Origin of the sequence: Pseudomonas sediminis (assembly GCF_002741105.1) — a bacterium.
Taxonomy (GTDB): domain Bacteria; phylum Pseudomonadota; class Gammaproteobacteria; order Pseudomonadales; family Pseudomonadaceae; genus Aquipseudomonas; species Aquipseudomonas sediminis.
This window is the reverse complement of the sequence record NZ_NIQU01000009.1, coordinates 111,001-167,385: the sequence shown is the minus strand read 5'-3', so window position 1 is coordinate 167,385 and position 56,385 is coordinate 111,001. Positions and strand designations below refer to the sequence as shown.

At 63.9% G+C, this 56,385-nt stretch carries 54 protein-coding genes and 1 pseudogene (2 of these 55 cut by a window edge); 32 read left to right on the top strand and 23 right to left on the bottom strand.

The genetic code is table 11. The annotated features are described in order from the left end of the window. The 4 genes from CDO35_RS20070 to lnt form a co-directional block, all read left to right on the top strand. A protein-coding gene (locus tag CDO35_RS20070) for a PhoH family protein (protein ID WP_099526385.1) crosses the window boundary here: on the top strand, positions 1-138 show its 3' end. The gene continues 855 nt to the left of window position 1, outside the view; 138 of the gene's 993 nt are visible here — the last part of the coding sequence; its start codon lies beyond the left edge, outside the window; its stop codon occupies positions 136-138. Continuing rightward, complete coding sequence (gene ybeY, locus CDO35_RS20065; RefSeq protein WP_099526378.1) at positions 131-610, top strand: rRNA maturation RNase YbeY; 480 nt, start codon at positions 131-133, stop codon at positions 608-610. The genes CDO35_RS20070 and ybeY overlap by 8 nt, the downstream gene beginning before the upstream one ends. A 6-nt stretch (positions 611-616) precedes the next feature. After that, positions 617-1,456, top strand: coding sequence for an HlyC/CorC family transporter (locus CDO35_RS20060; RefSeq protein WP_099526377.1), 840 nt, complete (start codon positions 617-619; stop codon positions 1,454-1,456). A 92-nt stretch (positions 1,457-1,548) separates the two neighbouring features. Beyond that, entirely contained in the window at positions 1,549-3,072 is a 1,524-nt protein-coding gene (gene lnt / locus CDO35_RS20055) for an apolipoprotein N-acyltransferase (RefSeq protein ID WP_099526376.1), read from the top strand. 85 nt (positions 3,073-3,157) lie between these two features. Here lnt and CDO35_RS20050 read toward each other — a convergent pair whose 3' ends face one another. Together CDO35_RS20050 and CDO35_RS20045 are read right to left on the bottom strand one after the other, a co-directional pair. Beyond that, positions 3,158-3,925 carry a YdcF family protein gene (locus tag CDO35_RS20050; RefSeq protein ID WP_099526375.1) on the bottom strand — a complete coding sequence of 256 codons (768 nt, stop codon included), beginning with the start codon at positions 3,923-3,925 and terminating at the stop codon, positions 3,158-3,160. A gap of 50 nt (positions 3,926-3,975) precedes the next feature. Continuing rightward, positions 3,976-4,404 carry a TFIIB-type zinc ribbon-containing protein gene (locus tag CDO35_RS20045; RefSeq protein WP_099526374.1) on the bottom strand — a complete coding sequence of 143 codons (429 nt, stop codon included), beginning with the start codon at positions 4,402-4,404 and terminating at the stop codon, positions 3,976-3,978. 179 nt (positions 4,405-4,583) lie between these two features. On the opposite strand from CDO35_RS20045, the gene leuS reads away from it, so the two are divergent. The 6 genes and pseudogenes from leuS to lipA all read left to right on the top strand — a co-directional run bounded on the left by leuS (position 4,584) and on the right by lipA (position 11,818). Then, positions 4,584-7,196 (top strand): leucine--tRNA ligase, encoded by a 2,613-nt coding sequence (gene leuS, locus CDO35_RS20040; RefSeq protein ID WP_099526373.1) that lies wholly within the window; start codon positions 4,584-4,586, stop codon positions 7,194-7,196. A 54-nt stretch (positions 7,197-7,250) separates the two neighbouring features. Beyond that, on the top strand, positions 7,251-7,862 hold the full coding sequence (locus tag CDO35_RS20035) for an LPS-assembly lipoprotein LptE (RefSeq protein ID WP_099526372.1): 612 nt from the start codon (positions 7,251-7,253) through the stop codon (positions 7,860-7,862). 57 nt (positions 7,863-7,919) lie between these two features. After that, positions 7,920-8,954, top strand: coding sequence for a DNA polymerase III subunit delta (gene holA, locus CDO35_RS20030; RefSeq protein WP_099526371.1), 1,035 nt, complete (start codon positions 7,920-7,922; stop codon positions 8,952-8,954). 137 nt (positions 8,955-9,091) lie between these two features. Further along, positions 9,092-9,238, top strand: a pseudogene (gene arfA / locus CDO35_RS20025) (alternative ribosome rescue factor ArfA); the annotation flags it as partial. Positions 9,239-9,319: 81 nt separating this feature from the next. Beyond that, the gene (locus tag CDO35_RS20020; protein ID WP_099526369.1) at positions 9,320-10,576 is read left to right on the top strand and encodes a lytic murein transglycosylase; all 1,257 of its coding nucleotides are present in this window, start codon (positions 9,320-9,322) and stop codon (positions 10,574-10,576) included. A 189-nt stretch (positions 10,577-10,765) separates the two neighbouring features. Next, a complete protein-coding gene (gene lipA, locus CDO35_RS20015; RefSeq protein ID WP_099526368.1) occupies positions 10,766-11,818 on the top strand; it encodes a lipoyl synthase in 1,053 nt (350 codons plus the stop codon). A gap of 127 nt (positions 11,819-11,945) precedes the next feature. On the opposite strand, the gene lipB is transcribed toward lipA, so the two are convergent. The 11 genes from lipB to CDO35_RS19960 form a co-directional block, all read right to left on the bottom strand. Continuing rightward, positions 11,946-12,587, bottom strand: a complete 642-nt coding sequence (gene lipB / locus CDO35_RS20010) for a lipoyl(octanoyl) transferase LipB (protein WP_099526367.1) — start codon at positions 12,585-12,587, stop codon at positions 11,946-11,948. 5 nt (positions 12,588-12,592) lie between these two features. Beyond that, on the bottom strand, positions 12,593-12,871 hold the full coding sequence (locus CDO35_RS20005; protein WP_017675504.1) for a DUF493 domain-containing protein: 279 nt from the start codon (positions 12,869-12,871) through the stop codon (positions 12,593-12,595). 151 nt (positions 12,872-13,022) lie between these two features. Beyond that, positions 13,023-14,198, bottom strand: a complete 1,176-nt coding sequence (locus tag CDO35_RS20000) for a D-alanyl-D-alanine carboxypeptidase family protein (protein WP_099526366.1) — start codon at positions 14,196-14,198, stop codon at positions 13,023-13,025. Between the two features lie 109 nt (positions 14,199-14,307). Next, on the bottom strand, positions 14,308-15,321 hold the full coding sequence (locus CDO35_RS19995) for a septal ring lytic transglycosylase RlpA family protein (RefSeq protein WP_099526365.1): 1,014 nt from the start codon (positions 15,319-15,321) through the stop codon (positions 14,308-14,310). After that, entirely contained in the window at positions 15,318-16,328 is a 1,011-nt protein-coding gene (mltB, locus tag CDO35_RS19990) for a lytic murein transglycosylase B (protein WP_099526364.1), read from the bottom strand. Before mltB ends, CDO35_RS19995 begins: the two co-directional genes overlap by 4 nt. 18 nt (positions 16,329-16,346) lie before the next feature. Continuing rightward, positions 16,347-17,450: a rod shape-determining protein RodA gene (gene rodA / locus CDO35_RS19985; RefSeq protein ID WP_177429648.1), complete on the bottom strand. Its 1,104-nt coding sequence runs from the start codon at positions 17,448-17,450 to the stop codon at positions 16,347-16,349. A gap of 38 nt (positions 17,451-17,488) precedes the next feature. After that, complete coding sequence (gene mrdA, locus CDO35_RS19980; protein ID WP_099526362.1) at positions 17,489-19,381, bottom strand: penicillin-binding protein 2; 1,893 nt, start codon at positions 19,379-19,381, stop codon at positions 17,489-17,491. 10 nt (positions 19,382-19,391) lie between these two features. Continuing rightward, entirely contained in the window at positions 19,392-19,859 is a 468-nt protein-coding gene (rlmH, locus tag CDO35_RS19975) for a 23S rRNA (pseudouridine(1915)-N(3))-methyltransferase RlmH (RefSeq protein WP_013717179.1), read from the bottom strand. A 9-nt stretch (positions 19,860-19,868) separates the two neighbouring features. Beyond that, on the bottom strand, positions 19,869-20,222 hold the full coding sequence (gene rsfS, locus CDO35_RS19970; RefSeq protein ID WP_003240193.1) for a ribosome silencing factor: 354 nt from the start codon (positions 20,220-20,222) through the stop codon (positions 19,869-19,871). 66 nt (positions 20,223-20,288) lie between these two features. Then, the gene (nadD, locus tag CDO35_RS19965; RefSeq protein ID WP_099526361.1) at positions 20,289-20,948 is read right to left on the bottom strand and encodes a nicotinate-nucleotide adenylyltransferase; all 660 of its coding nucleotides are present in this window, start codon (positions 20,946-20,948) and stop codon (positions 20,289-20,291) included. Further along, on the bottom strand, positions 20,949-22,214 hold the full coding sequence (locus CDO35_RS19960) for a glutamate-5-semialdehyde dehydrogenase (RefSeq protein WP_099526360.1): 1,266 nt from the start codon (positions 22,212-22,214) through the stop codon (positions 20,949-20,951). Between the two features lie 235 nt (positions 22,215-22,449). Between CDO35_RS19960 and CDO35_RS19955 the strand changes: the two genes are divergently transcribed. Both CDO35_RS19955 and CDO35_RS19950 read left to right on the top strand, forming a co-directional pair. Next, positions 22,450-23,169, top strand: coding sequence for a DNA-3-methyladenine glycosylase (locus CDO35_RS19955; RefSeq protein WP_099526359.1), 720 nt, complete (start codon positions 22,450-22,452; stop codon positions 23,167-23,169). After that, positions 23,166-24,482, top strand: a complete 1,317-nt coding sequence (locus CDO35_RS19950; RefSeq protein ID WP_099526358.1) for a bifunctional DedA family/phosphatase PAP2 family protein — start codon at positions 23,166-23,168, stop codon at positions 24,480-24,482. Before CDO35_RS19955 ends, CDO35_RS19950 begins: the two co-directional genes overlap by 4 nt. A 9-nt stretch (positions 24,483-24,491) precedes the next feature. Here the strand turns inward: CDO35_RS19950 and CDO35_RS19945 are convergent, their stop codons facing one another. From CDO35_RS19945 to CDO35_RS19935, 3 genes are read right to left on the bottom strand one after another with little or no spacing between them, the layout of a single operon-like run. Then, positions 24,492-25,076, bottom strand: a complete 585-nt coding sequence (locus CDO35_RS19945) for an LON peptidase substrate-binding domain-containing protein (protein WP_099526357.1) — start codon at positions 25,074-25,076, stop codon at positions 24,492-24,494. A 60-nt stretch (positions 25,077-25,136) separates the two neighbouring features. Continuing rightward, positions 25,137-25,853, bottom strand: coding sequence for an LrgB family protein (locus tag CDO35_RS19940; protein ID WP_099526356.1), 717 nt, complete (start codon positions 25,851-25,853; stop codon positions 25,137-25,139). After that, positions 25,850-26,209, bottom strand: coding sequence for a CidA/LrgA family protein (locus CDO35_RS19935; RefSeq protein WP_099526355.1), 360 nt, complete (start codon positions 26,207-26,209; stop codon positions 25,850-25,852). The genes CDO35_RS19940 and CDO35_RS19935 overlap by 4 nt, the downstream gene beginning before the upstream one ends. Positions 26,210-26,608: 399 nt before the next feature. Here CDO35_RS19935 and CDO35_RS19930 point away from each other — a divergent pair, with 399 nt between their 5' ends. From CDO35_RS19930 to CDO35_RS19900, 6 genes are all read left to right on the top strand, one after another. Continuing rightward, positions 26,609-27,064: a MaoC family dehydratase gene (locus CDO35_RS19930; protein ID WP_099526354.1), complete on the top strand. Its 456-nt coding sequence runs from the start codon at positions 26,609-26,611 to the stop codon at positions 27,062-27,064. A gap of 148 nt (positions 27,065-27,212) precedes the next feature. Beyond that, positions 27,213-28,937, top strand: coding sequence for a C13 family peptidase (locus CDO35_RS19925; RefSeq protein ID WP_099526353.1), 1,725 nt, complete (start codon positions 27,213-27,215; stop codon positions 28,935-28,937). A 174-nt stretch (positions 28,938-29,111) separates the two neighbouring features. After that, positions 29,112-29,753 carry an oxidoreductase gene (locus CDO35_RS19915; protein WP_099526351.1) on the top strand — a complete coding sequence of 214 codons (642 nt, stop codon included), beginning with the start codon at positions 29,112-29,114 and terminating at the stop codon, positions 29,751-29,753. A gap of 16 nt (positions 29,754-29,769) precedes the next feature. Further along, the gene (locus tag CDO35_RS19910) at positions 29,770-30,114 is read left to right on the top strand and encodes a DUF5629 family protein (RefSeq protein ID WP_099526350.1); all 345 of its coding nucleotides are present in this window, start codon (positions 29,770-29,772) and stop codon (positions 30,112-30,114) included. Positions 30,115-30,117: 3 nt separating this feature from the next. Further along, entirely contained in the window at positions 30,118-30,729 is a 612-nt protein-coding gene (locus tag CDO35_RS19905) for a class I SAM-dependent methyltransferase (protein WP_099526349.1), read from the top strand. 69 nt (positions 30,730-30,798) lie between these two features. Then, positions 30,799-33,408 carry an EAL domain-containing protein gene (locus CDO35_RS19900; protein WP_208019978.1) on the top strand — a complete coding sequence of 870 codons (2,610 nt, stop codon included), beginning with the start codon at positions 30,799-30,801 and terminating at the stop codon, positions 33,406-33,408. 4 nt (positions 33,409-33,412) lie between these two features. Here CDO35_RS19900 and CDO35_RS19895 read toward each other — a convergent pair whose 3' ends face one another. Together CDO35_RS19895 and CDO35_RS19890 are read right to left on the bottom strand one after the other, a co-directional pair. Beyond that, complete coding sequence (locus CDO35_RS19895; RefSeq protein WP_064494980.1) at positions 33,413-34,051, bottom strand: response regulator transcription factor; 639 nt, start codon at positions 34,049-34,051, stop codon at positions 33,413-33,415. Between the two features lie 87 nt (positions 34,052-34,138). Beyond that, positions 34,139-36,073 (bottom strand): sensor histidine kinase, encoded by a 1,935-nt coding sequence (locus CDO35_RS19890; RefSeq protein WP_208019977.1) that lies wholly within the window; start codon positions 36,071-36,073, stop codon positions 34,139-34,141. Positions 36,074-36,214: 141 nt separating this feature from the next. On the opposite strand from CDO35_RS19890, the gene CDO35_RS19885 reads away from it, so the two are divergent. From CDO35_RS19885 to CDO35_RS19860, 6 genes are all read left to right on the top strand, one after another. Further along, entirely contained in the window at positions 36,215-37,834 is a 1,620-nt protein-coding gene (locus CDO35_RS19885) for an acyl-CoA synthetase (protein ID WP_099526348.1), read from the top strand. 99 nt (positions 37,835-37,933) lie between these two features. Further along, positions 37,934-39,307, top strand: a complete 1,374-nt coding sequence (locus CDO35_RS19880; RefSeq protein ID WP_099526347.1) for a solute carrier family 23 protein — start codon at positions 37,934-37,936, stop codon at positions 39,305-39,307. 59 nt (positions 39,308-39,366) lie between these two features. Next, positions 39,367-41,139: an acyl-CoA dehydrogenase C-terminal domain-containing protein gene (locus CDO35_RS19875; RefSeq protein ID WP_099526346.1), complete on the top strand. Its 1,773-nt coding sequence runs from the start codon at positions 39,367-39,369 to the stop codon at positions 41,137-41,139. 131 nt (positions 41,140-41,270) lie between these two features. Further along, positions 41,271-42,449 (top strand): acetyl-CoA C-acetyltransferase, encoded by a 1,179-nt coding sequence (locus CDO35_RS19870; RefSeq protein ID WP_099526345.1) that lies wholly within the window; start codon positions 41,271-41,273, stop codon positions 42,447-42,449. Between the two features lie 38 nt (positions 42,450-42,487). Further along, the gene (locus CDO35_RS19865; protein ID WP_099526344.1) at positions 42,488-43,354 is read left to right on the top strand and encodes an MBL fold metallo-hydrolase; all 867 of its coding nucleotides are present in this window, start codon (positions 42,488-42,490) and stop codon (positions 43,352-43,354) included. A 159-nt stretch (positions 43,355-43,513) separates the two neighbouring features. Next, positions 43,514-43,993 (top strand): YbaK/EbsC family protein, encoded by a 480-nt coding sequence (locus CDO35_RS19860; protein ID WP_079785262.1) that lies wholly within the window; start codon positions 43,514-43,516, stop codon positions 43,991-43,993. A 61-nt stretch (positions 43,994-44,054) separates the two neighbouring features. Here the strand turns inward: CDO35_RS19860 and CDO35_RS19855 are convergent, their stop codons facing one another. The 4 genes from CDO35_RS19855 to mpl are packed head-to-tail and all read right to left on the bottom strand — an operon-like array spanning position 44,055 to position 46,629. Further along, positions 44,055-44,345 (bottom strand): YceK/YidQ family lipoprotein, encoded by a 291-nt coding sequence (locus CDO35_RS19855; protein WP_099526343.1) that lies wholly within the window; start codon positions 44,343-44,345, stop codon positions 44,055-44,057. After that, entirely contained in the window at positions 44,342-44,632 is a 291-nt protein-coding gene (locus tag CDO35_RS19850; protein ID WP_099526342.1) for a DUF2845 domain-containing protein, read from the bottom strand. The genes CDO35_RS19855 and CDO35_RS19850 overlap by 4 nt, the downstream gene beginning before the upstream one ends. An 11-nt stretch (positions 44,633-44,643) precedes the next feature. Next, positions 44,644-45,273 carry a flavin prenyltransferase UbiX gene (gene ubiX, locus CDO35_RS19845; protein ID WP_064494985.1) on the bottom strand — a complete coding sequence of 210 codons (630 nt, stop codon included), beginning with the start codon at positions 45,271-45,273 and terminating at the stop codon, positions 44,644-44,646. Continuing rightward, a complete protein-coding gene (gene mpl / locus CDO35_RS19840; protein ID WP_099526341.1) occupies positions 45,274-46,629 on the bottom strand; it encodes a UDP-N-acetylmuramate:L-alanyl-gamma-D-glutamyl-meso-diaminopimelate ligase in 1,356 nt (451 codons plus the stop codon). It abuts the gene before it with no gap. A gap of 249 nt (positions 46,630-46,878) precedes the next feature. Here mpl and CDO35_RS19835 point away from each other — a divergent pair, with 249 nt between their 5' ends. Beyond that, entirely contained in the window at positions 46,879-47,334 is a 456-nt protein-coding gene (locus CDO35_RS19835) for a GNAT family N-acetyltransferase (protein ID WP_036998299.1), read from the top strand. Between the two features lie 27 nt (positions 47,335-47,361). Here the strand turns inward: CDO35_RS19835 and CDO35_RS19830 are convergent, their stop codons facing one another. Next, positions 47,362-48,945: a serine/threonine-protein kinase gene (locus CDO35_RS19830; protein WP_099526340.1), complete on the bottom strand. Its 1,584-nt coding sequence runs from the start codon at positions 48,943-48,945 to the stop codon at positions 47,362-47,364. Positions 48,946-49,059: 114 nt separating this feature from the next. Here CDO35_RS19830 and CDO35_RS19825 point away from each other — a divergent pair, with 114 nt between their 5' ends. The 7 genes from CDO35_RS19825 to CDO35_RS19795 all read left to right on the top strand — a co-directional run. Next, on the top strand, positions 49,060-49,887 hold the full coding sequence (locus CDO35_RS19825) for a M90 family metallopeptidase (protein ID WP_099526339.1): 828 nt from the start codon (positions 49,060-49,062) through the stop codon (positions 49,885-49,887). 78 nt (positions 49,888-49,965) lie between these two features. Beyond that, a complete protein-coding gene (gene ppa / locus CDO35_RS19820; protein ID WP_013717208.1) occupies positions 49,966-50,493 on the top strand; it encodes an inorganic diphosphatase in 528 nt (175 codons plus the stop codon). Positions 50,494-50,647: 154 nt separating this feature from the next. Next, complete coding sequence (locus CDO35_RS19815) at positions 50,648-52,276, top strand: methyl-accepting chemotaxis protein (RefSeq protein ID WP_099526338.1); 1,629 nt, start codon at positions 50,648-50,650, stop codon at positions 52,274-52,276. 2 nt (positions 52,277-52,278) lie between these two features. Then, positions 52,279-52,773 (top strand): chemotaxis protein CheW, encoded by a 495-nt coding sequence (locus CDO35_RS19810; RefSeq protein WP_079782736.1) that lies wholly within the window; start codon positions 52,279-52,281, stop codon positions 52,771-52,773. A gap of 4 nt (positions 52,774-52,777) precedes the next feature. Continuing rightward, entirely contained in the window at positions 52,778-54,025 is a 1,248-nt protein-coding gene (locus CDO35_RS19805) for a CheR family methyltransferase (RefSeq protein WP_099526337.1), read from the top strand. Then, entirely contained in the window at positions 54,018-54,701 is a 684-nt protein-coding gene (locus tag CDO35_RS19800) for a chemotaxis protein CheW (protein WP_099526336.1), read from the top strand. The genes CDO35_RS19805 and CDO35_RS19800 overlap by 8 nt, the downstream gene beginning before the upstream one ends. After that, positions 54,698-56,385 carry the 5' portion of a hybrid sensor histidine kinase/response regulator gene (locus CDO35_RS19795; protein ID WP_099526335.1) on the top strand. Its footprint extends 577 nt past the window's final position, so 1,688 of the gene's 2,265 nt are visible here — the first part of the coding sequence; the start codon lies at positions 54,698-54,700; the stop codon falls past the right edge of the window. The genes CDO35_RS19800 and CDO35_RS19795 overlap by 4 nt, the downstream gene beginning before the upstream one ends.

The window sequence follows — 56,385 nt, the reverse complement described above, 5'->3', positions numbered from 1 at the left end:
CGTGACGTGCCCGGCATCAGCTTCACCCACTTCAAGCCCAAAGACGTGGTGCGCCACCCGTTGGTGCAGCGCATCGTCGAAGCCTACGAGCGCCACGACGCACGCCTGAACGGCAAGGGCGACGGCCACGATGCTTGAACTGGACCTGCAACTGGCCAGTGACGGCCAGCACCCGGACGAGGCGCAACTGCGCCGCTGGTGCGAGCTGGCGCTACGCCAACGCACGGCCGATTCGGAGCTGACCATCCGCCTGGTCGACGAGGCCGAAGGTCGCGAGCTGAACCATACCTGGCGGCACAAGGACTACGCCACCAACGTTCTGTCCTTCCCTGCCGAGATTCCCGATGGAATTCTCGACATCCCGCTGCTCGGCGACCTGGTGATCTGCGTGCCAGTGGTCGAGCGCGAAGCGGCCGAGCAAGGCAAGGCGCTGGAGGCGCACTGGGCGCACTTGGTGATCCACGGCTGCCTGCACCTGCTGGGCTATGACCACATCGAGGAAGACGAAGCCCTCGAGATGGAAGATCTGGAACGACAATTGCTCGCCGAATTGGGTCATCCCGACCCGTATGCCGGTGACGAATCTCCTAATGAAAAGGACCCCGAGTAAAACGCCATGAGCGAAGACCGATCGAGCAACGAGCAGAAGTCCTGGTTCAACAAGCTGACCCAGGCTTTTGCTCATGAGCCGAGAAACCGCCAGGAACTGCTGGAAGTCCTGCGCGAAGCCCACCAGAACAAGCTGCTCGACAGCGAAGCACTGGCCATCGTCGAAGGCGCCATTCAGGTCGCCGACCTGCAGGTACGCGACATCATGGTGCCGCGCTCGCAAGTGATCAGCATCAAGGCCAGCCAGACGCCCCGCGAGTTCCTGCCCGCCATCATCGATGCCGCGCACTCGCGCTATCCGGTAGTCGGCGAGAGCCTCGACGACGTGATCGGCATCCTCCTGGCCAAGGATCTGCTGCCGCTGATCCTGCAGGGCGAACAGCCCAACTTCAACATCAAGGACCTGCTGCGCCCGGCCACCTTCGTGCCCGAGTCCAAGCGCTTGAACGTGCTGCTGCGTGAGTTCCGCGCCAACCACAACCACATGGCCGTGGTCATCGATGAATACGGCGGCGTCGCCGGCCTGGTGACCATCGAGGACGTGCTCGAGCAGATCGTCGGCGACATCGAGGATGAGCACGATGTCGAGGAAGACGGCTACATCAAGCCGCTGCCATCCGGCGACTACCTGATCAAGGCGCTGACGCCCATCGACAGTTTCAACGAAACCTTCGACAGCGAGTTCTCCGACGACGAGTACGACACCGTCGGTGGTCTGGTGATGAGCGCCTTTGGCCACCTGCCCAAGCGCAATGAAGTCACCGAGATCGGCGAATTCCGCTTCCGCGTGCTCAATGCTGACAGCCGCCGCATCCACCTGCTGCGCCTGACGCCGGTTAGCCGCTGAGTCTCAGCCGCCCTTGCCCAGCGAGGGCGGCCGCTTCCCCCTGCGCCATTTCCGCTCTACCCTTGCGCCACCCTGATTCCAAGGATCTAACCATGCTGCAATGGATCACTCGTCCAGGCTGGCCCGGCCACCTGCTTGCCTGCGGCGCAGGCGCCCTGACCACCCTGGCGCTCGCCCCGTTCGATCTCTGGCCATTGGCCGTGCTGTCCATTGCCCTGTTCTATTTCGGCCTACGCCATCTGCGCCCCGGCCAGGCAGCGCTGCGCGGCTGGAGCTACGGCTTCGGTCTGTTCGCCGCCGGCACCAGTTGGGTGTATGTCAGCATCCATGACTATGGCGCGGCATCACCGGCACTGGCCGGCTTTCTCACCCTGGGTTTCGTCGCCGGCCTGGGCCTGCTCTTCGCCCTGACAGCCGCCCTCTGGGCGCGCTGGATACGCCGCAACGAAGCGCCACTGGCCGACGCCCTGGCATTCGCCGCGCTATGGGTCGCCCAGGAAGTGTTTCGCGGCTGGTTCCTCACCGGCTTCCCCTGGCTCTACGCCGGCTACAGCCAGCTCGAAGGACCGCTGGCCGGCCTGGTGCCAATTGGCGGAGTCTGGCTGTCGTCCTTCGTCATCGCCCTGTCGGCGGCGCTGATCATCAACCTGGAGCAACTGCGCAAGCATAAACCGCGTTACCTCTGCGCTCTGCTTCTGCTGCTGAGCCCCTGGCTCGCAGGCCTGGCACTTAAGGATCACAACTGGACCCGCGCCGCCGGCAACAGCCTCACCGTCGCCGCCGTGCAAGGCAACGTCGAACAGAACATGAAATGGGACCCGGCCCAGCTCAACGCGCAGCTCGCCCTGTACCGCGACCTCAGCTTCAGCGCCAAGCAGGTCGACATACTGGTCTGGCCGGAAACGGCGATCCCGGTACTCAAGGACATGGCGCAAGGCTATATCGGCGTGATGGATCGCTTCGCCCGTGACCGCAACAGTGCGCTGATCACCGGCGTACCGGTGCGGCAGTCCAACGAGCGCGGGGAGATTCGCTATTACAATGCGATCACCAGTTTTGGCGAAGGCCAGGGCACCTACCTCAAACAGAAGCTGGTGCCGTTCGGTGAATACGTGCCCCTGCAGGACCTGCTGCGCGGCTTGATCGCTTTCTTCGACCTGCCGATGTCCGACTTCGCCCGCGGCCCGAGTGACCAATCACCGCTGCTGGCCAAGGGGCATCGCATCGCGCCGTTCATCTGCTACGAAGTGGTCTACCCGGAGTTCGCGGCGGCCCTGGCGGCGGACAGCGACATCCTGCTGACAGTGAGCAACGACGCCTGGTTCGGCACCTCCATCGGCCCGCTACAGCACCTGCAGATGGCGCAGATGCGTGCACTGGAGGCCGGGCGCTGGATGATCCGCGCGACCAACAACGGCATGACGGTGATCATCGATCCACAAGGCCGCATCCAGTTCGGCTTGCCGCAGTTCGAACGCGGCGTGCTCTACGGCGAAGTGGTGCCCATGCAGGGGCTCACGCCCTACCTGCAATGGCGCATCTGGCCACTGGCGATTCTCTGCGCCCTGCTATTGGGCTGGGCGCTGCTGGCCAGCCGCATGGCCAAGACGCTGTAGGGCGGTCTCGCGAGCGAAGCGAGCAGCCCGCCAGCCCTCGGAACGCAGAATCCGCAGGCGTACTGCCTGCGGCAAGTACGCCCTACTACTTACCGTAGACAATGGGATACGCCAACAGCCCGATGGCCTCGTTGAGCAGTTGACTGCTCTGCCAGATAGCCCTCGACTCTGGCAACCAGCCACCCAGCGGGCGCTCGTAACCCGTACTGAGATACCCCATCGGCGCGGTGATCACCTCGAAGCCGGCCTGCTCGAAACTCCAGCGTGCACGCTGCATATGCCAGGCCTGGGTGACCAGCACCACACGCCGCACGCCCTGGGGCTGCAACAATTCAGCGCTGAGCACGGCATTCTCCCAGGTGGTGCGGCTTTGCTCCTCCAGCCAGCGGATCTCCAGCCCGTAGTCGAGGCGCATGGCATCGGCCATCAACGTCGCCTCACTGGGCGGCTGGCCGTAGTGCAGGCCGCCAGTGGCAGCAAGTGGCAGACCGGAGGCGCGCGCCAGGCGAGCGGCGTAGCGCAGGCGCTCCAAGGCCATCAGCCCAGGCTGATCGGTACGCCCCCAGCCCGGATCATTCTGCTCGCGCCCGGCGCCGAGAATCACGATGGCGTCGGCACGCTGCGCCAGCGTTGCCCACTGCGCCTGCTCCAGCACCGGCTCACGCTCCAACCAGGCCGCACTCCACTGCGTCACCGCAGGCAGACTCATCAACCACAGCCCACCGAAACCGACGGCAAAGCAGGCAAACGCGAGCCGGGGAAAGCGGCGACGCAACCACCAGCCCAGCGCGATCAGCAGGAGTAGAACGCCTGGCGGCATCAACAATTGTTTAAGGATGAAGCGAATCGGCATCAGGCACCTCCGGGGCGCCCAAGCCTAGCAGGTTGGTTTTCAACTAGCTGCTAACGCGGATTGCCGCTGCGAAACAGCCTGGAGCCACAGGCCTGGCAAGCTCGTGCATCCTGCCCGCGATGCCAGCTGACGGGCGCGCCGCAGAGTGCGCAACAAAGCGCCTGACGCCGCTTCATCACGGGTTTAACCCTGCCCATCGGCTTGCCGCCAACGGACTTGGCACTGCGCAGTGGCTGACGCTGTATCAGCGCCAACTCTTCAGCCGCCGCGTGCCAGCCGCGCAGCCAGTGCAGGTCACGATTGAGGTAGGCGCGGATCAGGTCCAGCTCCGCCGGGCTCAGTCCATCAAGCTCCAGCTCGCGCAGCGGCTCGGCATGCAGGCGACTCGCGGTATCGGCCTCTTCGAGAGCCAAGGCAAGCCTTTGCAGCAGTCGCTCGTAAAGGCCACCCCCTCGTTCCGCCTGTCGTGCATCCACCATCTAACCACCTCGCGAGCCCCGACAACCGCGGGCCTTAAGTAAAGCTTAGCGAAGGCCCTGCGTGCAGCCTGGCGCCGCGACCAACGGCGGGCTCGGCATAATCTGGGTTTCCCTCGATAGACGGCGCTCATGTATGCTACGACGTTTTCCGCAAGCCCCATTCCTTCAGCGCCAGAGCCATGCACGAACAGTACTCGCCCCGTGAAATAGAAGCCGCCGCGCAGTCCCACTGGGACGCGCAACAATCCTTCGTCGTCAGCGAACAACCCGGCAAGGACACCTTCTACTGCCTGTCGATGTTCCCCTACCCCAGCGGCAAGCTACACATGGGGCACGTGCGCAACTACACCATTGGTGACGTGATCGCCCGCTACCAGCGCATGCAGGGCAAGAACGTGCTGCAGCCGATGGGCTGGGACGCCTTCGGCATGCCGGCAGAAAACGCCGCAATGAAGAACCAGGTGGCCCCTGCCAAGTGGACCTACGAGAACATCGCCTACATGAAGTCCCAGCTCAAATCGCTGGGCCTGGCTATCGACTGGACGCGCGAAGTCACCACCTGCAAGCCGGATTACTACCGCTGGGAGCAGTGGCTGTTCACCCGCCTGTTCGAAAAGGGCGTGATCTACCGCAAGAACGGTACCGTCAACTGGGACCCGGTGGACCAGACCGTACTGGCCAACGAGCAGGTCATCGACGGCCGTGGCTGGCGTTCGGGCGCGCTGATCGAGAAGCGCGAAATCCCGATGTACTACTTCAAGATCACTGCCTACGCCGAAGAGCTGCTGAGCAGCCTGGATGAGCTGGATGGCTGGCCTGAGCAGGTCAAGACCATGCAACGCAACTGGATCGGCAAGAGTTTTGGTGCCGACATCGTGTTCGACTACGACGTCGCCAGCATCGGCATCGACGGCCAACTGAAGGTCTACTCGACCCGCCCCGACACCCTGATGGGTGCCACCTACGTCGCCGTGGCCGCCGAGCATCCGCTGGCCCAGCGCGCTGCCGAGGGCAACGCGGCCATCACCGCCTTCATTGCCGAGTGCAAGGCCGGCTCCGTGGCCGAGGCCGACATGGCCACCATGGAGAAGAAGGGTGTGGCCACCGGACAGTTCGTCATTCATCCGCTTACCGGCGACAAGCTGCCGGTGTTCGTCGCCAACTACGTGCTGTGGGGCTACGGCGAAGGCGCAGTCATGGCCGTGCCAGCGCATGATGAGCGCGACTTCGAATTCGCCAACAAGTACGACCTGCCGATCACGCAGGTCTACGCTGTTGAAGGCAAGGACTACGACGCCAGCACCTGGCAGGACTGGTACGGTGACAAGGCCGGCCTGACCACCATCAACTCCGGCAAGTACGACGGCCTGGACTTCAGCGCCGCCTTCGACGCCATCGTCGGCGACCTGGAAGCCAGCGCGCACGGCGCCCGCAAGACCCAGTTCCGCCTGCGCGACTGGGGTATCAGCCGCCAGCGCTACTGGGGCTGCCCGATCCCGATCATCCACTGCGACGCCTGCGGCGACGTGCCGGTGCCGGAAGACCAGTTGCCGGTGGTGCTGCCCGAAGACGTGGTGCCGGACGGCGCCGGCTCGCCGCTGGCCAAGATGCCCGAGTTCTACGAGTGCAGTTGCCCGAAATGCGGCGCCCCGGCCAAGCGCGAAACCGACACCATGGACACCTTCGTCGAGTCGTCCTGGTACTACGCACGCTACGCCTCGCCGCAATACACCGGCGGTATGGTCGACCCGCAGGCAGCCAACCACTGGTTGCCGGTGGATCAGTACATCGGCGGCATCGAGCACGCCATCCTGCACCTGCTCTATGCACGCTTCTTCCACAAGCTGATGCGCGACGAAGGCCTGGTGTCGTCCAACGAGCCATTCAAGAACCTGCTGACCCAAGGCATGGTGGTTGCCGAAACCTACTATCGCACCCTGGAGAACGGCGGCAAGGACTGGTTCAACCCGGCCGACGTCGAGGTCGAGCGTGATGCCAAGGCCAAGGTCATCGGCGCCAAGCTCAAGAGCGACGGCTTGCCGGTGGAAATCGGCGGCACCGAGAAGATGTCCAAATCGAAGAACAACGGCGTCGACCCGCAGGACATGATCGACGCTTACGGCGCCGACACCTGCCGCCTGTTCATGATGTTCGCCTCGCCGCCCGACATGAGCTGCGAGTGGTCGGATGCCGGTGTCGAAGGCGCCAACCGCTTCCTGCGTCGCGTCTGGCGTCTGGCGCAGAGTCACGTCAGCGCTGGCCTGCCGGGCAAGCTGGATGTGAACACTCTCACCGACGAGCAGAAGGCTGTGCGCCGTGCCATTCACCTGGCGATCAAGCAGGCCAGCAACGATATCGGCCAGCACCACAAGTTCAACACCGCCATCGCCCAGGTGATGACCCTGATGAACGTGCTGGAAAAGGCCGCCGGCGCGAGCGAACAGGATCGCGCGCTGCTGCAGGAAGGCCTGGAAATCGTCACCCTGCTGCTCGCGCCGATCACCCCGCACATCAGCCACGAGCTTTGGCAGCATCTGGGTCACACCGATGCGGTGATCGATGCGCAGTGGCCACAGGTCGACGAGTCGGCCCTGGTGCAGGACAGTCTGACCCTGGTGGTACAGGTCAACGGCAAGCTGCGTGGCGAGATCATCGTGGCAGCCAGCGCCAGCCGTGAAGACGTCGAGGCCGCCGCTCGTGCCAACGAAAACGTGCTGCGCTTCACCGAAGGCCTGAGCATTCGCAAGGTCATCGTGGTGCCAGGCAAGCTGGTCAACATAGTCGCCAACTGATTAAGCTCGGCGCCACACATGTGTGGCGCCGTGATCCGCCAAGGGGATATGAGAATGATGAAACGGAATCTGCTGATCATCGGCCTGGCTGGCCTGCTCAGCGCGTGCGGCTTCCAGCTGCGTGGCACCGGCGACGTGCAGTTCGCCCTGAAGGAACTCGACGTCAGCGCGCGTGACGCCTACGGCGACACCGTGCAGCAAGTGCGCGAAGTCCTGGAGAACAACGATGTTCGCGTCTACTCCGGTGCGCCCTACAAGCTGGTGATCGCCCGCGAGACCGAGAATCGTCGCAGTGCCAGCTACAGCAGCGGTGCGCGTACCGCCGAGTACGAGCTGACCATGGGCCTGGAATACGAGATCCGCGGCGCACAGAACCTGCTGCTGACCGGCAACAAGGTGGAAGTACAGAACTACTACCAGCAGGACGACAACAACCTCGCTGGCTCCGACCAGGAAGCTGCTCAGCTGCGCAGCGAGCTGCGCCGTGAAATGATCCAGCAACTGATGTTCAGCCTGCAACAGATCAGCCCAGAGCGACTGGATCAACTGCAGCAGACCGCCGAAGCCCGTGCCAAGGCCGAAGCCGAAGCACTGGAAGCTGAGCGCCGGGCGCGCGCGAGCCAGGTCGCCCCGCAGCAGTCGCCAATCGAACTGCCGTCCCGCTAAAGGCTCAAGGGCCGCACCTGCGGCCCGACGCCCCGCCTGCCTGATGACATCGACTCGATGAAGCTTGCCCCCGCGCAACTCGGCAAACACCTGCAAGGTGCGCTCGCACCTGTCTATGCAATCAGCGGCGACGAGCCACTGCTGTGCCAGGAAACCGCTGACGCCATCCGTAATGCCTGTCGCCAGCAGGGGTTCGGCGAACGCCAAGTGTTCAATGCCGAAGCCAACTTCGACTGGGGCAACCTGCTGCAGGCGGGTGCCAGCCTCTCGCTGTTCGCCGAAAAGCGCCTGCTGGAACTGCGCCTACCGTCCGGCAAACCAGGCGACAAGGGCACCGCCGCCCTGCTCGAGTACCTCGCCCGCCCGCCCGAGGACACCGTCCTGCTGCTGAGCCTGCCCAAGCTCGATGGCAGCACGCAAAAATCCAAATGGGCCAAAGCGCTGATCGACGGTCAGGCGAGCCAATTCATCCAGATCTGGCCGGTGGATGCCAATCAGCTGCCGCAGTGGATTCGCCAACGCCTCGCGCAGGCCGGTCTGAGTGCCAGCGCCGATGCGGTGGACATGATCGCCGCGCGGGTGGAAGGCAACCTGCTGGCCGCCGCTCAGGAAGTGGAAAAACTCAAGCTGCTCGCCGACGGCAATCAGGTCGATGCCGAAACCGTCCAGGCCGCCGTGGCCGACAGTGCGCGTTTTGACGTCTTCGGCCTGATCGACTGCGCCCTCGGTGGCGATGCCGCACACGCCCTGCGCGTCCTCGAAGGGCTACGTGGTGAAGGTGTGGAAACCCCGGTGATTCTCTGGGCGCTGGCACGCGAGATTCGTCTGCTGGCCGGTATCGCCCATCAGCAGAGCCAGGGTATTCCCTTGGACAAAGCCTTCTCCAGCGCCCGCCCGCCAGTCTGGGATAAACGTCGCCCCCTGGTTTCCAAAGCCTTGCAGCGTCACAGCAGCAAACGCTGGGGCCAGTTACTGCAGCAGGCGCAGTTGATCGACGCACAGATCAAGGGCCAGGCGCCCGGTGATCCTTGGAGCGAGCTGGCCATGCTAACCCTGCAACTATCCGGACAACGGCTGCGTCTGGCTCCGTAGTGCAGGCGTCGCCCGCCGCCCAGCAATGGCGGGCTGCATCCGCCCTGCAGGCTCCCCAAATCTGGACATTTTCTGTACAGCGGCGCATAGTCTCCGCCGCCTGCATTGGCGCAGGCCAGTCTGCATGAGGAAACGCCATGAGCAAAAAAGCCGGCAAACGGCCGAACAAGGCCAAATCCATCGTCGCCCAGCCACTGTTTCGCTCCCGCCAGGAACGACCACAGAAAGGTAAAGGCAGCTACCGCCGCGAAGCCTCCCACAATTGGGAGGCTTCTTGCTTTATGGGCCTCTTCGCTTCGCTGATAGCCCAGAATCCCCGTCGAGCATGCTAAGGTAACCGCCTGCTTAAACGCCCTGAGATAGACATGCCACACCAGCTTCCACGTCGCGCCCTGGCTCTGCTTCCTCTCCTGCTGCTGGCGGCCTGCGCCCAGGCCCCTGCGGAAAATCTGCCTACCGCCACTGCCCCGGCAGCGGTCCAGACTGCAGCCGAAACGCCCTTGCCCAGTTTTGCCGACTGGCGCCAGACGATGCGTAGCGAAGCGATTGCCGCCGGCATCGACGCAGCGCTGTTCGATCGCGTATTCGCCGGCGTCACCCCCGACCCTGCGGTACTCAAGGCAGACAGCAGTCAGCCCGAGTTCACTCGCCCGGTGTGGGAATATCTGGACGGTGCCGTCTCCTCCAGCCGTATCGGCCGCGGCCGGGTACTGCTAGCGCAGCACAGCCTGGTGCTGCAACGCATCGAGCAGCAGTACGGCGTCGAAGCCCCGATCCTGGTAGCCATCTGGGGCCTGGAGAGCAACTTCGGCAACAACATCGGCAGCAATAGCGTCATTCGCTCCCTCGCCACCCTGGCCTATGACGGTCGCCGCCAGGGCTTCTGGCGTGCTCAATTGCTGGCCGCCCTGCAAATCCTGCAGAACGGCGATGTGTCCAGCGAGCGCATGATCGGCTCCTGGGCCGGCGCCATGGGGCAGACCCAGTTCATGCCGACGACCTACAACCAGCATGCCGTCGACTTCGACGGCGACGGCAAGCGCGACCTGTGGGGTTCCTCGACCGACGCGCTGGCATCCGCCGCACATTATCTACAAGCCTCTGGCTGGCAGCGTGGTCAACCTTGGGGCTTCGAGGTGAATCTACCGAACGGCTTCGACTACGCCCTGGCCGATCCCGATCAGCGCCGCACGCTGGCCGAATGGGCGGAGCTTGGCGTCCGCCCGCTGGCACCGACAGGTGCGGCCGCCAGCGCCCGCGCCAGCCTGCAACTGCCTGCCGGCCACAAAGGCCCGGCTTTCCTGTTACTGGATAACTTCCGCAGCATCCTCAAGTACAACAATTCCACCTCCTATGCGCTGGCCATCGGCCTGCTCGCCGACAACCTGCTGCGTCCAAGCGAAGTCAAAGGACAGTGGCCGCGCGGCGAGCGCCAGCTGGGTCGTAGCGAACGCGTCGAACTGCAGGAGCTGCTGACCAAGGCAGGATTCGACCCAGGCCCGGCCGACGGCATCATCGGCGCCAATACGCGCAAGGCCATTCGCGCCCTGCAACTGCAGTTGAACTGGCCAGCCGATGGCTACCCCAATACCCAGCTGCTGGAACAGTTGCGCACACACTGAATCCAGGCCTGCCCCCGCAAGGGCTTGCCATGCGAGCCCTTGCCGAGCTGTCGCAGCGACGCCCAGGCGGCACCTTGCCGGTGCTTTGTCGACAGGCGGCCTCAACGTCTGCATACACCTTCTGTGGTAGACTGGCCGGCGGCCAAAAGCCACCTGCCCACGGAGCCTCTACCGGAGCCCAGATTTCCGATGTCCGACACCTCCTCGCCCAAATCCGTCGCCAGCGGCGAAAAGTTTCGCACCGCCCAAGGCATCACCGCGATCAAGGATGGCCAGAAGCGCCGCGCCTCGGCCGAGCCCCAGGTTTTCGAACCCAAACCCAAGTGGCTGCGGGTCAAGGCCCCTGGCGGCAGCCGCTTCGAGGCCGTCAAGCGCAACGTCGGCGAACACCGCCTGAGCACCGTTTGCCAGGAATCGCACTGCCCGAACATGGGCGAGTGCTGGTCAAACGGCACGGCCACGATCATGCTGATGGGCTCGGTGTGTACCCGTGCCTGCCGCTTCTGTGCTGTGGACACCGGCAACCCCAATGGCTGGCTGGATCTGGAAGAGCCACAGAACACCGCCAAGTCGGTGGAGCTGATGGCCCTGCGTTATATCGTGCTGACCTCGGTGGATCGTGACGACCTCGAAGACGGCGGCGCCGGCCACTATGCAGCCTGCGTGCGAGCGATCAAGGAAAACACCCCGCAGGTGGTAGTCGAGGCCCTTACTCCGGACTTCGATGGCGATCACCAGGCCATCGAGCGCGTGGTCGACTCCGGCCTGGAAGTCTTCGCGCAGAACGTCGAGACGGTCAAGCGCCTCACCTATGTAGTTCGCGACCCGCGCGCTGGCTACGAGAAGACCCTCAAGGTGCTCGAGCACGCCAAGAAACACCGCCCGGACGTACTGACCAAGACCAGCCTGATGCTTGGCCTGGGTGAAACCGACGAAGAAATCCTGGAAACCATGGATGACCTGCGCGCCATAGGCGTGGACATCCTCACCCTCGGCCAGTACCTGCAACCCACGCGCAACCACCTCAAGGTGCAACGCTGGGTCAGCCCTGAAGAGTTCAATCGCTTCCGTGACATCGGCCTCGAGAAAGGCTTCATGGAAGTCGCCGCCGGCCCGCTGGTACGTTCCAGCTATCGCGCCGACCGCGTGTTCGAGAAGAACAACCTGGGCCTCGCTGCCCCGGTTCCGGTGCCTGGCCAGGAGGTCAACGCCAGCCTCATTCCGGCGCTGAATCTGAACTGACGGCTATCACTGGATAAACGAAAGGGGCGCCATGGCGCCCCTTTTACGTTTCTGCTGTTTAAGGGCCCGCGCGCTGCCTGCCTTAACATGACCCTGGCGGACTGTTCGCTTCGCTCCTGAGTCCGCCCTACGCCCTGGAACCGCCCTCTGCTGTGCTGTAGCCCAATCTGCCGCGTAGCGCCTGCTCCAGCCGCTGCGCCACCTCGTCGATTGACGGCGGTGCATCGACCAGATCCCTAAGTTGAACCATCTTCAACCCGGCATAGCCACAGGGGTTGATACGCAGGAAAGGCGTCATGTCCATATCGACGTTCAGCGCCAGGCCATGGAACGAGCAGCCACGGCTGACGCGCAGTCCCAGGGAAGCGATCTTGTCACCTGCCACATATACACCGGGCGCATCCGCCTTGGGCGCCGCCTTGATGCCATAGCCGGCCAATAGCTCGACCAGGCTCTGCTCCATGGCGGTGACCAGCTCACGCACGCCGAGATCGAGGCGACGCAGATCGAGCATCAGATAGGCCACCAGCTGCCCGGGACCGTGATAGGTCACCTGCCCGCCACGCTCGACCTGGATCACCGGGATATCGCCCGCAGCGAGCACATGCTCGGCCTTGCCGGCCTGCCCCTGAGTGAACACCTTGGGATGTTGCAGCAACCAGATTTCGTCCGGGGTCTGCGCATCGCGCTCACGGGTCAGTTGGCGCATGGCCTCCAGCGTGGGCTGGTAGTCGACCAGCCCGAGGTGACGGACGACAAGCTCGGGCATGGGTATCACAGCACCATATGCACGCGGCCGGTTGCACGCAGGTCGACGTGAATCGCCTGCAACTGCTCGACACCGGTGGCAGTGATCAGCACCTGAACGGAAAGGAAATTACCGTTGCGGCTGTCACGCATCACCAACGTGGAGGTATCCAGGTCGGGGGCGTGGCGCTGGATCACTTCGATTACCAGGTCGGAGAAACCCTCGCCAGCGGTACCAATGACCTTGATCGGGTAACGCTCACAGGGAAATTCGATTTTTGGCGGTTGGACATCGCTATCGGTCATGGCATCAGCGGGCTTGTGGCCCGTCCAGAAAGGGCCGCTCCGGGTTGGAGCGGCAGGCTAAAAGAGGCATGGCTTACAACACGTAAATGGGCACTGCTTCAGCCAGTTTCAATGCCATGACGACAACGCAGGTCGCTTTCAGCGGTGACTGTCAGTTGAACAGGCCGAAGAAGAACAGTCGAATGCTGTCCCACAAACGACGCAGCAGGCCGCCCTCTTCTACCGGTTCCAGCGCCACCAGATCGGTGCTGCGCACCACGTCGTCACCCAGTTTGACTTCGACCTTGCCGATCACATCGCCCTGCTGGATCGGTGCGATCAGCTGCGGGTTGATGATCATGCTGGCCTGCAGTTTTTCCAGCTGGCCCTTGGGCATGGTGATGGTCAGGTTCTCTGCCAGCCCCGCCTTGACCTGGTGTGTAGCGCCCTTCCAGACGGTGGCCTGAGCCAGCTCTGCGCCTTTCTGGTAGAAGGTGCGGCTTTCGAAGAAGCGGAAGCCATAGGTCAGCAGCTTCTGGGTTTCCGCCGCACGGGCCTGCTCGCTGTCGGTACCGAATACCGAGGTGATCATGCGCGCACCATCACGTACGGCCGAGGCCACCAGGCAGTAGCCGGCCTCCGAGGTGTGGCCGGTTTTCAGGCCATCGACGGTACGGTCGCGCCACAGCAGCAGGTTACGGTTGGGCTGCTTGATGTTGTTCCAGAGGAACTCCTTCTGCGAGTAGATCGCATAGTGCTCAGCGTCTTCGTCGATGATCGCGCGCGCCAGGATCGCCATGTCATGGGCACTGGAGTAGTGCTCCGGGTGCGGCAGGCCGGTGGCGTTCATGAAGTGACTGTTCTTCATGCCCAGGCGCTCGGCGGTGGTGTTCATCATGTCGGCGAAGGCGTCTTCGCTGCCGGCGATGTATTCGGCGATGGCGATGCTGGCGTCGTTGCCGGACTGGATGATGATGCCGTGCAGCAGGTCGTCGACCGTGGCCTGGCTGTTCAGCGGCAGGAACATGGTGGAACCACCGGACGCGGCGCCACCGGTGCGCCAGGCATGCTCGCTGATGGTCACCAGATCCTGCTCGCCGATCTTGCCGTTGCGGATTTCCAGGGTGGCGATGTAGGCGGTCATCAGCTTGGTCAGACTGGCCGGCGGCAGGCGCTGGTCAGCGTTGTTCTCGACCAGGACGTTGCCGCTGGCGGCGTCCATCAGCACATAGGATTTGGCGGCCAGTTGCGGCGCCGCAGGCACCACCTGCTGGTTAGCCATGGCGAGTGGCGCGGCCAGAAGGGTAAGAACCAGTGAAGCACGTTGCACGAAGCTGGTGATGTTCATCCGTCTCTCGAAAATCGTTGCATGGGTTGTACGGCCCCGTAGGGCCATCTTTCGACTCGCCAGTAGGCGAGCCTCGGATTTAGTCCGGCAAACACCGGTTAAGTTGCCATCAGTCGGCACGCACTAGCGTGGGCTGCCCCAGGTTGGCCAGGCGCACACTGCTCTGCAGCTGCTCAGCCTCGCCCTGGTTGCTGATCGGCCCCATGCGCACCCGATGCAGAATCTGCTGGTCGCGCACCACTGAGCTGATGAACACCGGCACACTGCTGGTCTGGCTCAGCTTGGACTTGAGCAGCTCCGCAGCGTCCGGATTGGCGAAGGCTCCCACCTGGAGATACAGGCCAGAGGCTCCGAGTGAATCGTTTTTTTTTGCGTCGATCTGCACGGGCACCACCGCAGCGGCGTGCTGTGCGGGCGGCGGCGCGTACTGCTCGACGACCTGCGGCACGGGCTGCGCGACGGGTTGAGCCACAGCAGCCTTGGCCGGCTGATTGTTGGCCAGCACCAATGGCACCGGACGACCCTGCTGCGCCCACCACTCGTGCGGGTCGATACCTTCGACCTTGACCCGCGCAGTGCCCTTCTCGGCATAGCCGAGCTTCTTCGCGGCAGCGAAGGACAGATCGATAATGCGGTCGGAGTAGAACGGCCCACGGTCATTGACCCGCAAGATCACCACCTTGCCGTTCTCCAGGTTGGTCACGCGCACGTAACTGGGCAGTGGCAATGTCTTGTGCGCTGCGGTCATGCCGTACAGATCGTAGGTTTCGCCGTTGGCAGTGGCCTGGCCATGGAATTTGGTGCCGTACCAGGAAGCAGGCCCTGTCGCCTGGTAGCGACGGGCGTCCTGAATCGGGTAGTACTGCTTGCCGAATACCACATAAGGGCTGGCTTTGACCGGCCCGTAATGTGGCATGGGGATGGCGTCCTGAATCTTCGAGACATCGACGTCCCACCAGGGTGCGCCATCCCTGTGTGGCCGGTTGAAATCATCCGGGCCAGAGATACCGGCCGACTGACCGGGCACCACCGCGGGCTGCGGTGCCCGATTGGAGGAGCAGCTCACCAGCAACAGCGCTGCCGTTACGCAGGCTGCCAGCGGCAGCAGTTTGGACGCACTCATCGATTACCCCGCGTTTCGACCAGCAGTTCGGCCAGTTGGTTGACTGCCATGGCATACATCACGCTGCGATTGTAGCGGGTGATGGTGTAGAAGTTGGGCAAACCGAACCAGTATTCGTCGCCTTGCGCGCCTTCCAGACGGAATGCGGTCACCGGCAGGTCTTCTGCCAGTTTGTCCTGGCTCTTCCAGCCCAGCGCGCGCAGTTCGGCGACGCTCTTCACCGGGTCCAGGCCCTGGGTCAGGCCTTCGTCGACGCGAGCACCGCTGGCCTCGACGCGACTGGCGACCTGACCGCCGGCCTGCCAGCCGTGACGCTTGAAATAGCTGGCAACACTGCCGATGGCATCGGTCGGGTTGCTCCAGATGTTGATATGGCCGTCGCCGTCGAAGTCCACGGCGTAAGCACGGAAGCTGCTCGGCATGAACTGCGGCAAGCCCATGGCACCGGCGTAAGAGCCCTTGAGGCTGATCGGGTCGACCTGTTCCTCACGAGTCAACAGCAGAAACTCGCGCAATTCCTTGCGGAAGAACGGCGCGCGCGGCGGGTAATCGAAGGCCAGGGTCGACAGCGCATCCATTACCCGCCAGCTGCCGGTATTGCCGCCGTAGAAGGTTTCCACGCCGATGATGGCGACGATGAACTGCGGCGGCACACCGTACTCGGCCTCGGCCTTTTCCAGCGCAGCCTGGTTCTTGTTCCAGAATTCCACACCCTGAGCGATGCGCTTGTCGGTGATGAAAATCGGGCGATAGTCCTTCCAGGGTTTGACCTTCTCGGCCGGACGCGAAATGGCATCGAGGATCGCCTGCTTACGCTCGACCTCGGTGAACAGACTGACCAGTTGCTCACTGGCAAAGCCATAGTCGCGGGTCATTTCCTCGATGAACTCGGCCACCTGCGGCGAGCCGTCGTAATCGGCCGCCAGCGCCTGAGCGCCAGTGCCGAACACGCCGGCGATACCGACTCCCATCAACGTACGAGCAGCCCAACTACGCAGAGAATGCATTAACCCATAACCCCCAAATCAAACCTGAGCGATCCACTTTCTGTGGGTGTGGATCGCCATCAATATCCCGAAGCCTGACAACAGCGTGACCAGATGGGTTCCGCCGTAACTAATGAAGGGCAGCGGAACCCCAACCACCGGCAGCAGCCCGCTGACCATGCCGATGTTGACGAATACGTAGACGAAGAAGGTCATGGTCAGCGCCCCGGCCAGCAGCTTGCCGAACAGCGTCTGCGCCTGAGCGGTGATCACCAGGCCGCGCGCCAACAGCAGCAGATAGAGCAATAGCAACAGACAGACGCCGACCAGGCCGAACTCCTCCGCGAGCACGGCAATGATAAAGTCCGTGTGGCTTTCCGGCAAAAAATCCAGGTGCGACTGAGTACCCAGCAACCAGCCCTTGCCCAATACACCGCCGGAACCGATGGCGGCCTTGGACTGGATAATGTTCCAGCCCGCGCCCAGCGGGTCGCTCTCCGGGTTGAGGAAGGTCAGCACGCGGCGTTTCTGGTAGTCATGCATGACGAAGTACCACATGCCCACCGCGACCGGCACCACGGCAGCGGCGGCGCCAATGATCCAGCGCCACTGCAGGCCGGCCATGAACACCACGAAAGCACCCGAGGCGAGGATCAGCAACGAGGTGCCCAGGTCGGGTTGTTTGACGATCAGTACGAAGGGCACACCGATCATCGCCAGGCTGATGACGATGTGCTTGAAGCGCGGCGGCAGGTTGTGCCGCGACAGGTACCAGGCGATGGTCATCGGCATGATGATCTTCATCAGTTCCGACGGCTGGAAGCGGATCACCCCGGGGATATTGATCCAGCGCGTCGCACCCATCGCGGTATGACCCATGACCTCCACTACCATCAGCAAAGCGACGCCTATCACGTAGGCAAGAGGCACCCAACGCGCCATGAAGCGCGGGTCGAACTGGGCAATCACCACCACTGCGAGCATGCCAATGCCAAAGGACGACGCCTGCTTGAGCAGCAGGTCGATGTTCTTGCCACTGGCCGAATACAGAATGAACAGGCTGCCAGTGCCGAGAATCAGCAACAGCAGCAGCAACCAGCCATCGATGTGCATGCGCTGCAGCAGGCTGGCGCGACGACGCAGCACGTCCTCGTCGGACAGGGTACGGTCGAAATTGCTGATCATCGCTGACTGACCTCGGCAGGCTTGGGCAACGCGAACTTGGCCTTGAGCTGGCCGGTTTCCTTATCCAGCAGCCAGGCATCCATCACCTGCTTGACCACGGGCGCGGCAACACCGGAGCCGGACTCACCATTCTCCACCATGACCGCGACGGCGATCTGCGGGTTGTTCGCCGGTGCAAAACCGATGAACAGCGCGTGGTCGCGGTGGCGCTCCTGTACCTTGTTACGATCGTACTTCTCACCCTGCTTGATCGCCACCACCTGCGCCGTACCGCTCTTGCCAGCGATACGATAGACCGAACTGTCACCAACCTTGCGCGCGGTACCGCGAGGGCCGTGCAACACCTCTTCCATGCCGCGAATGCCGTAATCCCAGAACTTGGGATCACGCAGGACGATATCCGCAATCGGATTGGGGTCTGACGGCAGGCGGCCATCGACGCTCTTGGCCAGGTGCGGACGAATCCACTTGCCGCGCGTGGCCATCAATGCGGTGGCCTGCGCCAGTTGCAGCGGCGTGGTCTGCATGTAGCCCTGACCGATACCGAGAATCAGCGTCTCGCCCGGATACCAGGGTTGACGATAACGTGCCCGTTTCCAGTCGCGCGAAGGCATCAGGCCGGCGGTCTCCTCGAACATATCCAGCGAAACACGCCGCCCAAGGCCGAAGCGGCTCATGTAATCGTGCATGCGATCGACGCCCATCTTGTGCGCCAGATCGTAAAAATAGGTGTCGTTGGAGCGAGCGATGGCCAGATTGAGATCGACCCAGCCATCACCAGTACGGTTCCAGTTACGGTATTTGTGGCTGTGGTTGGGCAACTGATAGAAGCCTGGGTCGAACACCCGCGAAGTAGGCGTGACCACACCGGCATCGAGACCGGCCACAGCAACCATCGGTTTGATCGTCGAGCCTGGCGGATAGAGGCCGCGCAGCACCCGGTTGTACAGCGGCTGATCGATGGAGTCGCGCAGTTCACCATAGGCCTTGAAGCTGATACCGGTGACGAAGGGGTTGGGGTCGAAGCTGGGCTGGCTGACCATCGCCAGCACTTCGCCATTGTTCGGATCGATGGCTACCACGGCTCCACGTCGACCGCCCAGGGCGTTCTCAGCTGCCTCCTGCAGGTGCACGTCGAGGCTGAGCACGATGTCCTTGCCCGGTTTCGGATCGACGCGGTTGAGTACACGCAATACGCGGCCACGGGCATTGGTCTCGACCTCCTCATAGCCGACCTCGCCGTGCAGCTCGTCCTCGTAGAAACGCTCGATACCGGTCTTGCCGATATGGTGCGTGCCGGCATAGTCGGTAGGATCGAGGCGCTTGAGTTCCTGCTCGTTGATGCGCCCGACATAGCCGACCGAATGAGCGAAGTGCTCCTGCTGCGGGTAATGCCGCACCAGCTGCGCAGCCACCTCGACGCCGGGCAGACGGAACTGGTTGACCGCGATGCGGGCAATCTGCTCCTCGCTCAGCTCGAACAGGATCGGTACCGGTTCGAACGGACGCCGCCCCTGGCGCACGCGGCGCTCGAACAACGCGCGCTCGTCCTCGCTAAGTTCCAGCACCTCGACCACTGTGTCGAGCACGCTGAGCCAGTCACCGGCACGCTCGCGGGTCACGGTCAGGCTGAAGCTGGGACGGTTGTCGGCGATGATCACGCCGTTTCGGTCGTAGATCAGCCCACGGGTCGGCGGCAGCGGCTGCACGTGGATGCGGTTGTTCTCTGCCAGAGTGCTGTGATGCTCGTACTGAATCACCTGCAGGTAGTACATGCGCATGACCAGCACGCAGGTCAGCAGGATGATCACCACGCCGCCGACGAGCACCCGGCGCTTGACCAGGCGAGCGTCCTTTTCGTGATCCTTGAGGCGAATCGGCTGCGGCATGACTACTTGATCACTTGTGGTACGGGTGGCCGGACAATACGGTCCAGGCTCGGTAGATCTGCTCGCCGAGCAGGATACGCACCAGCGGATGCGGCAACGTCAGAGGCGACAGCGACCAGCGCTGCTCGCTACGCGCGCAGACCTCCGGTGCCAGCCCTTCCGGGCCACCGACCATGAGGTTGACGTTGCGTGCATCGAGGCGCCAGCGATCGAGCTCCGCTGCCAGTTGCTCGGTGCTCCATGGCTTGCCATGGACCTCCAGCGTGACGATACGTTCGCCGGGCTGCACCTTGCTCAGCATGGCCTCACCCTCCTGACGGATCAGGCGGGCGACGTCGGCATTCTTGCCGCGGGTGTTGAGGGGAATCTCCACCAGCTCCAGCGGCAATTCGGCAGGCAGACGCTTGACGTATTCCTGCCAGCCCTCTTCGACCCAGCGCGGCATGCGCGAACCGACGGCGATCAGTTTGATCCGCACGGTTTACGCTTACTCGGCCGAATGTTGCGCGCGGCTCTGCTCGGCGCCCTGCCACAGGCGCTCGAGGTCGTAGAACTGACGCGCGGTCGGCAGCATCACGTGCACGACGATGTCGCCGAGGTCGAGCAGGGCCCATTCGCCGCTGTCCAGACCTTCGCTACCGATCGGGCGCACGCCCTGCTCCTTGACCTTTTCCAGCACGTTTTCCACCAGCGATTTGACCTGACGGCTGGAGCTACCGCTGGCGATCACCATGAAGTCGGTGATGCTGGTCTTGTCCTTGACGTCGATCACGGTGATGTCGGTCGCCTTGATCTCTTCCAGCGCCGCCACGGCGATCTTGACCAGCTCTTCGCTGGGCATGTTCTGCTTGCTCATAAATGACTCATTTGCCTCGTGTAATGGACGCCAGCGCACATGCGCAGCGTTTCAAGCATTGGGCGCACGGTACAGATCGTGCGCCTGGATATAGGCCAGCACCGCATCGGGCAGCAGATATCGCGCCGAGCGGCCGGTTGCCAGTAAATGGCGAATCTGCGTGGCGGAAATCGCCAGCGGAGTCTGCCAGATGAAACTGATTTGCCCGCCTGAACCCTGCAGGCTCAACGGGTCGCTGACACTGCGTGCAGCCAGCAGATCGCGCAGAGCCTCCGGCGCCTCGCTGTCGGCATCCGGCCGCTGCAGTACCAGCAGATGGCAGTGTTGCAGCAACTCCTGCCAACGATGCCAACTCGGCAGGCCGCAAAAAGCGTCCCAGCCGAGCAGCAGAAACAACTGATCGTCCACCGCCAACTCGGCGCGCACCGACTCCAGCGTGTCCACCGTGTACGACGGCTTGTCGCGAAGAAGCTCGCGGTCATCGACCGTCAACCGCGTCTCGCCAGAGACCGCCAGTTCGACCATGGCCAGGCGCTGCTCGGCCGTCGCCTGCGGCGTATCACGGTGCGGCGGCCTGGCGCTGGGGATCAACCGCAGCTCGTCCAGCGCCATGAATTCCGCCACTTCCAGCGCGGCACGCAGATGCCCGATATGCACCGGGTTGAAGGTACCGCCGAGCAGGCCGATGCGTCGGGCGCCGAGTCCGTTCATTTATGTGCGAATGTGTCCATCGCCAAAGACCACGTACTTCTCGCTGGTCAGGCCGTCCAGGCCGACCGGGCCGCGTGCGTGCAGCTTGTCGGTGGAGATGCCGATCTCCGCACCCAGGCCGTACTCGAAGCCATCGGCGAAGCGAGTCGAGGCATTGACCATCACCGAAGCGGAATCCACTTCGGTGAGGAAGCGCCGCGCATCGCTGAAATTCTCGGTGATGATCGAATCGGTGTGCTGCGAGCCGTAGTGGTTGATGTGCTCGATGGCCGCATCCAGCGAGTCGACGATGCGAATCGCCAGGATCGGCGCGTTGTACTCGGCGAACCAGTCGTCTTCGCTCGCTTCCAGCACATCGCCGCCCAGCAGCTCGCGGGTGGCGGCATCGCCACGCAGCTCAACACCTTTGTCGCGGTAGATGGCGGCCAGCGGCGGCAGCACCTTGCCCGCCACGGCAGCGTGCACCAGCAGGGTTTCCATGGCGTTGCACGGCGAATAACGCTGGGTCTTGGCGTTGTCGGCAACGCGAATCGCCTTGTCCAGATCAGCGGCGACGTCGATATAGACGTGGCAAACGCCATCCAGATGCTTGATCACCGGCACCTTGGCATCGCGGCTGATGCGCTCGATCAGGCCCTTGCCACCGCGCGGCACGATCACGTCGACGAACTTCGGCATGGTGATCAGCTCACCGACGGCAGCACGATCAGTGGTTTCCACCACCTGCACGGCAGCGGCCGGCAGGTCAGCCTCGGCCAGGCCCTGCTGGATGCAGCGGGCAATTGCCTGGTTGGAATGAATGGCCTCGGAGCCGCCGCGCAGGATGGTGGCATTGCCGGACTTCAGGCACAGGCTGGCGGCATCGATGGTCACGTTCGGACGCGACTCGTAGATGATGCCGATCACGCCCAGTGGCACGCGCATCTTGCCGACCTGAATGCCGGACGGCAGGTAGCGCATGCCCTGAATCTCGCCAATCGGGTCAGGCAGGGTCGCCACCTGGCGCAGGCCTTCGATCATGCTGTCGATCACCGCCGGCGTCAGCGCCAGGCGGTCGACCATGGCCGGCTCCAGACCGCTGGCGCGGGCGGCTGCCAGGTCCAGCTCATTGGCGGCAGTCAGCTCGGCGCGAGCGGCGTCGAGGGCATTGGCAGCGGCGTGCAGCGCGCGATTTTTCTGCGCGGTACTGGCGCGGGCGAGCACCTTTGATGCCTGGCGGGCGGCTTGGCCCAGGCGGGTCATATAGTCGTGCACGGACTCGGTCATGGCGGCGGAGGTCTGGCAGTTGGAAAAAGGGGCTGATTATAGCGGGCTCGCAAGGCCGCGCCCAGCGGCGTCTGGCAAGCGGTAGGCAACCCATCCGCCGGGTGATGAATGCTAGACGTAGTCGATGTAACGCGCCGTGGGGCAAACACGGCCATCATGAGCGCTGGAACGTTCAGGCATTTTTAAGCTTCTTGTTGCTATGCTCGCCGCCCGAGACTTAGCCCCCGTGCGACAGATGAAGCCTGCCGACCCCACCCTCAGCTTGCCCTGGCCTGATGCCAATCCATTGCCCGACACCTTCTTCGACCGCGATGCACAGCTGCTCGCCCGCGAGTTGCTCGGCAAGGTCATTCGCCATCGCGTCGGTGCGCTGTGGCTGAGTGCGCGGATCATCGAGACCGAGGCCTACTACCTGGTCGACAAGGGCAGCCACGCATCGCTCGGCTACACAGAGAAGCGCAAGGCGCTGTTCGCCGATGGCGGGCATATCTACATGTACTACGCGCGCGGCGGCGATTCGCTGAACTTCAGCGCTCACGGGCCTGGTAATGCGGTGCTGATCAAATCCGCACATCCCTGGGTCGATGCCATCAGCGGCCCCGATGCCCTGGCGGCGATGCAACGCAACAACCCGGGCAGCCTCGACCAACCCCGCGCCATCGAGCGTTTGTGCGCCGGGCAGACGCTGCTCTGCAAGGCGCTGGGTCTGAAAGTGCCGGACTGGGATGCGCGCCGTTTCGATCCGCAGCGACTGTTCGTCGAAGATGTCGGCGAACGACCCCATGTGATCATCCAGTGCGCGCGCCTGGGCATTCCCAAGGGCCGCGACGAAGACCTGCCCTACCGTTTCGTTGATGCCGCCTACGCACGTCACTGCACACGCAACCCTTTGCGTCGTGGACAGGTCGAAGGGCGTGATTATCGATTGTTGAGCGTTTCAGGAGCAGAACGATGAGCGTCTGGCTGGATAACCTGACCACCTGGCTGAGTGGCAACCCGCAATGGCTGGGGGTGGCGATCTTTACCATCGCCCTGCTCGAATGCCTGGCCCTGGTAGGCATCGTGCTGCCTGGCGTGGTGCTGCTGTTCAGCGTCGCGCTGCTCGCCGGCAGCGGGATACTGACGCTGTGGCAGACGCTACTGCTGGCCTACGCCGGAGCGCTGTGTGGCGACATGATTTCCTACGCGCTGGGCAGACGCTTCAAGCACAACATCGGCCGCCTGCCGGTGTTGCGTCACCATCCGCAGTGGATTCTGCGTGCCGAACTCTATTTCCGTCATTACGGCGTGGCCAGCCTGTTGGTCGGTCGTTTCATCGGCCCGCTGCGCCCAATGCTGCCGCTGGTAGCCGGCATGCTGAACATGCCACTGCTGCGTTTCATACTGGTCAGCCTGGTGGCCGCAGCCGGCTGGGCGGTGGCTTACCTGTTGCCGGGCTGGGCGACCGGCGCGGCCCTGCGCCTGCCGATGGCAGAAGGTTTCTGGACGGAAGCAGCGGTACTGTTGGCCGGTATCGGCGTGATCCTGCTGCTGACCATTCAAGCCAGCCTGGCGGAAAAGCCGCGGGCCAGCCTGCTCGGTGGTGGCCTCAGCCTGTTACTGCTGTTGGCCATCATCATCGGCTGGCCGCACCTCGATGCGCTGGATCAGGGCCTGATGTCTTTGGTCCAGGAACAGCGCCAACCGCACCTGGACCAATGGATCGGCACCCTGACCCGGCTGGGCGACTTCCATATCCAGTTTGCGGCGGCTGCAGTGCTGTGCACCTTGCTGTTCCTGACACGGCAATGGCGTCACCTGCTCTTCGCCGGCTCGACCCTGCTGGTCACGGCGCTGGGCAATACCACGCTCAAGCATGGGTTTGCCCGGGCGCGCCCTGACGTGCTGAGCGAGCCACTGACCACCTTCAGTTTTCCCAGCGGCCACAGTTCGGCAGCCTTTGCCTTTTTCCTGGTGCTGGGGGTGCTGGCCGGCCGTGGTCAATCGGCACGCCTGCGCCTGGCCTGGCTGGTAGTGGCGTGCCTGCCAGCCTTGGCGATCGCTTTGTCGCGGGTCTACCTGGGGGTGCACTGGCCCAGCGACATTATCGCCGGCGCTCTGTTGGCCTCGGCGGTATGCGGCCTGAGCCTGGCCCTGTGTCAGCGCCAGGAAGCGCTCCCGCCGCTACCGGCGCGCCTGTGGTGGATCATCCTGCCCGCCTGCCTATCGGTGCTGGGCGCCATGGCGACCTGGCAGTTGTCCACCGCACTGCTGCGCTATTCCTATTAAGGCGTCGCCTCAGACATCGCCCTGGAGCACTTCCAGCATGACGTGCAGTTGCTCCAGGCGCAGGGCAGGATCATCGAGCTGAAGTAGCTGCAGTTTCTGCGCCGGCTCCAGCGGCAATAGATAGGCCAGCTGATTGGCCAGTTGCTGCTGACCGGCGACCACGCCCGTCATATCCAGGCCCGCCACCAGCGGATGCTCGGCCAGGGCCGCGTGCAAGGCGGCCAGGTCAGCGTGCTCGGCCTGCAGCGGACTGTTGGGTTGCTCCTCCAACCACTGCACGTCGGCGACGGTCAGTTGATCCGGCAGAACCTGGGCGCGCTCGACATGAAAACGCCGACCGCCCTCGACGCGAATACCCAGCAGACCATTGGTACGCTGCTGAAAGTCGCGCACTAACGCCTCGCAGCCAATGGCCGCGAAACGGCTGGCGGCTTCTCCCACTTCTTCGCCCTCGACGATGCACACCACGCCGAACCCCGTACCCTGTTTCATGCAGCGGCTGATCATGTCCAGGTAGCGTACCTCGAATATCTGCAGGTCGAGCACGCAGCCGGGAAACAGAACGGTGTTGAGCGGGAACAGCGGGAGCTTCATGGTTTACGGCCTGTTATCAACGCAAGGCTGCCGGAGCATCAGGGATGGTCAGGCAGGCTCTCACAGGAGCATGACAATCGCCAGCGGCAACAGCACGGCGGTGATCACACCCATCAGGCTCATCGCCAGCGCGGCAAAGGCGCCGCACTCGTCGCTCTCCTGCAGGGCACGCGCCGTACCCACGGCATGCGCGGTGATGCCCAGCGCCATACCCTGCGCCGCCGGATGATGAACCCGGCACAGTCGCAGAATGGACGGTCCGACGATGGCGCCTATGACCCCGGTGATCATCACGAACACCGCCGCCAGGGCCGCGATGCCGCCGATCTGATCGGCCACCAGCATGGCTATTGGCGAAGTTACCGATTTCGGCGCCATGCTCATCAGCATGATGTGCTCGGCGCCGAACAGCCAGGCCAGGCCCGCACCGAGTACGGTGGCGAAGGTGCCGGCAATCAGCAACGTCAGGATGATCGGCCAGAACAGCTGGCGAATCCGCCGCAGGTTGAGGTACAGCGGCACGGCCAGGGCCACCGTGGCCGGGCCGAGCAGCAGCGTCAGCGCCGCGACGCTGTTGCGGTATTCGGCGAAACTCAGGCCGCACAGCAGCAGGATGCCGATCACCGTGAGCATCGATACCAGTACCGGTTGCAGGAATACCCAGCGGGTTCGCTCGTAGGCGGCCATGGCCAGTTGGTAGGCGCCCAGGGTGATGCCGATGCCGAACAGCGGGTGATGGGTCAATGCCTGCCAGGCGCCCTGCCAATCCGGACTCATACGTCCTCCTGGCGCTGCTGACGCTCGATCAATTTCTGCATCAGCCAGCCAGCGAACGCCAGCGACACCAGCAACGACAGTACCAGCGCGCCGACCACAGCCCAGAAATCGGCGGCGATATCGCTGGCATAAGCCATCACGCCCACTGCCGGCGGCACCAGGATCAGTGGTAGGTATTTGAGCAGGCTGCTGGACGCGACGCTGAGCGGTTCCCCCACCTCGCCACGCAGCATGAGAAAGACGAACAACAAAAGCATGCCGATGATCGGGCCAGGCAACATCGGCAGCAGCAGAACGTTGAGAACGGTACCCAGTAACTGGCACAGCACCAGCCAGGAAAGGCCGCGAAGCAGCATGTTTGAAGTCTCCGGAAAACGAGCGATGGCCGTGAGCGCCGCTTACGAGTAGGCCGCTGAAAAACGTAGGCGAGGCGGCCAGTGCAAGACAAAAACAGGCGAGGAAGCGCAGTTTACGAGTTGTAAATGAGCATTCCGAGCCTGTTTTTAACGCAGCAATGGCAACGTAGGTAGTTTTTCAGCGACCTACTGGAGGGGATTCCGGGCATCTATTAAGGCATGTCGGCCATTATAGGCGTGATGCCACTCCGCTGGCCTCTGTATTGCTTCGTCGAGCGGGCCTATGCCGCGTCATTCATCACGCCAAGGCAGGCTTGACCCGATGCCGCCCCCATGATGATCTAGGCCGCAACGGTTTCACGCACACAAGAAAAACACCCGCGTCCTCAAGGAGGAACTATGCCGTTAGTACCCGTAGCAGAGCTCAAGGACTATGTTGGCAAGGAACTCGGCAAGTCCGAGTGGCTGACCATCGACCAGCAGCGTATCAACCAGTTCGCCGAGTGCACCGGCGACCACCAGTTCATCCACGTCGACCCGGAAAAGGCCAAGCTGACCCCCTTCGGCACCACCATCGCCCACGGCTTCCTGTCGCTGTCGCTGGTGCCGATGCTGATGGAAAAGATCATGATCATGCCGCAGGGCCTGAAGATGGCAGTGAACTACGGCCTCGACAGCGTTCGCTTCATCCAGCCGGTCAAGGTCAACTCCAAGGTGCGCCTGGTGGTGACGCTGGTCGACGCCAACGAGAAGAACCCCGGCCAGTGGCTGCTCAAGGCACGTGCCGTACTGGAGATCGAAGGCCAGGAGAAACCTGCCTACATCGCCGAGCCGCTGACCCTCTGCTTCGTCTGATCCCTCCCGGGCATCTCCAGTCGCTCCTGTTTCCCGCGCCCTGCGCCGGAACAGGAGCGATCCTGCATCCGTAACGAGTGCGGCTATGCAGCGCAAGCATCCAGGCTTGCGGCATACTGCGTGCAAAGCACCGACCTGGACGTCCGTCATGAATCCCCTTGCCCTGCGTTTGCTGCCGCTGTGCCTGTCCTTGCTGATCGCCGGTTGCGATGAGGCGCGCCCGCTGTTGCCGGCCAATGCCACCCTGCCCGATGGCGGCCAGTATCGCGGCGAGATAGTCGACGGCTTATTGCAGGGCCCCGGACGGCTGGACTACCGCAATGGCAGCTGGTTCGTCGGCCAATTCAAGGACGGCATGCTCGAAGGCAGTGGCGAATGGCAGGGCCCCGGCGGCGAGCACTACCTGGGCGAATTTCACGAAGGCATGTTCCATGGCCAGGGCACCCTGACCTACAGCGACGGTAGCCGCTACGAAGGCGGTTTCGAACGCAACCGTTTCAGCGGCGTCGGCCTGCTCGAGCAGGGTGGCCAGCGCTACCAGGGGGAATTTCTCAACGACCGTTTCCATGGCCTGGGCAAACTGGAGATGGCCGACGGTAGCAGCTTCCAGGGCCAGTTCGTCAACGGCCAGGCAGAGGGCCAGGGCGTGCGCAGCGACGCCTACGGCAACCAGTACAGCGGCGTGTTCGTGCAAGGGCTGCTCAGTGGCCAGGGCAGTTACCGCAATGCCGATGGCGACAACTACAGCGGCGGCTTCCAGAATGACGAATTCCACGGCAAGGGCCGCTACCAAAGCGCCAGCGGCGAAACCTGGGCCGGCGAATTCGTAGAAGGCGTGATGCAGGGCCCCGGCGAATACACCGACGGCGAAGGCACCCGCTACCTTGGCGAGTTCGCCGACTGGCAGTACGAAGGCGAAGGCCTGCTCACCCTGCCCGACGGCAGCGCCTACCGCGGCCACTTTTCAGGTGGTGATTACAGCGGCGAAGGCACTCTGACCCTGGCCGATGGCAAGCGCCAGTCAGGCACCTGGCAAAGCGGCCGCCTGGTACGCGACGAGCAGGGTCAGGTCCTGCCTGACAGCCTCGAGCTGGGCCTGCTGCAACAGGGGCAACTGCTCGACCAGGCCATCGCCGCCATCCCGACATCGACACCAGCACGCGAACTGTATGCGCTGACAATGGCCGGTGACGGCAAGCAAAGCGTATTCATGCGCGAAGCCGATTACGTCAGCCGACTGATGCGCGAGCGCTTCGGTGCCTATGGCAGCATCACCCTGGTCAACCATCGCGACCATCTTGCCGACCGCCCGCTGGCCACTCGCGAGAATCTCACCCGCGCGCTGCAAGCGCTGGCCGAACGCAGCGGCGAGGAAGACCTGATCTTCATTTACCTGACCAGTCACGGCTCGCGTCGTCATGAACTCAATCTCGACCAGCCGCGCCTGCAACTGGCCGACCTGCCTGCCAGCGAGCTGGCTGCCCTGCTCGCTCCGCTCAAGCAGCGCAACAAGGTGGTGGTGATTTCCGCCTGCTACTCCGGCGGTTTCATCCCGCCGCTGAAAGACGAAAAGACCCTGGTGATGACCGCCGCGCGCGCCGACCGGGTGTCCTTCGGCTGCAGCGAGGAAAACGACTTCACCTATTTCGGTCGCGCCCTGTTCGCCGAAGCGCTGGGCGAGACCGACAACCTTGAACGGGCCTTCGAACTGGCCAAGGAACGTGTCGCCGAGCGTGAGCAGAGCGACGGCTTCGAACCTTCCGAACCGCAGATCTGGGCGCCACGCGGCGTACTCCAGCACTGGCGCGAACTGCGCCAAAGCCAGGCCGAGCGTGCGCTCGGTGCCGTGGCCAGCGGTCCGGCAAAGGACTAACAGGCCGTTGAAAAACGTAGGCGAGGCAGGCAAGACGAGGCAAAAACAGCCGAAAAAGCGCAGTTTACGAGTTGTAAATGAGCATTTTGAGGCTGTTTTAAACGAAGCATTGCCAACGCAGGTAGTTTTTCAACAGCCTGTTAAGCTGAACTGTAATGGACAAGAGACAACTGCATGTACCTGACCCCGCAGCACATCCTTATCGCCGGCGCCACCGGACTCACCGGTGAACACCTGCTCGACCGCCTGCTCAGCGAGCCAACGGTCGCCCGCGTGCTGGCACCGACACGCCGCCCCCTGGCCGCACACCCGCACCTGGAAAACCCGGTAGGTGACCTGCAGGCCCTGCTGCCGCAGCTATCCGGGCAGGTCGATACCGCCTTCTGTTGTCTGGGCAGCACTATCAAGCAGGCCGGCTCACAGGAAGCCTTCCGCGCCGTCGACCATGACCTGGTGCTGGCATTCGCCCGTCGCGCTCGCGAGCTCGGCGCACGGCACTTGGTGGTGATCAGCGCCCTGGGCGCCAACGCCGGATCAAAGGTGTTCTACAACCGCATCAAGGGCGAAACCGAGGAAGCGTTGAAAGCCATGGACTGGCCGCAACTGACCATCGCCCGCCCATCGCTACTGCTCGGCGCGCGTCATGAATTCCGTCTCGGCGAGCGCCTGGCGGCGCCGCTGCTGCGCTGGCTGCCGGGCAAGTACCGCGGCATCGACGCCTGTGCCCTGGCCCGCGCCCTCTGGCGCCTGGCTCTGGAAGAGGAAGACGGCGTGCGCGTGATAGAGTCCTCCGACCTGCGCCGCCTGGGGCGCTGACGTGGTGGATAAAGCGATGAAACCGACAAGCCTGATCGAGGCGCTGCAAGACGCCGACATGCTCGAGATCGACGGTCTGTATGCCTGGCAGTTCGACCTCGACACCGAACTGCTGGCGCAAATCAGCGCTGGCACGGCGGGCAGCGACAGCGCCGCCAAACCGCTGCTACAGGTGCACTGCATCGATGGTCGCGAGCGCCGCTTGTGGAAGTTCTCCCTGGCTTCGGTACAGGCCGCGCGCTACAGCGAAGCGGACGACAGCTGGCTGATCGAAGGCAACGATGTCAGCCACACGCTCAAATGCTTCGCCGCCTACCGCGGCGACAACGATGAGGACGATGAAGGGCAGGACGAAGCCTGAACCATGGGCCTCTATGACCGCCATATCCTGCCGCATCTGATCGATTTCGCCTGCGGCATGGGCGCGGTGATGAAGGCGCGCTCGCAGATCGTGCCACTGGCCAAGGGCCGAGTACTGGAGATCGGCATCGGCAGCGGCCTCAACCTGAGCTTCTGCGATCCGCAGCGGGTCGAGGTGGTGGTTGGCGTCGACCCGTCCGCCGCCATGCAGCGCCTGGCCCGTGAGCGCGCCGAACGTTGCCAGGTACCGGTGGAGATGATCGCCCTGGAGCTGGGGCAGATTCAGGCGGCGGATGCCAGCTTCGATGACATCGTCTGCACCTTCACCCTGTGCACCATCCCCGATGCGGTCTCTGCTCTGCGTGAAATGCGCCGCGTGCTCAAGCCTGGCGGGCGCCTGCTGTTCTGCGAACACGGCCTGGCACCGGACCTCCCGGTGGTGCGCTGGCAGAAGCGCCTGACGCCACTGTGGAAACCGCTGGCCGGCGGTTGCCATCTGGATCGAGACATCCCCGCACTGATTGGAGCCGGCGGCTTTCATATCCGCCAGTTGGAAACCGGCTACCTGAAAGGGCCCAGGCCCATGACCCACGTCTATCGTGGCTGGGCCGACTGAGCACCGCCCTGAGCTCGCATAGTCGACATAGGCGGCCATACTGCAGAACAGGTTGCTGGAACTCTGCCCATGGAAGCCGCCCCGCGCATGAAGCCCCTCTCGTTACACCACCTCGTTAACCTGCTGCTGTGTCTGTGCCTGCTGGGCTGCGCCTGGAGCACCGCCGCAGAGGCACGCACGGTCAGGGTCGGCGTGTACGCCAACGAACCAAAGATATTTGCCGATGCCAACGCACAGCCCTCGGGCATTCTCGGTGAACTGCTGCAGGCCATTGCCAACGAGGAACGCTGGCAGCTGCAGACATTGCCCTGCGCCTGGCAGCAATGCCTGCAACTGCTGCAGGACGGCGAGATCGATCTGCTGCCGGACGTCGCCTTCAGCGAGGAGCGGGCACAACTGATGGACTTCCATCAGGTGCCTTCGCTGTTCAGCTGGTCACAGCTGTACAGCCATGAAGAACTGCGCCTGCAGAGCGTGCTCGACCTGCGCGGCCTGCGTATCGCCGCGTTGGAGGGTTCGATTCAGTTCCAGTATCTGCAGAGCCTGCTCAGCAGCTTCGGTCTGCAGGCGCAGATGATTCCGCTCAGCGACCTGAGCCAGGGCTTTGCCATGGTGCTTGCCGAGCAGGCCGATGCAGTGGTGGCCAATCAGCTGTTCGGTGACTATCACGCCGCCAACTACCGCCTGAGCGCGACACCGATCATGTTCCAGCCTGCACAGCTGTTCTACGCCACGCGCAAGGGCGCCAACGCCGAGCTGCTCAGTGCCATCGACCAGCACCTGCAGAATTGGCAATCAGCGCCTGGCTCTATCTACTTTCAGGTGCTGCAGCGCTGGAGTGGCGCGCCTCAGCAGCGCAGCGTGCCCGTCCTGTTCTGGTGGGGCCTGGCGTTGCTCGCCGCGCTGCTGACGTTGGCCATCGGCGGCAGCCTGCTGTTGCGCCGCCAGGTCGCGGACAAGACCCGACATCTCAAGACCAGCGAAGCGCGCCTCAATACCATCCTCGACAGCGTCGAGGCGCATATCTACATCAAGGACCCGCAACTGCGTTATCAGTACGTCAATCGCAAGGTCTGCGAGCTGTTCGGCCGCAGCGCCGAACAGGTTATCGGCCATAGCGATGTCGACTTCTTCGACAGTGACACGGCGCAAGCACTGGGCATCAACGACCGACGCGTACTGGCTGGCGAGCGCATCGAGAGCGAGGAAACCAACCGTGATCGCTACGGCCGTAACGAGCGCACCTACTTTTCGGTGAAGCTGCCGCTGCGTGCAGCCGATGGCAGCATCTACGCCCTGTGCGGCATTTCCACCGACATCACCGAGCACAAGAAGAACCTCGAACAGATCCATCAACTCGCCTATTACGACGCGCTCACCGGCCTACCCAATCGCCGCCTGCTGCTCGAACACCTGCAGTTTGCCCTGGCCCGCAGCGCACGCAGTCGACGTGAGGGCGCGCTGCTGTTCATCGATCTGGACAATTTCAAGCAGCTCAATGACACCCTCGGCCACGACATGGGCGATCTGCTGCTGCAACAGGTCAGCGAGCGCCTGCTCAATCAGGTGCGCCTCGAAGACAGCCTGTCGCGCCTCGGCGGCGACGAATTCGTATTGATCCTGGAGAACCTCGAGCCCGAGCCTCAGGCTGCCATCGCCACTATCGAGCATGTCGCAGAAAAACTGCTGCGCGCTCTGGCCACCCCGTTCGAGCTGCCCGGCTATAACCACAGCGGCAGCGCCAGCATCGGTGTCGCCTTGTTCTCGCAACCCCATGACAAGCCCGAGGAGCTGCTCAAGCACGCCGACCTAGCGATGTATGAAGCCAAGGCCGCCGGGCGCAATACCCTGTGCTTCTTCGACCCGCGCATGCAGCAGGCACTGGCCGCCCGCGCCACCCTGGAGCACGAGCTGCGCCGCGCTCTGAGCGAGGCTCAGTTGCTGCTGCACTACCAGCCGCAGGTGGATGAACGGGGTGAGCTGCTCGGCGCCGAGGCACTGGTGCGCTGGCAACACCCACAGCGCGGTCTGGTACCGCCTGGTGAGTTCATCCCGCTGGCAGAAAGCACCGGGCTGATCCTGCCCATGGGCCGCTGGATCCTGCAAACCGCCTGCCAGCAACTCGCCTCGTGGGCCAATGACCCGCAGCGCGCCGAGCTGACCGTGGCGATCAACGTCAGCGCCCGCCAATTCCATCATCCGGACTTCGTCACCGACGTGCTCAGCGCGCTACAGAAGACCGGAGCCAACCCGCACAGGCTGGAACTGGAGCTGACCGAGAGCCAGCTGGTGCAGGACATCGAAGCGCTAATCAACAAAATGGGCCAGCTCAGAGCCTACGGCGTGCGCTTCTCGCTGGACGACTTCGGCACCGGCTACTCATCGCTCAGCTACCTGAAACGCCTGCCACTCGACCAGTTGAAGATCGACCGCAGCTTCGTTCGCGACCTGCTCGACAATGCCAGCGATACCGCCATCGTGCGGACCATTCTCGCTCTGGGGCAGGCGCTGGAGTTGCGCGTCATCGCCGAAGGCGTAGAGAGCCAGGCACAGCGCGATGCCTTGCTAAGCCTGGGCTGTCGCCACTTCCAGGGCTACCTGTATGGCGTCCCGCAGCCGGCCGAACAGATCGGCGTCTACGGTCGAGCCACCCTCGACCTGCAGCAGGGCTCAGCGTAAAGGCTCAGACGCGCACCGGCTCACGCAACGCCAGGCTGTCTACCAGACCGGCGGCGATAGCCATACCCACCAGCTCGGCCAGCGTCTCGGCCTGCATGCGTTTCATCACCCGTGAGCGATAGAGGTCGACGGTTTTCACGCTGATATCCAGCTGCTCGGCGACTTCACGGTTGGTGTAGCCGCGCACCAATGGCAACAGCACGTCACGCTCACGCGGGGTGAGTTGATCGAGCCGTGCCTGTACCGCTGCCAGACGCGGATCCTGGCGCACCGCAGGCAAACGACGCTCTAGCGCCTGCTGAACACTGTCGAGCAGCAACTGCTCGTTGTAGGGCTTCTCGATGAAATCCACGGCGCCGGCCTTGAACGCACGCACGACGATAGGCACGTCGGCATGACCGCTGACGAAAATTATCGGCAGGTCGATACCCCGTGCGCGCATTTCCTCCTGCACATTGAGCCCACCCATACCCGGCATGCGCACGTCGAGCAGCACACAGGCGTTGGCCGCCGCATCGCAGGCCTCGAGAAAAGCGCGACCGCTGGTGAACGGCACGCCCTTGAGGCCTACCGACTCCAGCAGCCAGAGCGTCGAGTCGAGCATGCCCTGGTCATCATCGACCACGTAAACCAGTTGTTGCATCCCTGTGCTGCTCCTCTTGTTGTTATGCGTTTCATCGATCGCGGCTAACGCCCCCTCGCACAGTTTGCATGCCCTGTGGGAGGGGCTTTAGCCGCGACTGTTCGACAATGACTCATCGTCCCTACCCAGCGGCAAGCGGCACTCCAGACACAGCCCGCCGCCCTCAGCCGGGAAGGCCTCCAGCGCCCCACCAAAGCCCTCGATGATGCTGCGGCTCATGGACAGGCCTAGCCCCAGTCCATCGGCCTTGCTGGTGTAAAAGGGGGTGAACAGCTTGCCCATCTGCTCGTCACTGACACCCGGCCCCTGATCGATCACCCGGATCGCCAGGTTGCCGTCCGCTTCGCTTGCCTCCAGACGCACCTGCGAAGGTGCACCAGGGTGACGTTCGCGGTTGGCATCGATGGCATTGCGCAGCAGGTTGAGCAGTACCTGTTCGAGCAGCACGCGGTCGGCAAATACCGGCGGCAGATTGTCCGGCAACAGGTCGCTCACCGCCACCTGCGCCGTACCGGCCTCCCAGTTGCACAGACGCACCGCTTCGCGCGCCACCTCGGCCAGGTTCAGCGCCTGCATGCGCCGCTGGCCCTTGCGCAGGAAAGCACGCAGGCGCTTGATCACGGCCGAGGCATGATTGGCGTGCTCGGTGATGCGTGCCAGGCCCTGGCCCACCTTGTCCACACCGGCAGGATCGCCGCCGACGCCCTGCAGGTAGCGCTGGCTGGCGCTGGCGTAGTTGACCACCGCCGCCAGCGGCTGGTTGATCTCGTGGGCGATGCCCGAGGCCAGCTCGCCCAGGGTGATCAGCCGCGTGGTGTGCGCCAGCTCGTCCTCCAGGCGGCGCTTGTTCTCCTCGGCCTGGATGCGCGCGGTAATGTCGCGCGACACGCTGACCACCTCCACCACCGCACCGGTGTAAGTCTCGCGGATGGCGCGGCTGGCGGTCTCGAACCAGAGGTAGTGACCGTCGCGGTGGCGAATGCGATAGCTCATGGTGTGGTAGCCATCCTGCTCCAGTGCCTCGCGCGCCTGCTTGGCTTGCTGAGCCTGATCCTGCGGATGCAGCAGGCTGTCGACCGCCATGCCGCGTAGCTCTTCCGGCCAGTAGCCGAGCAACGTCCAACTGGCAGGCGTGGCGTCGAGGAACACGCCGTCCGGGGTGTGCCGGGAAATCAGATCGGTGGTGTTCTCGGTGATCAGCCGATACAGCCGTCGCGCGCGCGCCGCTTCGCGCTGCTCGCGAATCTCCTGGGTCGCTTCGCGGCAGCGCGCCAGCACACGGCGCTCGGCAACATCGGGGATAAAGCTCCAGATCAGGATGCGCTCGCCGTCCTGTGCCTCCACTGCCTCGATCGCGCGCCCCTGCTCCAGGCAAGCACGCACCAACGGCACATGGTTGACCGGCAGCAGCGCGCCCACCTGCACCAACGCACGGTCGCCGAGCAAGGTCTGCAGGGCCTGATTGAATTCCAACGCCCGTGCCTGCTCATCGAGCAGCAGCGCCGGCTGCGGATCGGCCGACAGCAGCGGTGCGCTGCGCGCCATGCCACCGGCCAGCGCGATCAGTTGCGCCAGCAGCTCGCGCAGCCAGGGCAACCACTCCAGGCCGGCATCTTCGTCCACCTGCAGCAACAACAGACCGGCACCACCCTCCTCCAGGCTCAGCGCCAGGGCCTGACCGTGATGAATAGCAGCGCGGCGCAGTCGACCCGCCAGCCAGCAGGGCAACTGACGCACTGCTTCCAGGCTCAGGCAGGGCTGCGTCGTCAGCGCCTCGAACAAGGCCTGATCGCTGGCGGCCAGCGGATCACCCTGGCCCGGCGGCAAACGTGGCCCGCCATCTTCCTGGGCATAGGTGCGGCTGGCCGGCTGCCAGGTCAGGTACCAGGCCTGGCGTACCTGTGGGCAGCCCAGTACGGCGCGACGCAAAGCTGCCGCCCGCTCGTTGAGGGATGGCGCTTCGCGCTGGATACGCAGCCAGGCCTGCAGCGGCACGGCCGCCTGATCACTCGAAAGATTCATATAGTAATTATTCTATAAAACCTTGGTACAACTTCCATAAAAAATAGAAATGACCTATAAATTACCGCCAGCAAGCTTCGGTAATGCCTGCATCATTACCGGAATAACCAGAGCTAACAATCAGCCAAAGGTGTATCCGCCATGTCGATCTACGAGCAGGGCCTCGGCCGCGCCGCCGTCAACCATGTCGCCCTCAGCCCCCTTAGCTTCATCGAGCGCACCGCGGCGGTCTACCCGCGATATCCGGCGGTGGTGCATGGCTCGATTCGCCGCAACTGGGCCGAAACCTACGCGCGTTGCCGGCGCCTGGCTTCGGCGCTGGCCGGTCGCGGTATCGGCAAGGGCGACACGGTAGCGGTGATGCTGCCGAACATTCCGGCCATGCTCGAAGCGCATTTCGGCGTGCCGATGATCGGCGCGGTGCTCAACACCCTCAACGTGCGCCTGGACGCCGAAGCCATCGCCTTCATGCTGCAGCATGGCGAAGCCAAGGTGGTGATCGCCGACCGCGAGTTCTATGACGTGATCCATGCGGCCATCGGCATGCTCGACCACCCGCCGCTGGTGATCGACGTCGACGACCCCGAGTACGGCGAAGGCCAGGCGGTCAGCGATCTGGACTACGAGGCCTTCCTCGCCGAAGGCGATCCCGAATTCGCCTGGCAGTGGCCCACTGACGAGTGGCAGGCCATCAGCCTCAACTACACCTCCGGCACCACCGGCAACCCCAAGGGCGTGGTCTATCACCACCGTGGCGCCTTCCTCAATGCCATGGGCAACCAGATGACCTGGGCCATGGGCAACCACCCGGTCTACCTGTGGACGTTGCCGATGTTCCACTGCAATGGCTGGTGCTACCCCTGGACGATCACCGCCCTGGCGGGCGTGCACGTGTTCCTGCGCCGCGTCGACCCGGCGAAGATCCTCACCCTGATCCGCGACGAACAGGTCACCCATCTGTGCGGCGCGCCTATCGTACTCAACGCCCTGGTGAACATGCCGGCCGAGGCCAAGGCGGCCATCGATCACCCGGTCAAGGCCATGGTCGCCGGCGCCGCGCCACCCGCCAAGGTCATCGGCGCGGTGGAAGAAATGGGCATCGCCGTGACACACGTCTACGGCCTCACCGAGGTCTATGGCCCGGTAACCCTGTGCGCCTGGCACGCCGAATGGGACGAGCTGCCGCTGGAACAACGCGCCACCATCAAGGCGCGCCAGGGTGTGCGCTACCCGACCCTGGAAGGGGTGATGGTCGCCGACCCGAAAACCCTCGAGCCGGTACCGCGCGACGGCCAGACCATTGGCGAGATCTTCATGCGCGGCAATACGGTGATGAAGGGCTACCTGAAGAACCCCAGCGCCACCGCCGAGGCCTTCGAGGGTGGCTGGTTCCACACCGGTGACCTGGGCGTGTGCCACGCCGACGGCTACGTGGAAATCCGCGACCGCCTCAAAGACATCATCATCTCCGGCGGCGAGAACATCTCCACCATCGAGGTCGAGGGCGTGCTCTATCGCCACCCGGCGGTGCTGGAAGCAGCCGTGGTAGCCCGACCGGACGAAAAATGGGGCGAGACGCCCTGCGCCTTCATCACCCTGAAGACCGGCCAGCAGGCCAGCGACAGCGAGATCATGAGCTTCTGCCGTGAGCACCTGGCCGGCTTCAAGGTGCCCAAGACCGTGGTCTTCACCCAGTTGCCGAAAACCAGCACCGGCAAGATCCAGAAGTTCGTCCTGCGCGATATGGCCAAGGCGCTGTAGAAGCGCCCTCTCCCCCGGCCCCTCTCCAGGTGGGAGAGGGGTGAATTAACCGTTTCCACAACAACAAGAACCGGCCCAGGCGGCCGACGGAGAACTCTCATGCAAATTTTCAAGCGCCGTGACGGCGACGAACAACCGCACTGGCCCCTTGGCCCGTTCAAGCTGCGCCTGCCCTTCGTGCATTACCGCTGGGAAACCGCCGAGATGCTGCAGGCACTGATCATGTTCGTGGTCAGCCTGGCGATGATCCCGCTGCTGGAGAAATACCTCGGCCTGCCCTACGACGTGGCCCTGGCCTACGTGGTGGTATGCGGCATCGGCTTCGTGCTGCCGGCGCTGCTCGGCGTGCCGCTGGTGCCGGGCTGGATCACCCCCGGCATCCCCGTGGTGCTGTTGTTTCTCGGCAACTACGAGCCGGGCCCAGCGGCCATTCAGGCGCTGTTCGCCTTGCAGTTTCTGGTGTTCGTGATCTTCCTCTTCCTCGGCGTCACCCGCCTGGGCAGTGCACTGGTACGACTGATCCCCAACTCGATGAAGGGCGGCATCATCATCGGCGCCGGTATCGCCGCACTGATGGGCGAGATCAGCGCTGGCGGCCGCCTGGCCAACACACCGATTTCCCTGGTGCTGGGCAGCCTGATCTGCCTGTACCTGATGTTTTCGGTGTCGTTCAAAGGCCTGACCGAGCGCGTGCCCTTCGCCCGCAAGATCGTCAACTACGGCATGGTGCCGGGCATGCTGATCGCCATCTTCATCGGCATCGGCGTGGGCGAGTACAAGATGCCGGACGTGAAATGGGGCATCACCGCGCCGGCCTTCGGCGAAATGTGGAACTACCTGCCGTTCAACGTCGGCTTCCCCGGCCTGGACGTGTTCATGCTGGCCGTACCCACCGCGGTGATTGCCTACGTGATCGCCTTCGGCGACATCATCGTCGGCCAGTCGCTGATGCAGCGCGCCGATGAACTGCGCACCGACGAGGTAATCGAAAACAACGTCGACCGCATCCACCTGGTAACTGCCATCCGCAACGCCCTGCATGCCTTCTTCGCGCCCTACCCTGGCCTGGCCGGCCCGCTGTGGACGGCGGTGGCGGCGACCATGGCCGAACGCTACAAGTACGGCCGCAAGGCGATGGATTCGATCTACAGCGGCGCAGGCACCTTTTGGATCACCGGTTTCGCCGCGCTGTTCATGCTGCCGCTGGTCAGTTTCTTCCAGCCGGTACTGCCGATCGCCCTGTCGCTGACGCTGATCCTCACCGGCTACATCTGCCTGATGGTCGGCTTCGAGCAACTGAACAACAACACCGAGCGCGGCATCGCCGGCACTATGGGTGTGGTGCTCGCTGTCTACGGCGCGGGCTGGGGCCTGGCTGCAGGCGCCGCGCTGTACATCCTGGTCGAACGCACCCATCTGCTTAAATTCACCAGCGTCAAGGATAAGCCGCAAAGTCCGGCGGAAGCCGACTGACGGATTTCGTTCCACACGCGCCGCGCTCGTCGCGGCGCCACTGCTGTCGAGGTTGCACAATGCCCGAGTTCAACGCCCCGCTGCGCGATATGCGCTTCGTCCTCCATGAAGTCTTCCAGGCGCCGAGCCTGTGGGCACGTCTGCCGGCCCTGGCGGAAACCGTCGATGCCGACACCGCCGACGCCATCCTCGAAGAAGCGGCCAAGGTCACCGGCGGCCTGATCGCCCCGCTCAACCGCAGCGGCGACGAAGAAGGCGCACAGTGGGTCGATGGCGACGTGCGCACCCCGACCGGTTTTCGCGAGGCCTATGCCACCTACACCGAAGGCGGCTGGGTGGGCCTGTCCGGCAACCCGAATTACGGCGGCATGGGCATGCCCAAGATGCTCGCCGTGGCCTTCGAGGAGATGCTCTACGCCGCCGGCTCCAGCTTCGCGCTGTACTCGGCGCTGAGCTCCGGCGCCTGCCTGGCCATCGACGCCCACGCCAGCGAAGACCTTAAAACCACCTACCTGCCGCCGATGTACGAGGGTCGCTGGGCCGGCTCCATGTGCCTGACCGAGGCCCATGCCGGCACCGACCTGGGCATCATCCGCACCAAGGCAGAGCCACAGGCCGATGGCAGCTACAAGGTTACTGGCAGCAAGATTTTCATCACCGGCGGCGAGCAGGACCTGACCGAGAACATCATCCACCTGGTGCTGGCCAAGCTGCCGGACGCACCAGCCGGGCCCAAGGGCATCTCGCTGTTTCTGGTGCCCAAGGTGATGGTCAACGCCGATGGCAGCCTCGGCGCGCGCAACGCCGTAAGCTGCGGCTCCATCGAGCATAAGATGGGCATCAAGGCCTCGGCCACCTGCGTGATGAACTTCGACGGCGCCACCGGTTACCTGATCGGCGAGGTCAACAAGGGCCTGGCGGCGATGTTCACCATGATGAACTACGAGCGTCTGTCCATCGGCATCCAGGGCATCGGCTGCGCCGAGGCGTCCTATCAGTCGGCCGTCAGCTACGCCCGCGAACGCATCCAGGGCCGTGCCGCCACTGGCCCGGTCAACCACGACAAGGTCGCCGACCCGATCATCGTCCACGCTGACGTGCGTCGCATGCTGCTGACCATGAAAGCGCTGAACGAGGGCGGCCGGGCCTTTGCCTGCTACGTCGGTCAGCAGCTCGACCTGGCCAAGTACGCCGAGGACGCCAGCGAGCGGCAGAATGCCGAAGCCCTGGTGGCCCTGCTCACCCCGGTGGCCAAGGCCTTCTTCACCGACACCGGGCTGGAAAGCTGCGTACACGGCCAGCAGGTATTCGGCGGCCATGGCTATATCCGCGAATGGGGCCAGGAGCAGCTGGTGCGCGACGTGCGCATCGCGCAGATCTACGAAGGCACCAACGGCATCCAGGCACTCGACCTGCTCGGGCGCAAGGTGGTGGCCAACGGCGGCGCCGCACTGCGCCTGTTCGCCAGCGAAGTGCGCGACTTCGCCCACGCCCATGAATCGCCCTTCGGTGATCGCCTGGTGGAAGCGCTGGAACGACTGGAAGCAGTCAGTGGCTGGCTGCTGGAGCAGGCCAAGAGCGAACCCAACGCAGTCGGTGCCGCCTCGGTGGAGTACCTGCACCTGTTCGGCTACGTCGCCTACGCCTACATGTGGGCACGCATGGCTGCCGTGGCGCAAAGCAAGCTGGGTGAAGACGAAGCCTTCTACGGCAGCAAGCTCGCGACCGCCGAGTTCTTCTTCGCCCGCCTGCTGCCGCGCACCCTGAGCCTGGAGGCGAGTATTCGTGGTGGTAGCCAGTCCTTGTATGGCCTGGCCGCCGAACAGTTCTAAACATAGGGCAGGTGCAATCCGCCACCGCCGAGCCGGCGGCCCTGCAAGGTTGAGCGTGTTGCGCGGCGCTTCGGCGCCGCGCTTTTTTATTCGAGCTTCGGCTGGCCCTGCCCAGCCGACGAGGAGTCCTTATGCGTGAAGTCGTGATAGTCGCCGCCTGCCGTACCGCCATCGGCAGCTTTCAGGGCGCGTTGAGCCGCATACCCGCGCCGCAACTGGGCGCCGCGGTGATCCGTGAACTCCTGGCCCGCACGGGAATCGAGGGCGAGCAGATCGACGAAGTGATTCTCGGCCAGGTGCTCACCGCGGGTTCCGGGCAGAACCCGGCGCGCCAGAGTGTCCTGCTCGCCGGCCTGCCACATACGGTGCCGGCCATGACCCTGAACAAGGTCTGCGGCTCCGGCCTCAAGGCGGTGATCCTCGGCGCCCAGGCCATTCGTGGCGGCGACGCCGAGATAATCATCGCCGGCGGCCAGGAGAACATGAGCCTGGCTCCCTACGTCATGCCCGGCGCCCGTAGCGGCCTGCGCATGGGCCATGCGCAATTGGTCGACACGATGATTCAGGACGGCCTATGGGACGCGTTCAACAATTACCACATGGGTATCACCGCCGAGAATCTGGCCGAGCAGTACGGCGTCACCCGCGCCGAGCAGGACGCCTTCGCCCTGCGTTCGCAGCAGCGCGCCCAGGCCGCCATCGACGCGGGGCGCTTTGCAGGCGAGATCGTCCCGGTGGAAATCCCCCAGCGCGGCGCCGAACCACTGCGCTTTGCCCAGGATGAACAACCGCGCGCAGGCACCAGCCTGGACAGCCTGGGCAAGCTGCGCCCGGCTTTCAAGAATGACGGCACGGTGACCGCAGGCAACGCTTCGACCCTCAACGATGGCGCCGCTGCCGTACTGCTGATGAGCGCCGAGAAAGCCGACGAACTGCAACTGCCGGTGCTGGCCCGTATCGCCGCCCACGCCAGCGCCGGGGTCGATCCGGCAGTGATGGGCATCGGCCCGGTATTCGCCAGCTGTAAGGCGCTGGAACGCGCCGGCTGGAGCCTGGAACAGCTCGACCTGATCGAGGCCAACGAAGCCTTTGCCGCCCAGGCCATCGCCGTCGGCCGCGAACTGCATTGGGACAGCGCCAAGGTCAATGTCAACGGCGGCGCCATCGCCCTAGGCCACCCCATCGGCGCCTCCGGCTGCCGCATCCTGGTCAGCCTGGTGCATGAGATGCAGCGCCGCGATGCCCGTCGTGCCCTGGCTACCCTGTGCATCGGTGGCGGCCAGGGTGTGGCCCTGGCCATCGAACGCTGAAACAATCACCGCGAACGGACAAGAATAAGAGATAACCCATGCGAACCCTGACCACCCTGACCGGCAACAGCCAGAAACTCGATGGCGGCGCCATGTTCGGCAACGCGCCCAAGGCTCTCTGGCAACGCTGGATGCCAGCCGACGAATTGAACCGCATCGACCTCGGCTGCCGCGCCCTGCTGGTACAGGAGGACGAGCGCAACATCCTTGTCGAGACCGGCATCGGCGCCTTCTTCAGCCCGGAGCTCAAGCAGCGCTTCGGCGTACAGGAAGAGCGTCACGTGCTGCTCGACAGCCTGGCCGCCGTCGGCCTGAGCGATGCCGATATCGATATCGTCGTGCTCACCCACCTGCACTTCGACCATGCCGGCGGCCTGCTCGCCGCCTGGCAGGCGGATCAACCCGCACGTCTGCTGTTTCCCAACGCACGCTTCGTCACCGGCCGGCGCCAATGGCAGCGCGCCTGCAATCCACACGCCCGCGATAAAGCCTCTTATATCCCGGAGCTGCTGGCTTTGCTGGAAGCCAGCGGCCGCCTGCAACTGATCGACGAAACCGACAGTTGCGAGCTACTAGGTCCAGACTGGCGCCTGCACTGGAGCGACGGCCACACACCGGGCCAGTTGCTGCCGGAGGTGGTCATGCCGGGTGGGCCGGTGGTGTTTCCCGGCGACCTGATCCCCGGTGCGCCCTGGGTGCACCTGCCGATCACCATGGGCTATGACCGCTTTCCCGAAGGCCTTATCGAGGAAAAGGAAGCGCTGCTCAGCGATCTGTTTTCCCGGGGCGGCCGACTGGTATTCACCCACGACCCGGACGTGGCCATGGGCCGGGTAACACGCGACGAAAAAGGTCGCTTCGGGCTCGATGAAGCCGAAAAAGCAGCGCATCTGCTGGCAAACTGACGCCATCAGGCCTTGACGTGCTGGCTATGCGGCGCGAGCATGGCCGCTTGTTTTTTCGCCGTGCTCACGACCACGCCAGCGCCAGGATGAGGCTGTGCCTGACCAGCACAGACTGGCCACAGCGTCGTGCTCACCTCGACAGCCCTGGGGAACCGCTTCATGAGCCTGGCCTCTGTACGCGCCTTCTTCGCCGCCAAGGCGCCCGACATCGCGATCATCGAACTGCAGTCCAGCACCGCCACCGTGGCGCTGGCTGCCGAGGCGCATGGCGTATCGCCGGGACAGATCGCCAAGACCCTGGCCTTTCGTATCGCCGAACGCGACGTGCTGATCGTCGCCCGTGGCGACGCCCGCATCGACAACCGCAAGATGAAGGAATGCTTCGGCGCCAAGTCGCGCATGCTCGATGCGCAAACGGTGATAGAGCTGACCAGCCATCCGGTGGGCGGCGTCTGTCCATTCGGCCTGGCTACACCGCTCAGCGTCTACTGCGACCGCTCTTTGCTGGCCTTCGATGAGGTCCTACCGGCGGCCGGCGCCACCCACAGCGCCGTACGCATCGCTCCGCAGCGCATGGCCGAACTGGTCGATGCCGAATGGATCGACGTGTGCCAGGAAGTAGAAACGGAAACCTGCTGAGCGACGCCAGCAACGCCAACCCCGTAGGCTGCGCCAGCGCCTTCTCCGCATTACATCCGAGTTACAGCCCGCCACTAATGCCCAGGCTTACGCCCAGCGCAGTGGCCAGTGACAGGGGCAGCAACAAGGTATCGAGCAGCGCACTGGCCGGCAGATCCAGCCTGGGATAGCTTGGCGCTTCGGCGCCGAAACGGTCCAGCGGGCAGCACCCGCCATTGATCGCATACCAATCCAGTCGCGTGCCGGCATAGACCACCGGCGCACCAGGCTTGGCCGCGTCCAGCGTGCGTACGGTGGCACAGCCGCTCAGATTCAGCGCCAGCAACAGGGTGAGCGTTACAGGCCGTCTCATCCGCGTTCGGTCCTTATTTCCACCAGCTTGCCATCGAGAAAACGCAGGTAGCGGTAGACGCCATTGCGAGGCCCATACACCCATTGCTCGACTGTCACGCCGCCACCCTGCGGACTGCTGGGTGGTGTCACCTCACGCTGATCGGGTTCACCGCATTTGCGCAGCACCTCGACGCTACGCTCGCCCTCGTAAACCAGGGCGGTACCGCAGCGCATGGACGCCTCTGCAACCGGCAGCAACGACAACGTGAAGACGCTTCCCAACACACAGCGACTCACAATGGACATCAGCACTCTCCTTAGTCATCTGATACCAAATGATGCTCCCCCCAGCGCGGCAGCATGTCCTGGGGGATATTCAGGCAATTGAGGATGCGCGCCACGACGAAGTCCACCAGATCATCCAGCGTTTGCGGCTGGTGATAAAAACCCGGCGAGGCCGGCAGGATGGTCACGCCCAGATTCGACAGCTTGAGCATGTTCTCCAGATGGATGCTCGAATACGGCGCCTCACGCGGCACCAGAATCAGCTGGCGGCGCTCCTTCAAGGCTACGTCGGCGGCGCGCTCGATCAGGTTGTTGCAGGCACCGGCAGCGATGGCCGACAAGGTGCCGGTGCTGCACGGCACTACCACCATGGCAGTGGGCGCACCGGAGCCGGAGGCGGCCGGGGCCATCCAGTCTTCCTTGCCGTAGACGCGGATCTGCCCCGGCGCCGCACCGGTGTACTCGGTCAGGAACTGCGCCATGGACTGCGGTTTGGCCGGTAGCGCCACGTCGGTTTCGGTGGCCATCACCAACTGCGCAGCCTTGGAGATCAGGAAGTGCACTTCGCGCTCTTCCTGCACCAGGCAGTCGAGCAGGCGCAGGCCGTATTGCGCGCCCGAGGCGCCGGTCATGGCCAGGGTTATTCTCTCAGGGCCAGACATTTATCCCTCCAGAGCTGCTGCCAGCTTGCCGTGCAAACCGCCGAAGCCACCGTTGCTCATGACCACCACTTGGGTACCGGGGCGCGCCAGAGCCTTCACACCATCGATGATCGACTCCAGCGAGTCGCACACCCGCGTCGGGTTGCGCGCCTGCGCCACGGTGGCGGCCAGGTCCCAGCCAAGATTCGGCGGCGCGTACCAGAACACCGCATCGGCCTGTTCGGCGGACTCGGCCAGGCCGTCACGATGGGCGCCGAGTTTCATCGAATTGGAGCGCGGCTCGATCACCGCGATCACCTGGGTATCTTCGCCGACACGCTTGCGCAGGCCATCGAGCGTGGTTGCTATGGCAGTGGGGTGGTGGGCGAAGTCATCGAAGACGGTCACACCGTTCACCTCGGCGACCTTTTCCATACGCCGCTTGGCGTTGATGAACTGGCCCAGTGCCTCGATGCCCAGCGCCGGCACCACGCCGACATGGCGCGCTGCGGCGAGTACGGCCAGGGCGTTGGCGACGTTGTGCTGGCCGGTCAGGTTCCACTCCACGGTGCCTTCGACCTTGCCGTCGAAGCTCACCTCGAAGCGCGAGCCATCCGCACTGAGCAGACGTGCCTGCCACTGACCACCTTCACCGGTGGTCTGCACCGGCGTCCAGCAGCCCATCTCGATCACCCGCGCCAGCGCGCTTTCGCTAGCCGGATGGATGACCAGCCCCTCGCTGGGGATGATGCGCACCAGATGGTGGAACTGCCGCTCGATGGCCGCAAGATCCGGGAATATGTCCGCGTGATCGAATTCCAGGTTGTTGAGGATCGCTGTGCGCGGGCGGTAGTGGACGAACTTGCTGCGCTTGTCGAAGAAGGCGCTGTCGTACTCGTCGGCCTCGACCACGAAGAACGGCGTATCGCCCAGACGCGCGGAAATACCGAAATTCTGCGGCACGCCGCCGATCAGGAAGCCCGGCGCCATGCCGGCGTGCTCCAGCACCCAGGCCAGCATGCTCGAACTGCTGGTTTTGCCATGGGTGCCGGCGACCGCCATCACCCAGCGCCCCTGCAGCACGTGATCAGCCAGCCACTGCGGGCCGGACACATAAGGCAGGCCCTTGTTCAGCACGTATTCCACCGCCGGGTTGCCACGGCTCATGGCATTACCCACCACCACCAGATCGGGCGCCGGCTGCAGGTGCGCCGGATCAAAGCCCTGCATCAGCTCAATGCCCTGGGCTTCCAACTGAGTGCTCATAGGCGGATAGACATTGGCATCGGAGCCAGTGACGCGATGGCCGAGCTCCTTGGCCAGCACCGCGAGCGAGCCCATGAAGGTGCCGCAGATGCCGAGAATATGAATGTGCATGGATGTCCTCTGAACACGCCCTACTCGTAGGGCTTAAAGCGATGGCGGCAGGTTAGCACAGCGCCCGCCAGGCGGCTGCTGCGCCCAGTTCAGACAGATGCACCAATACCAAGTTGCTCGGCCTCGGGAAAATCAAACGCTTGCTTGGATTGCGCTTTCAACTGGCTTTGAGGCAGCATCGGCTGACCCGCTGGCACAACAGCTGCATCGCCACTGCTGCCCCACCATAGAGAAAAGCCGAGGCCCACCATGCGCATCGTCCAAGCCACCCTGGAGCACCTGGACCTGTTGACCCCGCTGTTCGTCAAATACCGCGAGTTCTACAACGAGCTGCCCTACCCCGAGTCGTCACGCAAATTCCTCGAGAAGCGCCTGCGCCGCAAGGAGTCGGTGATCTATCTGGCTTTGGCCGACGACGAGGACAAGCTGCTCGGCTTCTGTCAGCTCTACCCCAGCTACTCCTCGCTGTCGCTCAAGCGCGTGTGGATTCTCAACGACATCTATGTCGCCGAGGATGCTCGCCGCCAACTGGTAGCCGACCGTCTGCTGCACACCGCCAAGCAGATGGCCAAGGAAACCAACGCCGTGCGTATGCGCGTGGCCACCAGCCGCGACAACGAGGTGGCGCAGAAGGTCTACGAGTCCATCGGCTTCGTCGAGGACGAGCAGTTCAAGAACTACGTGCTGCCGATCAACTCCGATTGATCTACTCGCAGGTGTAGCGGCTGCCCGTCAGCCGCCGAGACTGAGCAGCAGCCCCAACAGCAATGGCAACGTGACCAGACCTAGCGCAGCCAGGCGTGCCGGCTGCATTGGCACGCGCCGCAGCGCTTGACTGCGACGCGCCTGCAAGGGCTGCTGCAATGCCAGCTGAAACTCCGACAGCGCCTCGAAACGTGCCTGTGGCTGCGGCGCCAGGGCGCGGGCCAGCACGCCATCCCAGCCTTGCGGCACATGCACGGTAAAGGTCGCCAAGGGCACATAACAGTGTCCAGGCCTGACGTCGCCGCGCGCCGCCTCTGGCCATTGCCCCGACATCAGCCAGTAGATCAGCGCCGCCAGGGCGAACTGATCGGCACGACCATCCAGTGCTCGCCCGCTGCGCAGTTCCGGCGCTAGCGGTACAGCCTGCTCAGGCAAAGACTGACGCGCCACACCGGGCAGGATCGCAGCGGCGTCAGGCAGAAACAGCACGCGCCCGTCATCACCGAGCAAAATCTGCCTCGGGCTCAACCAAAGCCCCTGCATGCCACGGCGCTGCAGCGAACGCACGGCGGCGATCAGTTGCGTCACTATCCCTATCAGCGTCTGCGTATCCGGCGCCCCATGAGCAGCCACCCAATCGAACAGGTTGCGCATGCCGCGAGGCGGTTTGGCCAGCACCAGGTATGCATGGCTGCGCGCCTGATGCGGCGACAGTACCTGCGGCAAGGCCTGCTGCGTACTGCGTCGCAGAGCCCACTCACGCTGCCAGAAGGCTTCGCCTGCCTCGTCTTCGGCGAACCAGAGCACGGCTTCCCGCCCGGATTCATCACGCCCGAGGTATACCCGCCCAGACGGCCCATAAGGACATTGACGCAACAGCGTCCAGCCATCGAGCTGCTGGCCGCAGGCGATCTGCATCAGCGCCGGACACACCACAGCGGACGGTGCCGGCGCCAGGCACTGGGTTTCCCCCAGACGCAGCAGCACTGCAGCGCCGGGAGCCTGCAACAGCGGTTTCAGCCGCTCGCCCAAGCCACCCTCCGCCTGGATACATAGCCCTTGCAGATCACTCACATCGATTAGCGGTTGCGGCGCCAGCAACAGATGCTCGCCGCGGCTCGGCAACAGACTGTGCTGAACCAGCGCCAACTCGGCCTGAGCACCGAGAGCCTGCCCCTCACGCCCTGCCAGGACTTGCAAGACACCTTTGTGCGCACGCGCCAGACCGACACTACCCGCCTGCAGAAACTGCAACTCATCTCCCTGCATCAGCAACACACCGGCATGCAAGTCGGCGGCGCCCCGCCCGGCCTGCTGCCGCCGGAACAGCTGTAGGTTCAGCGCGGCCAGCACCTGTCGCGCCGCCTGGGTTTGACTCCAGCCCTCAGGCGTACAGCGAAAATCGGCGAACAGGGCGTCCAGATGACGTTCCAGGCTTTGCACCACATCAGGGCAGTGACGTGCCCAAAGCAGCACGACCAGCAGCAATGGCGGACGCTGCAGGCGACCGGCCAGCCACATCGCCCGAGCCCGCGCGGCCTGGTGCGGCAAGTCCAGCCCGGTGCCGCTCGCCAGCGTGATGCCCGGGTGTTCCAGCAGTTGTAGCGCCATGCTCAGCCCTCCTGCTGCAGCGAAGCTGCAAGAGGCGTTGCAGCCTTTATGCCGACTTGTAGCGAGCGCTTGGCGCCCTTATGGTGGCCGGGTCCTCCCAACGAGCCCGCATGCATGTGGTCCTTCAAGGCCTGGCGCCGCCGTCGCACCCTCGAAAACAACCCTGTCGATCCCGCACACTGGGCCGAAGTACGCAGACGCCTGCCGATCCTCGATGGCCTCGACGAGCGTGAAGAGCAGCAATTACGCGAACGCGCCGTGCTGTTTCTGCATGACAAGCACCTGACCGCCCTGCCGGGCCTGCAGCTCGGCCCGGTCGAGTACCTGCTGCTGGCAGCCCAGGCGCAATTGCCGCTACTGCACCTGGGCGATCTGGACTGGTACCGGGGGTTTCACGAAATCGTCCTATACCCGGATGACTTCGTGAGCCCGCAGCGCCACCGCGACGCCAGCGGTATCGAACACGAATGGGACGACGCGCGCAGCGGCGAGGCCTGGCAACAAGGCCCGGTGATCCTCGCCTGGCCGGGCGTCGAAAGCAGCGGCGGCTGGGAAGGCTACAACCTGGTGATCCACGAACTGGCGCACAAGCTGGACATGCTCGAAGGCGGTGCCAATGGCCTGCCACCGCTGCACCGCGACATGCGCGTGCAGGATTGGGCGCATGCCATGCAGAGCGCCTATGACGCACTGAACGCCGAGCTGGACGCCAATCCCGACGCCGAGACCGCCATTGACCCGTACGCGGCGGAAGACCCGGCAGAGTTCTTCGCGGTGGCCAGCGAATACTTCTTCAGCGCACCGGATCTGCTGGCGGATGCCTTTCCGGACGTCTACCAGCAGCTGTCCTTGTTCTACCGCCAGGACAGCCTGGCGCGATTGCGACGGCTGCAAGCGGAACACCCCGACTACAGGACGGTCGAAAACGCGACCAATGGCTGAGTAGGCCGCCGTAGTAACGCAGTGCGAATACGCCTATAATGCGCCCCACTTTTTTGGCCCTCCCTGGGAGTTTCCCCCATGAGCTACAGCAAGATCCCGGCTGGTAAAGACCTGCCGAACGACATCTACGTTGCCATCGAAATCCCGGCCAACCACGCGCCGATCAAATACGAAATCGACCATGACACCGATTGCCTGATGGTCGATCGCTTCATGGCCACCCCGATGTTCTACCCGGCCAACTACGGTTTCATCCCGCACACTCTGGCTGACGACGGCGACCCCCTCGACGTGCTGGTCGTGACTCCTTATCCGGTCGCGCCGGGTTCGGTGATCCGCGCTCGTCCGGTCGGCGTACTGCACATGAGCGACGAAGCCGGCGGCGATGCCAAGCTGGTTGCCGTTCCGCACGACAAACTGACCGTTCTGTACAAAGACGTTCAGGAATACACCGACCTGCCCGCGCTGCTGATCGAGCAGATCAAGCACTTCTTCGAGAACTACAAGGATCTGGAGAAGGGCAAGTGGGTCAAGGTAGAAGGCTGGGGCGGCGCTGAAGAAGCCCGTGGCCTGATCAACAAGGCAGTCGCGGCTTACCAAAAATAAGCCCTGACCACCTCCTAAAAGCCGGCCACAAGCCGGCTTTTTTATTGCCTTTCACCAGGCAACCTGTACAAATTCGTTACACCCAGGCAAAACGGCAATGTGCCGGTATGCTGTAGTTGATGGGTAAATTGATCAGCCAGGGCACGTGGATATGATGAACCTGACCGTACGCAATCGAATCATCGTCAGCTTCCTGCTGATCATCGCCATTCTGGTCCTGCTGGCCGGCGTCTCCTACATGCGCCTGGTCAAGATCGAGAACGAGGCCAATGGCATCCGCAGCGAGTCGATCCCGGGCCTGTATTACCCGAGCAAGACACAAGAGCTCTGGTCCCGTCACATGCTCGACACTCGCCGCTTGCTGTTGCGCGCCGTCGATGAAGACGTTGCCACCCTGCTGGACAACTACCGCGACCAGTTCGCCACGCAGATGCAGGCGCTCGACGAGGAGTTCGGCCGCTACCAGAGTGCCACGGCAGACGAGCAGGAGCTGGCGCTGGCCGAACAGTTCCGTCAGGTGCAGCACCAGTATCTGAACCGGCACGGACAATTGCTCGATAGCCTGCCGAGCCTTGCACCCAAACAGGCTCGCCAATTCAGCGCCGAACGCGTGTTTCCCGAGTGGGAAAAAGGTGAAAGCCTGCTGAGCGAGCTGATCGAAATGAATCGCGGCCAGGCCGATGCCGCCGCGCGTGAGATTCGCAGCGCAGTGCGGATCATGGAAGCGGGGTTACTGATCGCCATCCTGCTGGCCATCCTCGTCTCCGCCGTCTGCGGCTGGCTGCTGATGAGCGCCATCACCACCCCCGTGAACCGCATCGTCAGCATCCTCAAATCCCTGGAAAGCGGCGACCTGTCGGCGAAACTCGACATGCACCGCCGCGACGAATTCAACGCCATCGAGCTGGGTTTCAACAGCATGGTCGGCGAGCTCAAGAACCTGGTCGGCAACGCCCAGCGCTCAGCGGTGCAGATGACCACCTCGGTCACCGAGATCGCTGCCACCTCGCGCCAGCAGCAGGCCACGGCCACCGAGACCGCTGCCACCACCACTGAAATAGGCGCAACTTCACGGGAGATCGCGGCCACCTCGCGCGATCTGGTCCGCACCATGGGCGAGGTATCGGACAACGCCGAGCAGACCTCGATTCTCGCTGGCACCGGTCAGCTGGGCCTGGCGCGCATGGAAGAGATCATGCACCAGGTGATGGGTGCAGCCGATGTAGTCAACGGCAAGCTGTCGATCCTCAACGAGAAGGCCGGCAACATCACCCAGGTGGTCACCACCATCGTCAAGGTGGCCGATCAGACCAACCTGCTGTCACTCAACGCCGCCATCGAGGCGGAGAAAGCCGGCGAGTACGGCAAGGGCTTCGCCGTGGTGGCCGTGGAAGTGCGCCGCCTGGCCGACCAGACCGCCGTGGCCACCTACGACATCGAGCAGATGGTGCGCGAGATCCAGTCCGCCGTATCGGCCGGCGTGATGGGCATGGACAAGTTCTCCGAAGAAGTGCGCCGCGGCATCGGCGAGATGGCGCAGATGGGCGACCAGCTCAGCCAGATCATTCAGCAGGTGCAGGCCCTCGCGCCGCGTATCCAGATGGTCAACGAAGGCATGCAGGCGCAGTCCACCGGCGCCGAACAGATCAACCAGGCATTGGTGCAGCTCGGTGAAGCCAGCAGCCAGACCGTCGATTCGCTGCGTCAGGCTGGCGCCGCCATCGATGAACTCAACCAGGTGGCCAACAACCTGCGCGTTGGCGTCAGCCGCTTCAAGGTCTGAACATGCCAGCCCCCAGCAAAGCAGCAGCGGGTGAGCTGCACCTGCAGTTCACGCTCGGTGATGATCGCTACGCCCTTCCCGCCAGTCAGGTGGTCGAAGTGCTGCCGCTACGCCGTCTGAAACAGGTGCCCGAAGCGCCGCTGTGGGTAGCCGGGTTGTTCGAGCATCGCGGCCGAGTGACCCCAGTGATCGATCTCAGCCGTCGCGTGCTGGGGCGCGCCGCCCAATCCCGTAGCAGCACACGCGTGGTGCTGGTGCGCTTCGACCTGCAGCTGGGTGAGCAGTCGCCAGTGCTAGGGCTGATTCTGGAGCAGGCCACCGACACCCTGCGCCTGCCCAGTGAGGCGTTCAAGGCCAGCGGCCTGGAAGCAGGCCAGGCGGACTACCTGGGGCCGCTGCAGCGTGATGCCCGTGGCATGATCCAGCGCATCGAGGTCGCCGGGTTGCTCGACGACGAGGTACGCGCCCTGCTGTTCCAACCTGCGGACCAGGGCTGACGGCATGATCGAGCATATCGAGCGCCTGCTGAAAAGCCGTATCGGCCTGGAAGCCGAATCGGTCGGCCGCACGGTGATCGAACGCGCCGTGCGCCAACGCATGAGCGCCCTCGGCCAGCAGAACCTGGAAGGCTACTGGACCACCCTCGGCGGCTCGACGCGCGAACAGCAGGCGTTGGTGGAAGCGGTGGTGGTGCCGGAAACCTGGTTCTTCCGCTACCCGGAGTCGTTCAATGCGCTGGCCAGCCTGGCTCAGGAGCGCCATGCGCAGTTGCATGGCGGTCGGCCGCTGCGCCTGATCAGCCTGCCCAGTTCCAGCGGTGAAGAGCCCTACTCCATCGCCATGACCCTGCTCGATGCCGGCTTTTCCGCCGAGCAGTTCCAGATCGACGCGCTGGACGTCAGCGACAAAGTGCTGGAGCAAGCTCGCAAGGGCCTCTACGGGCGTAACTCGTTCCGCGGCGATGCCCTGGCCTTTCGCGATCGTTTCTTTCACGAGCAGGACGCCGGAAGTTTTCTCCTCGACGAGCGGGTGCGCACATGCGTCAGGCTGCGCACCGGTAACCTGCTCGATCCCAGCCTGTTCGCTGGCGAGCCCAGCTACGACTTCATCTTCTGCCGCAACCTGCTGATCTACTTCGACCGCCCAACCCAGGTGCGCGTGCTGGAGCTGCTCAAGCGCCAACTGCAAGAAGGCGGCACGCTATTCATCGGCCCAGCCGAGGCCAGCCTGGCCAGCCAGAACGGCTTGCAGGCGCTGGGCCGGCAGCAGACTTTCGCCTTTCGCCTGGCCCCGGCCCAGACGCCCATCAGCGCAGCACCACGAGCGCCTGCCCCGCGTACGCGCCCGGCGGTGGTTACAGTACCGCGCCCTGTCCCGCCAAGCCGACCACGACCGCAGGGCAGAACACTCAGCGCAGCGGTGCCGGCAACGGTCGTAACGGATACCTGGGCCGACGTGGCCAGCCTGGCCAACGCCGGCCGCACCGACGAGGCGCGCCAGCGCACTGAGCAGCACTTGCAGCAGAACGGCCCCAGCGCCATAGCCTATTACTGGCTGGGCCTGCTGTGCGACGCGGCAGGCCAGGGCGATCAGGCCTGCGCCTACTACCGCAAGGCGATCTATCTCGAACCACAGCACCGTGAGGCGCTCACTCATCTGGCCGCACACCTGGAAGCGCAAGGCGACCAGAGCGGCGCCCAGCGCCTGTATCGACGAGCGCAGAACCCCGAGGTAGGCGAAGGTGACTGATCAGGACCAGCTATACAGCCAACCCACCGTCGACGACTGCTGGAATCGCATCGGCGTATTCGGCGACAAGAGTTGCCCGCAGCTGGAGCGACATATCCATTGCCGCAACTGCGAGGTTTACGGCGCGGCGGCCATCGCCCTGCTCGACCGTTACGGCAGCACGCTGGAGCGTGGCGATGACGACTACGGCCAGGGCGAAACTCAAGAGGCGCAGGGCGAACAGCGCTCGCTACTGATTTTCCGCCTTGGCGAGCAATGGCTGGCCATCGCCACGCGCTGCCTGGCCGAAGTCATGCCGGTATCGCCGATTCACGTGCTGCCGCACCGCAACAGCCGTGGCCTTCTAGGTGTAACCAACGTGCGCGGCACCCTGGTCGCCTGCTTGTCGCTGGCCGAGCTGCTCGACCTCGACACACCACAGGATGCGCGCCGCAGCGAACGCCGGGTGATACCGCGAATGCTGATTCTGGAAAGCGGCAGTGGCCCGCTGGTGACACCGGTGGATGAAGTCAGCGGCATCCAGCGCATCCCCGTAGCGCGCATCAGTAGCACCAAACATGACGACAAGCGCGCCATCAGCCGTTTCACCGCCGGCGTCCTGCAATGGCAGGACCAGAGCATTACCCTGCTCGACGACAAACAGTTGCTGCAAACCATGATCGGGAGCCTCGCGTGACACCTGACCAGATGAGGGATGCATCGCTACTCGACCTGTTCCGGCTGGAGGCCGAGGCGCAGAAGCAGGTGCTCGATACCGGCCTGCTGATTCTCGAGCGTGACCCGAGCAACGCCAGCCAGCTGGAAGCCTGCATGCGCGCCGCGCACTCGCTCAAGGGCGCAGCGCGCATCGTCGGCCTGGACCATGGCGTGCAGGTCGCCCACGCCATGGAAGACTTGCTGGTCGCCGCCCAGGAAGGCCTGCTGCGCCTGCTGCCCGACCACATCGACGCCCTGCTGCAAGGCTCCGACCTGCTCCTGCGCATCGGCCAGGCACAGCAGGACGCCGAGCTGGAAGCACGTGTAGAAACCGTCACCACACGTCTGCAGGTGCTGCTTGGCAACGCCGTACCGGCACTGCGCGTGCAACCAGGTGAAAGCGCCGCGTTTGTCGCCGAAGCCAAACCGGCCAGCCTGCCGGAAACGCCCACGCCGACCGCTGCCACCCCCGCCGAACCAGTGGCCGACGAACGCATCAGTCGCGTATTGCGGGTGTCGGCCGAACGCTTCGATCACCTGATCGACCTGTCCGGTAAATCGCTGGTGGAATTCCAGCGCACCAAGCCGCTGAACGATTCGCTGCATCGCCTCAAGCGCCAGCAGGAGTCGGCACGCCGCACCCTGGAGAGCCTGCGCGAGCACCTGCTCGGCACGGACCTGGACGCCTCCGCCCAGGCGCTGTTCGCCGAGAGCCGCAACCTGCTGATCGAATGCCAGCAACAGCTGCAAGCCCATCAGGAACTGTTCGACGACTTCGTCTGGTACGGCGGGCAACGCACGCAGCAACTGTACGACCTGGCCCTGGCTTCGCGCATGCGCCCCTTCGCCGATGTGCTCACCGGGCAGACACGCATGCTGCGTGACCTGGGCCGCTCGCTGGGCAAGCAGGTGCGCCTGGAGATCGAGGGAGAAAACACTCAGGTCGACCGCGACGTGCTGGAGCGCCTGGAAGCCCCCCTGACGCACCTGCTGCGCAACGCTGTCGATCACGGCATCGAGCCGCCGGCGCTACGCGCTCGCAAGGGCAAGCCGGAAGAAGGTGTGGTTCAGCTGCGCGCGCGTCATCACGCCGGCATGCTGGTGCTGGAGGTCAGCGACGACGGCGCCGGTATCGACCTCGAACGCGTTGCCCAGGCGGTGATCAAACGCCGTTTCGCCACCGCCGAGCAGGTCGAGCAGATGACCGAGGACGAGCTGCTGGCCTTCCTCTTCCTGCCCGGTTTCAGCATGAGCCAGCAGGTCACCGAAGTCTCCGGGCGCGGTGTCGGCCTCGACGTGGTGCAACACGAGATTCGCCGCATGCGCGGCAACGTGCGGCTGCTGCAGAACCCCGACCAGGGCTGCCTGTTCCACCTCGAACTGCCATTGACGCTCTCGGTGGTACGCGCGCTGGTAGTGACCATCGGCGGCGAGGCCTATGCCTTCCCGCTGGCGCAGATCGAACGCATGCTGCGCCTGCCACGCAGCGCCATCGTCCAGCTCGAGGGGCGCCAGCACTTCTGGCTGGAGGACGAGCACGTCGGCCTGATCTCCGCCGCACAGCTGCTGCAATGCAATGAAAAACAGGGCGATGATGACAGCATCCCCATCGTGCTGATTCGCGACCGCGAGCAGTATCACGGCCTGGCGGTCGAAGCCTTCCT

Coding starts and splice junctions, on each gene's coding strand:
- ybeY (WP_099526378.1), top strand. CDS start 131: ATGCTTGAACTGGACCTGCAACTGGCCAGTGACGGCCAGCACCCGGAC.
- CDO35_RS20060 (WP_099526377.1), top strand. CDS start 617: ATGAGCGAAGACCGATCGAGCAACGAGCAGAAGTCCTGGTTCAACAAG.
- lnt (WP_099526376.1), top strand. CDS start 1,549: ATGCTGCAATGGATCACTCGTCCAGGCTGGCCCGGCCACCTGCTTGCC.
- CDO35_RS20050 (WP_099526375.1), bottom strand. CDS start 3,925: ATGCCGATTCGCTTCATCCTTAAACAATTGTTGATGCCGCCAGGCGTT.
- CDO35_RS20045 (WP_099526374.1), bottom strand. CDS start 4,404: ATGGTGGATGCACGACAGGCGGAACGAGGGGGTGGCCTTTACGAGCGA.
- leuS (WP_099526373.1), top strand. CDS start 4,584: ATGCACGAACAGTACTCGCCCCGTGAAATAGAAGCCGCCGCGCAGTCC.
- CDO35_RS20035 (WP_099526372.1), top strand. CDS start 7,251: ATGATGAAACGGAATCTGCTGATCATCGGCCTGGCTGGCCTGCTCAGC.
- holA (WP_099526371.1), top strand. CDS start 7,920: ATGAAGCTTGCCCCCGCGCAACTCGGCAAACACCTGCAAGGTGCGCTC.
- CDO35_RS20020 (WP_099526369.1), top strand. CDS start 9,320: ATGCCACACCAGCTTCCACGTCGCGCCCTGGCTCTGCTTCCTCTCCTG.
- lipA (WP_099526368.1), top strand. CDS start 10,766: ATGTCCGACACCTCCTCGCCCAAATCCGTCGCCAGCGGCGAAAAGTTT.
- lipB (WP_099526367.1), bottom strand. CDS start 12,587: ATGCCCGAGCTTGTCGTCCGTCACCTCGGGCTGGTCGACTACCAGCCC.
- CDO35_RS20005 (WP_017675504.1), bottom strand. CDS start 12,871: ATGACCGATAGCGATGTCCAACCGCCAAAAATCGAATTTCCCTGTGAG.
- CDO35_RS20000 (WP_099526366.1), bottom strand. CDS start 14,198: ATGAACATCACCAGCTTCGTGCAACGTGCTTCACTGGTTCTTACCCTT.
- CDO35_RS19995 (WP_099526365.1), bottom strand. CDS start 15,321: ATGAGTGCGTCCAAACTGCTGCCGCTGGCAGCCTGCGTAACGGCAGCG.
- mltB (WP_099526364.1), bottom strand. CDS start 16,328: ATGCATTCTCTGCGTAGTTGGGCTGCTCGTACGTTGATGGGAGTCGGT.
- mrdA (WP_099526362.1), bottom strand. CDS start 19,381: ATGCCGCAGCCGATTCGCCTCAAGGATCACGAAAAGGACGCTCGCCTG.
- rsfS (WP_003240193.1), bottom strand. CDS start 20,222: ATGCCCAGCGAAGAGCTGGTCAAGATCGCCGTGGCGGCGCTGGAAGAG.
- nadD (WP_099526361.1), bottom strand. CDS start 20,948: ATGAACGGACTCGGCGCCCGACGCATCGGCCTGCTCGGCGGTACCTTC.
- CDO35_RS19960 (WP_099526360.1), bottom strand. CDS start 22,214: ATGACCGAGTCCGTGCACGACTATATGACCCGCCTGGGCCAAGCCGCC.
- CDO35_RS19955 (WP_099526359.1), top strand. CDS start 22,450: ATGAAGCCTGCCGACCCCACCCTCAGCTTGCCCTGGCCTGATGCCAAT.
- CDO35_RS19950 (WP_099526358.1), top strand. CDS start 23,166: ATGAGCGTCTGGCTGGATAACCTGACCACCTGGCTGAGTGGCAACCCG.
- CDO35_RS19945 (WP_099526357.1), bottom strand. CDS start 25,076: ATGAAGCTCCCGCTGTTCCCGCTCAACACCGTTCTGTTTCCCGGCTGC.
- CDO35_RS19940 (WP_099526356.1), bottom strand. CDS start 25,853: ATGAGTCCGGATTGGCAGGGCGCCTGGCAGGCATTGACCCATCACCCG.
- CDO35_RS19935 (WP_099526355.1), bottom strand. CDS start 26,209: ATGCTGCTTCGCGGCCTTTCCTGGCTGGTGCTGTGCCAGTTACTGGGT.
- CDO35_RS19930 (WP_099526354.1), top strand. CDS start 26,609: ATGCCGTTAGTACCCGTAGCAGAGCTCAAGGACTATGTTGGCAAGGAA.
- CDO35_RS19925 (WP_099526353.1), top strand. CDS start 27,213: ATGAATCCCCTTGCCCTGCGTTTGCTGCCGCTGTGCCTGTCCTTGCTG.
- CDO35_RS19915 (WP_099526351.1), top strand. CDS start 29,112: ATGTACCTGACCCCGCAGCACATCCTTATCGCCGGCGCCACCGGACTC.
- CDO35_RS19910 (WP_099526350.1), top strand. CDS start 29,770: ATGAAACCGACAAGCCTGATCGAGGCGCTGCAAGACGCCGACATGCTC.
- CDO35_RS19905 (WP_099526349.1), top strand. CDS start 30,118: ATGGGCCTCTATGACCGCCATATCCTGCCGCATCTGATCGATTTCGCC.
- CDO35_RS19900 (WP_208019978.1), top strand. CDS start 30,799: ATGGAAGCCGCCCCGCGCATGAAGCCCCTCTCGTTACACCACCTCGTT.
- CDO35_RS19895 (WP_064494980.1), bottom strand. CDS start 34,051: ATGCAACAACTGGTTTACGTGGTCGATGATGACCAGGGCATGCTCGAC.
- CDO35_RS19890 (WP_208019977.1), bottom strand. CDS start 36,073: ATGAATCTTTCGAGTGATCAGGCGGCCGTGCCGCTGCAGGCCTGGCTG.
- CDO35_RS19885 (WP_099526348.1), top strand. CDS start 36,215: ATGTCGATCTACGAGCAGGGCCTCGGCCGCGCCGCCGTCAACCATGTC.
- CDO35_RS19880 (WP_099526347.1), top strand. CDS start 37,934: ATGCAAATTTTCAAGCGCCGTGACGGCGACGAACAACCGCACTGGCCC.
- CDO35_RS19875 (WP_099526346.1), top strand. CDS start 39,367: ATGCCCGAGTTCAACGCCCCGCTGCGCGATATGCGCTTCGTCCTCCAT.
- CDO35_RS19870 (WP_099526345.1), top strand. CDS start 41,271: ATGCGTGAAGTCGTGATAGTCGCCGCCTGCCGTACCGCCATCGGCAGC.
- CDO35_RS19865 (WP_099526344.1), top strand. CDS start 42,488: ATGCGAACCCTGACCACCCTGACCGGCAACAGCCAGAAACTCGATGGC.
- CDO35_RS19860 (WP_079785262.1), top strand. CDS start 43,514: ATGAGCCTGGCCTCTGTACGCGCCTTCTTCGCCGCCAAGGCGCCCGAC.
- CDO35_RS19855 (WP_099526343.1), bottom strand. CDS start 44,345: ATGAGACGGCCTGTAACGCTCACCCTGTTGCTGGCGCTGAATCTGAGC.
- CDO35_RS19850 (WP_099526342.1), bottom strand. CDS start 44,632: ATGTCCATTGTGAGTCGCTGTGTGTTGGGAAGCGTCTTCACGTTGTCG.
- ubiX (WP_064494985.1), bottom strand. CDS start 45,273: ATGTCTGGCCCTGAGAGAATAACCCTGGCCATGACCGGCGCCTCGGGC.
- mpl (WP_099526341.1), bottom strand. CDS start 46,629: ATGCACATTCATATTCTCGGCATCTGCGGCACCTTCATGGGCTCGCTC.
- CDO35_RS19835 (WP_036998299.1), top strand. CDS start 46,879: ATGCGCATCGTCCAAGCCACCCTGGAGCACCTGGACCTGTTGACCCCG.
- CDO35_RS19830 (WP_099526340.1), bottom strand. CDS start 48,945: ATGGCGCTACAACTGCTGGAACACCCGGGCATCACGCTGGCGAGCGGC.
- CDO35_RS19825 (WP_099526339.1), top strand. CDS start 49,060: ATGTGGTCCTTCAAGGCCTGGCGCCGCCGTCGCACCCTCGAAAACAAC.
- ppa (WP_013717208.1), top strand. CDS start 49,966: ATGAGCTACAGCAAGATCCCGGCTGGTAAAGACCTGCCGAACGACATC.
- CDO35_RS19815 (WP_099526338.1), top strand. CDS start 50,648: ATGAACCTGACCGTACGCAATCGAATCATCGTCAGCTTCCTGCTGATC.
- CDO35_RS19810 (WP_079782736.1), top strand. CDS start 52,279: ATGCCAGCCCCCAGCAAAGCAGCAGCGGGTGAGCTGCACCTGCAGTTC.
- CDO35_RS19805 (WP_099526337.1), top strand. CDS start 52,778: ATGATCGAGCATATCGAGCGCCTGCTGAAAAGCCGTATCGGCCTGGAA.